The sequence below is a fragment of the Kribbella turkmenica genome (assembly GCF_004348725.1).
Classification (GTDB): Bacteria; Actinomycetota; Actinomycetes; order Propionibacteriales; family Kribbellaceae; genus Kribbella; species Kribbella turkmenica.
In genome coordinates, this window is the sequence record NZ_SMKR01000033.1 from 1 (window position 1) to 49330 (window position 49330).

Below are 49330 nucleotides of genomic sequence, written 5' to 3' on the forward strand. Positions count from 1 at the left end.
CACCCGGTGTGGGTCACCTTGCAGCACCTCGGTCCCGGGCCGGGCGATCACCGGCCGGGACGCGACCACCAGTTTCCGCGCCCGATCCAGCGGAACGGCGGCCGAGTGGTAGCGGGCCACGGAGGCGGAGTACTGCTCGAACGTGTTCCGCCCGAGCAGCACCGTCTCCGCCCCGGTCACCAATTGGTCGAGCACACCGCCCGGTCCGGACGCGGGCAGCCAGTTCTCCGGCCGGTCCACGATCCCGTCCTCCGACATGCACAACCTGGCGATGATGGTCCGCATCACTGCTCCTCCGAGTCTCCTTACCAACCCAGATGCGGTCCTTGCCCGGAATGTTTCAGGCTGGGCCGTAGACGGCGTGCAGTACGCCCGTCGAGAACGTCGTACTCGAGAGCAGTGCCAGCGGCACGTGCTCGCCGCCGTCGAACAGGCGCGCGCCGGAGCCCAGGGCGATCGGGTGGATGAGCAGGTGCAGCTCGTCGACCAGCTTGGCCTGCAACAGTGAGCGGGTCAGCGTGAGGCTGCCGCTCATGCTGATGGCCTTGCCCTCGCCGGCCTTCGCCTTCCTGACCGCCTCGATCGGGTCGCCCTCGAGCAGGGTCGAGTTCAGCCAGGCATCGACGTTGTCCAGCGTGCTGGAGACGACGAGCTTGCGGGTGCCGTTCATCACGTCGGCCCCCTCGGCGTCCGGGTTCTGCGGCCAGAAACCGGCGAACTCCTGCCAGGACTTCCGGCCCAGCAGCATGGTGTCCGACCGCGACCAGATCGCGTCCACGGCGGCGCCCATCTCGTCGTTGAAGTACGGGAAGTGCCAGTCGGCCGGTGCCTCGGCGACGCCGTCCAACGAGATGAACAGGCCGGAGATGAGCTTCTTCATGGTGGTGACTCCTCGGGTGTCAGCGGATGCTTTCACCGACGCGTCGAGGGGCCGGCCGCCGGATCGACACTCAGGTCGCGGGATTTTTCCGGCCGCGGTGGATCTCGGTCTCGAGCGCGTCCAGCCGGTTGATCCAGAACTTGCGGTAGCGGTCCAGCCAGCCGTCGATCTCCCGCAGTGGTCCGGGGTCGACGGCGTACAGCCGCCGGGTGCCGTCGACGGTCACGGTGGCGAAACCGTTGTCGCGGAGCACCTTGAGGTGCTGGGAGACGGCCGGCTGGCTGATGCCGAACTCGCTGCCGATGGCCGTGGCGATGCTGCCGGCCGGCAGCTCGCCGTCGGCCAGCAACTCCAGGATCCGGCGCCGGACCGGGTCGCCGAGGATGTCGAACGCATGCACGCGGGCAGTATTTCAGTGATGACTTATATGAACAAGGCCCCTGTGCGACGGACGGTTTCCGGCCCGCGGCGGTGCCGGCCGTGGAACCTGCAGGCAGCCCGCGCCTCGGCCGGACGGACCGACCAGAGGCTGGTCAGCGGCTAGGCAACGAAACCGTCACGGCTAGAATGAGTGCCCGAGACTACGCCTGGTGCAACGCCGCAGGGCGTACCGCAACCAGTGGTTTGAGGAGACACACCTGTGGGACGCGTCGTGCACAAGTACGGCGGTTCTTCGGTCGCTGACGCCGAAAGCATCAAGCGCGTGGCCCAACGGATCGTCGCGACGAAGAAGGCCGGGAACGACGTGGTGGTGGTCATTTCGGCTATGGGCGACACCACCGACGAACTGATGGACCTGGCCCAGCAGGTCTCGCCGCTGCCGCCACCGCGCGAGCTGGACATGCTGCTCACCTCGGGTGAGCGGATCTCGGCCGCGCTGCTGGCGATGGCGATCGCCAACCTGGGCGACGAGGCGCGCTCGTTCACCGGCTCGCAGGCAGGCGTGATCACCACCTCCGCGCACGGCAACGCCCGCATCATCGACATCACGCCGGGCCGGATCGAGGAGGCGCTGGCCGAAGGCCACGTCGCGATCGTGGCCGGGTTCCAGGGCGTCGCCCAGGACACCAAGGACATCACCACGATGGGCCGCGGCGCGTCCGACACCACCGCGGTCGCGCTGGCCGCCGCACTGGAGGCGGACTACTGCGAGATCTACACCGACGTGGACGGCATCTTCACCGCCGACCCGCGGATCGTGCCGGCGGCGCGGCAGATCCCGAAGATCTCCTACGAGGAGATGCTCGAGATGGCCGCCTGCGGCGCCAAGGTGCTGCACCTGCGCTGCGTCGAGTACGCGCGGCGCTACAACGTCCCCGTCCACGTGCGCTCCTCCTTCTCGCAGAAGGAAGGCACCTGGGTCGTCGATGCGAAGGAACTGGAACAGATGGAACAGGCGATCATCTCCGGCGTGGCCCACGACCGCAGCGAGGCCAAGATCACCGTGGTCGGCGTGCCCGACAAGCCCGGTGAGGCGGCCCGCATCTTCGAGACGGTCGCCGGCGCCGAGACCAACATCGACATGATCGTGCAGAACGTCTCCGCGGTCGCCACCAACCGCACGGACATCTCCTTCACGCTGCCCCGCGCCGACGGCGCCCGGGCGATGTCCGCCCTCGCCCGGATGAAGGACGAGGTCGGCTACGAGCAGTTGCTGTACGACGACCAGATCGGCAAGGTCTCGGTGGTCGGTGTCGGAATGCGCTCGCACCCGGGCGTGTCCGCGAAATTCTTCTCCGCGCTCGCCGACGCCGGCGTGAACATCGAGATGATCTCCACCTCGGAGATCCGGATCTCGGTGGTCGTGGACGAGAACCTGGTGGACGCCGCCGTGACCGCGGCGCACACCGCATTCGACCTGGACGACGAGCACACCCAGGCTGTCGTGTACGGAGGAACTGGACGGTGACCCCTGTGAGCGCATTGGACAACGAGACCGAGGACCGGACGGGCCTGCCCTCGCTGGCGGTGGTCGGTGCGACCGGCGCCGTCGGGACGGTGATGCTGGCCCTGCTCTCCACCCGGGAGAACGTCTGGGGAGAGATCCGGCTGATCGCGTCCGAGCGCTCCGCGGGCAAGAAGCTCAAGGTCCGCGGCGAGGAGGTCGAGGTCGTCGCGATCAGCGAGGAGGCCTTCGACGGCATCGACGTGGCGATGTTCGACGTCCCGGACGAGGTGTCGGCGCAGTGGGCGCCGGTCGCGGCCGCCCGCGGCGCCGTCGTGGTGGACAACTCCGGCGCCTTCCGGATGGACCCGGACGTCCCGCTGGTGGTGCCCGAGGTGAACGCCGAGGCGGCCCGGAACCGGCCGAAGGGCATCATCTCCAACCCGAACTGCACGACCCTGTCGATGATCGTGGCGATGGGTGCGCTGCACCACCGCTACGAGCTCGAGCAGTTGGTGGTGGCGTCGTACCAGGCCGCCTCCGGGGCCGGTCAGGACGGCATCGACGCGCTCTACGACCAGCTGATGAAGGTGGCCGGCAATCGCGACCTGGGGACCACGCCGGGCGACGTCCGGCGGGTGATCGGCAACGCGCTCGGCCCGTTCCCGGCGCCGCTGGCGCTGAACGTCGTCCCGTGGGCCGGCTCGCTCAAGGACGAGGGCTGGTCGTCGGAGGAGCTGAAGGTCCGCAACGAGTCGCGGAAGATCCTCGGCCTGCCCGACCTGAAGGTGTCCGCGACCTGCGTCCGGGTGCCGGTGATCACCACCCACTCGCTGTCGGTGCACGCCCGGTTCACCCAGGAGGTCGACGCCGACGAGGCCCGGGAGGTACTGCGCGACGCGCCGGGCGTGCTGGTGTTCGACAACCCGGCCGAGGGCGAGTTCCCGACGCCGGCCGACGTGGTCGGCACCGACCCGACCTGGGTCGGCCGGATCCGCAAGTCCCTGGACGACCCGAACGCGCTCGAACTGTTCGTCTGCGGCGACAACCTGCGCAAGGGCGCCGCCCTGAACACCGCTCAGATCGCCGAGGTCGTGGCCCGGGAGCTCACCGCCGCGTCCTGAAACTCGAACGCACAAAGGGCTCCCGAGCGGGAGCCCTTTGTTGTTGACGGCAACTGGTCTACAGCCAGTTCTCCCGGGCCGCGTGCAGGGCCAGCTGGAAGCGCGTGCTGGCGCCGGTGCGGTTCATCAGCCGCTCGAGGTAGCGGAAGAACGTCCGGCGGCTGATGCCGAGGGTGCGCGCGATGGTGTCGTCCGCGGCGCCGGTGGCCAGCAGCGCGAGCAGGCGGCGCTCGATCGGCTCCAGCCGGTCGTCCTCGGTGCCGACCGAGGCGTGCAGCGGCAGCGCGTTGCGCCAGCACAGCTCGAACATGCCGATCAACGCGGTCAGCAGGCTGCTCGGTCGGATGATCAGCAGCGACCGGTTCACGTCGGTGTCGCGCACCGACATCGACACGAACGCGATCGAGCCGTCGATGATGGTCAGCTTCGCCGGTACGTCGGGCAGTACCCGGGCCTGCTCGCCGGCCTCTACGCACGGGAGGATGTTCTCGGTCAGGTAGCCGGGCACCTCGACCGACTCCGGCGAGTACACCACCCGGTAGGAGACCCCACGCTTGAGGTGGTCGATCTCCTCCTGGTTCGGGCCGCCGATGTAGTACGGCGGGGAGTCGATGGCCAGGATCTCCCGCTGCGCCCCGCCCTTGATCTGTCGGATCCGCTCGACGATCGCGTTGCCGGTGACGACCTCGATCAGGTGCGTGGTCGACTCGTTGTGCACGGTCCGGCGGAACTCGTCGTACGCGTTCAGTACCTCGATTCGAGCCTGCTTCAGCTCGGACTCACGGCGTAGCGTCATCGCCTCCAGACCGGCGTCCGGAGGCACCGGCAGGTACCGGGAGTGGTCCGAGCCGGACCGCCGGGCCAGACCGGCCTGCACCAGTCCGCCGAGGGTGGCGTCGATACTCGCGGCGCGGTCGGGGACCGCCTCGTCCAGTTCGGTGACCGACGACGGACCGGTCCGCAACAGGTGCTGGTAGACCTTGATCTCGTCGTCGCTGAGCCCGAGCACACGCAGATGATCGGCACGCTCCGTGTCGGTGGTGCTCACTACCCTCCCCTCCCTTCCGAGCGCGGTCACTGTCCGCTACCGCCCCTCCAGCCTAGGAGGGCCGTTCCAACGCGGCGTGCACTGTCTGTGTCGACGTGGTTGCATCCAGCAATATTTGTTGTCTTGTCAGCATTCTTGTGCCGTGTCACCATCTGGCCACCATTTCCGCGCAGTTGTGAGCGAGAATTGAGGTCCAGCAGCCCGGCGACGGACCACCTGAGCGCCGCCGGGCTGCTGTTCCAATTCTGGCCTGAGTTCGCTGTCACGTCAGCGGAGCCCGTTTCGGTTGGGTCTCGATCCCGGCGCATCGGTGCCCTCGCACCTTAGTGCCATCACCGGCTGTGCTGGAGGGTGTACAAACTGTGCATCTCCATCGTGAGGCCGATGAGGAGGAGAGCCCGATGCACAACGACGCGTTGGCGCCGTCCCGCCCTCCCGTCGACCTCGGCGCGATGACCGCCGCCCTGGTCATCGTGCCGGCCGATCCGGCGTGCGCAGCGTCCGCTTCCGCCCATGGCGGACGGGCCCCCGGATCGTCGGTGAGGGCCGTGTCCGCCCGGACGCGGCCCGGGCCCCGGGAGGTGCGCAGCGGAGCTCCGTGGATGGTGAGGCTGTCCATGGGGAGCGGGGACCTGACGTCCCCGTCCCGGCTCGCCCCGGCCAGCACGCACCCCCTGGGGCCCTCACCGCCGGACGCCGGCGGGCGGGATCAGTTCTCGGTGAGGAACGACGAGAGCGTGGTGGCCGAGTAGCTGCCGTCGTGCAGCCGCCGGACGAAGCCCGGGCCCTGCGCCGCGATCTTCTGGGCCCGGCCGCGGTCCTCGAGCAGCTCGAGCACGACCTCCCGGATGTTCTCGACCGTCGTCTCGACGACCGGGAGCTCGTCACCGGCCGCCTCGTGCACCCGCCGCCGGTTGTGCTCCGCGACGTGGCCCAGCACGACCCGGCCGGCCGCCATGGCCTCACAGGCGGTGGCGCCGTAGCTGCCCAGGCGGAACTGGTCGAGCACGAGGTCGGCCGAGCCGATGATCCGGCGCACCTCCTCGGGCGAGACGCCCTGGATGCGCTGGTACTCGATCAACCCGCGCTCGTGCAGGTCCGTCATCGCCTCGTCGACCTGGTCGGAACCCTTGAACTTCGAGCTGGTGGGCGCGTGCACCGCCACCGGCCGCGGCCGTTCCAGTGGCGGCTCCGGGGTCTCCCACAGGGCGGGGTCGATGACCACCGGGCACCACGTGGCGTCGGGGAGGTCGTCGAGAAGGTCCGGCGTGGACACGAAGGTCGGCAGATCCAGTGAGGCCAGACCGGCGAGATTGCGGCGGACCTGGCGCTCGAGCACGTCGACCTCGGCCCACTCCTCCGGCAGGTACGGCGACCAGGGGTAGTTCTCGCGGTGCAGGCTCGGCAGGCGGACGTCGCGGCCGTGCGCGATGGTGGCGACCCGCAGCCCGTACCCGGTCAGCACCCGCGCCTCGGTGAAGGCGTTGGAGCTGAACAGCGACCCGAACATCGGCCGCTGCGCCTCGATCAGCGCGTGCGTGAAGCCCTGCCTGACGTACTCGAACTGCTCGCTCTGCCACTCGGCCGAGCGCAGGTAGACCTGGTCGGGCACGTGGTGGTCGGAGGAGAACCGGAAGCCACTGGGGATGCCGACCATGGTGACGGCGCCGACGCCGGTCAGCTGCCGCTCCACCGCGCGCGCCCAGAGCCAGCCCTGCCCGGCGAAGTTGGCCGGTGCCACGTACAGCCTTGTCGGGGTGTCCGGTACGGGTGGGCGGCTCGCCCGCGCCTGCTCGACGAGCTCGGGCGGGACCGGCGGAGCGACCGGCCGGGCCACCGGCGGCGGATTCAGCAGACGGGTGAGGTAGACGTTCACCCGGCGCGGCAGCCGGCGCCGCACTGCCCTGATCTGCGGACGAAACGGGCGGAGGAGCGCTCGGACTGGGCCGCGGAGCGCGCGGAGCACGAGGCGACGTGGCGCGCGAACCATGGTCTTGAGCTGCGACATCGAATGGCTTTCGTCGGAGGGACTGGCAAGGCAGGCGAGTGTCGTCGGTCCGCCCGGTCGGTGCTTAGACTACCCCGCTCGGCGCATAGACTACGTCGGGACAATGCGCTCCAGTGGGGGCGTCGCAGCCACCTTCTGAGGAGAGAACGATATGAATGCGCAGTCGCGCATCGTGGTGCTCGGGCTCGGTTACATCGGCCTGCCTACCGCCGTTGTACTGGCCCGCGCGGGCTGCCGGGTCACCGGCGTCGACCTCGACCGGCGGAAGGTCGAGGCGGTCAACAACGGCGCTCTGCCGTTCGTCGAGCCCGATCTCGACCACGTGTTGCGCGATGTCGTCGCCGCGGGCTCGCTCGACGCCACCACCGAGCCGCCGGCCGCCGACGCGTACATCGTCGCCGTTCCCACGCCCTTCCAGGAGGACAAGACCGCCGACCTGAGCCACGTGCTGTCCGCGGCCCGGTCGATCGCGCCGAAGCTGACCGGCGGTGAGCTCGTCATTCTCGAGTCCACCTCGCCGCCCGGCACGACGCAGCGGATGGCCGAGGAGATCCTGGCGACCAACCCCGCCCTGAGCCTCGACGGCGCGGACGGCCGGCCGGTCATCCACGTGTCCTACTGCCCGGAGCGGGTCCTGCCCGGCCGCATCATGACCGAGCTGGTCGAGAACGACCGCATCATCGGCGGCCTCACCGAGGAGGCCGCGCGCCGGGCCAAGGAGCTCTACGAGCGCTTCTGCCGCGGCGAGCTGCTGCTCACCGACGCCGTGACCGCCGAGATGGCCAAGCTCACCGAGAACTCCTTCCGCGACGTCAACATCGCCTTCGCCAACGAGCTGTCGCTGATCTGCGACCGCCTGGGCGTCGACGTGTGGCGGCTCATCGAGCTGGCCAACCACCACCCGCGGGTGAACGTCCTGCAGCCCGGGCCGGGCGTCGGCGGGCACTGCATCGCCGTCGACCCCTGGTTCATCGTGTCGGCGGCGCCCGAGGAGGCGACGCTGATCCGCACGGCGCGGCAGGTCAACGACGGCAAGTCCGGGTACGTCGTCGGCCGGGTGGCCGAGGCGGTCGCCGGCACCGGGGCCTCGACGGTGGCCGCGCTGGGGCTGGCGTTCAAGGCCAACATCGACGACCTCCGCGAGTCGCCGGCCCGCCAGATCGTCCGCGACCTGGCCGCCGAGCTGCCGGACTGCAAGGTGCTCGCGGTCGAGCCGCACATCGAGAAGCTGCCGGCCGACCTCGCCGGGCTGCCCAACGTCGACCTGGCCGACGCGACCGGCGCGATCGCGGCCGCCGACGTGGTCGTGCTGCTGGTCGACCACGACGAGTTCCGCGGTGTCGACCGGTCGATGCTGGAAGGCAAGCGCGTCATCGACACGAAGGGCCTCTGGCGCTGATGCCCGCTTCGCTGCCCACGCGCGCCGTCCGCAAGGCCCGACGTATCGTCCGCGGCCGACGTCGTGTGCACGAGGTCCCCGACTCGCCGTCGCGCGCGGCCGAGCGGATTCTGTCCCTGCGTTACCCCGAGCACCTGGTCGCCGAACCGCAGGACGAGCCCGAGGCCGAGGAAGCACCGGACGCCGAAGCAGATCAGTCCGACGCCCGCCGCGAGCCGGCGTCGGTCACCCGGGTCGTCGGCGTGCTGACCGGCGCGACGGCGCGGCGGCTGGGCGACGACCTGGCTGTCGCCGCGGTGACGCCGGGGGCGCGGGCGTTCGGCACGATGATCGAGCCGGGCGACGTGCTGGTGGTCGAGCGGGCCGCCCTGCAGTCCGGCCCCTGGAGCACCGCCGAGACGTCGTCCGGTACGGCGCTGCTGCTCGAGATCCTGGAGTGGACCGACGAGGCGCGCGAACACGGCGCGGCCGTCGTCCTGCTCGACTCCGCCGACGCGCCGAACGTCGGCACCAATCTGCTGCGCGGCGCCGCCGACGTGGTCCTCCCGCTCGCCCAGCAGGCCGACCCCGTCCTCGGCCCCGTGCCCCTGTCCCCGGTCGTGAGCCTGCTCGACCGAGTCGCCCGCGCCGCCGTCGAGGGAGATCGATGACCCCCCAGCCGACCCCCGTGGAGCGCCGCGTCCTGCTCTACGGAGACGGGAACATCAACCTCATCGACGGGTCGACCATCTGGCTGGTCTCCATGGCCCAGGTGCTCGCGCGGACGAACTCCCACGTCACCTTGTTGCTCAAGGCACGGATCATCTCGCGGAAGATGCTCGAGCCGCTCGCCGGCCTCGACAACGTCACCGTGGTCGACCCGTTCGAGGGCCTCGGCGACGCCGTCCCGCCGTCGAGACTGCTGTCGGTGAAGGAGGTCGCGGAGCGCGTCGTCGAACTCGACCGCGCCCACCGCTTCGACAAGATCATCTCGCGCGGCTTCGCCATCTCGAACGAGCTGGCCCGGACGCGCGCGTTCGACGGCCGGTTCTGGCCGTACGTCATCGACCTTCCCGAGCCGGGCGCGGAACCCACCCCGGAGCGGCTGCGCGACCTCGAGGAGATCTCGCTGGCCTCCGAGCGCATGCTGGTGCAGACCGAGGACTCCCGTTCCTACATGGAGTACCGGGTGCCCGCGTCGGTCGGGAAGTGCGTCGTCATCAACCCGATGATCCCCGACGACCTCGGCCCACTGCGCGGCCGCTCGGCGCCGGCCGGCCGGCTGAAGGGCGTCTACGCCGGCAAATTCGCCGAGGGCTGGAAGACGCTCGAGCTGTGCGACGTGCCCCGGCTGCTGGCAGAGCGCGGCGTCGAACTGTCGCTGTCGATGATCGGCGACAAGATCATGCACTCCACCCGCACGCCCACCTGGCGTGCCCGCATGCGGGCCGCCGTCACGTCCAGCCCGGGCGTTGAGTGGGCCGGCGGGCTCTCCCGCGACGACGCCATGGCGTACTCCAAGACGGCCGACATCGGGTTCAGCTGGCGTGCGCAGGAGCTCGACTCCACCCATGAGCTGTCCACCAAGGTGCTCGAGTACTGCGCCATGGGCGTGGCCCCGGTGGTCAACCGCATCGCCGCGCACGTCGAGCTGCTGGGCGAGGACTACCCGCTGTTCGTCGACGCCTCCCTCGAGTCGGTGCTCGACGCCGTCGAACGGGTCGCCCGCGACCGCGACCTGCTCGAGGACGCGCGCAAGAAGGCGATGGACGCCATCGACCAGTACCGCATGGCCAACACCGTCGAGCGCATCCACGCGGCACTCCGGGCGACCGAGGTCCGGCCGAGCGTCACGCTCACCGGTGGGCGCCCGCTGTTGCTCGTCGGCAGCGACCTGGGGACGACGCGTGGCACGCACACCGTGCTGCGGCAGTGCGCCGGCAACGTCCGCGTCGCCCAGTGGGACCCGACGCTGACGGGCCAGGAGGAACCCCGGCTCGGCGAGCTGTCCGCCGCCGGCACCGTCGTCGTCGAGGACGCGACGCCGTACCTGCCGTGGGCCACTCGCCGCAAGGCTACCGGCCAGCGGCTGATCGCGCACGTCCGCGACCTGCGCACCGACGAGCCCGCGCTGCGCGAGGCGAGGCTCGACGAGGTCGACGCCTTCGTGTTCCAGACCGAGCCCGACCTGGCGGCGTTCTCGGCCGCCTTCGACGTTCCGGCCGAGCGCCTGCACCATGCTCCGCTTCCGGTCGACACCGCGTACGTCGACCGGCCGGGGCTAACCGGCCGCCGGTACCGGGTCGGCGTTCTCGACCTGAGCCCGTCCGCCCGGCCCGACGCCGCCGTGACGGCGCTGCGCGGCCTGCTCGCCGCCGACGAACAGTTCAGCCTGCACGTCCGCGATCGACTGCCGTGGGAGGCCGACGACCTCCCGGCCGACCAGCTCGAACGCAGCTACTACCAGGCCCTCGTCGCCGAGCTCGGGGCGACGCCCGAGGTCGCCGCACGGGTGGCGTTCGAGTACCCGGACAGCGACCTCCCCAGCTGGTACCGCAAGATCGGCTGGCTGCTGGTCCCGCGCCGCCGCGGCCGCCTCGATCAGCGGGTCGTGGAGGCCCAGGCCGCGGGCGTGGTGGTGCTGACCCCGGCCGAGCACGGCTCGGCCGACCTGTACGGACCGGACGCGTCGTACGACTCGATCGACGCACTGGTCCGGACGATCGCCGCCGCGGCCGCCGACCCGGCGGAGTTCGCCAAGCGCAGCGCCGCCTCCCGCCTCCACGGCGGCCGGCACGACCTCGCCGTCGTCCGCGCGGCCTGGGCGGCCGCGCTGACGGGCTGATCCCGCAGCCGGGTCCCGTCAGCCGGTGAAGTCGGGGAGCCGGCTGCCGAGGCCGAACAGCGCCCGGACGGCGGCGATGGTACGGGCGGTTGCCTGCCCGTCGCCGTACGGGTTGACCGCCTGCGCCATGGCCGAGTAGGCCGCCGGGTCGAGGTGCAGCCGCTCGACCTCCTTGACGACGCGGTCCTCGTCGGTGCCGATGAGACGGACGGTGCCGGCGTCGACCGCCTCCGGGCGCTCGGTGTTCTCGCGCATGACCAGGACCGGCTTGCCCAGGCTGGGCGCCTCCTCCTGGATGCCGCCGGAGTCGGTGAGAACGATGCGGGCGGCGGCGAGGACGGTGGCGAACTCCGCGTAGGACAGCGGCTCGGTGACCACGACGTTCGGATGTCCGTCCAGCACGGGCAGCAGGGCCGCGCGGACCACCGGGTTGCGGTGCACCGGAAGGACGACGGTGAGCTCCGGGTGCGCGGCCGCGATCCGCGCCAGCGCCCGGCCGACGCCTTCCATCGCGGCGCCCCAGCTCTCCCGGCGGTGGCTGGTGACCAGCAGGATCGGGGCGTCCGCCGCGACCAGCGCGGCCAGCTGCGGATCGGTCAGCGGTACGGGGCTGGCGGCGGTGGCGAGCAGCGCGTCGATCACGGTGTTGCCGGTGACCACGACGGTCGCGGGGCCGACGCCCTCGCGGAGGAGGTTGTCCCGGCTGCGTGACGTGGGCGCCAGGTGCAGGGTGGTGATCTGCGAGGTCAGCCGGCGGTTCGCCTCCTCGGGGAACGGCGAGTTGATGTCGCCGCTCCGCAGTCCGGCCTCGACGTGGACGACCGGGATGCCGCGGTAGAACGCCGCCAGCGCGGCCGCGGTCGAGGTCGTGGTGTCGCCCTGGACGATCACCACACCGGGCTTCTCCTCGGCGAGGACCGGGTCGAAACGCTCCATGATGCGCGCGGTGATGCCGGCCAGGGTCTGCCCCGGCTGCAGGATGTCGAGATCGTGCCGCGGGACGATGCCGAACAGTTCGTTGACCTGGTCGAGCATCTCGCGGTGCTGGCCGGTGACCACCGGCACCGACTCGATGTCGGGCTCGGCCTCGAGCGCCGTCAGGACGGGTGCGACCTTGATCGCCTCGGGACGGGTCCCGTAGACCGTCATGATCTTCAACACGGGGCTGCCTCTCTTCTGCGTGGGTTGTAGCCGCCCTACGGTAACCGCCGCCGCAGCCGAGTGCCGCACGGCGCCAACGGGCAGAGGCCCCGGAGCGCATCCTCCGGAACCGGACCGCCGCTCGATCGGGCGCGTGCGGCAGATCACGCCCGGCGCGCGAACTTCCGGGGTACCCGGGGCGTCGTACCGCTGAATTGGTCGTTCAAGGCCGTCAAATGTATATTCCAGATAACGATCGGCGAAGAAACGACTCATCGGTCGGTTGCACAGTCGGGCGCGACGTTTGGTAGCCGTCTGTACGTCGTTGCTCACTATGGAGGACCACTGTGTCGTCGGCCCTGATGCCGATCCGCTACTCTGCTTCTCGGTCTGCGTGGCCGCCGCCGTACCGGGCGGCGACACGACTTCTGGCAGAGAGAGGCGTCGCCTGAATGAACGCGACTAGCGTCGACGAGGAGTTCAACCCGTCGGTGCACGTGTACGAACCGCACAAGGTCGGCCTGCCGCCGCTGCGTCCCTATTTCAAGGCGCTCTGGCAACGGCGGGAGTTCGCGGCCGAGATGTCCCGGACCAACATCCGGGCGGCGAACACGAACACCTTCTTCGGCCAGGTGTGGCTGGTGCTGAACCCGCTGCTGCTGGCCGGCGTCTACTACGTGCTCGTCGACATCCTCAGCGGCGCGGGTTCGCGGGACGACGCGACCGCACGGTTCGTCCACCTCTGTGCGGGTCTGTTCGCGTTCTACTACTTCTCGGGCGCGATGACGACCGGGGCGTCGAGCGTGGTCGGCGGCGGCAAGCTGCTGATGAACATGTCGTTCCCGCGGATGCTGCTCCCGCTGTCGGCGCTGCGGACGGCGTTCTTCCGCTTCCTGCCGACGATGATCGTGTACGGCGTCATCCACCTGGTCACGCGGCAGCCGCTGAAGTGGGAGATGCTGCTGGCCCCGGTGTTCCTGCTCATGCTGACGGTCTTCGCCGCCGGGATGGGGATGATCTTCGCCGCGTTGCAGGTGTACTTCCGCGACACCACCAGCTTCCTGCCGTACTTCGTCCGGATCTGGCTGTACCTGTCGCCGGTGCTGTGGTTCGCCGAGGACGCGCCGGAGCGGTTCCAGAAGTTCATGATGTTCAACCCGCTCTACTCCCTGCTCGGCGGCTGGACCGACCTGCTCGTCCGCGGCACCATCCCGGAGGCGGGGTACTGGATCGGCGGGGTGGCCTGGGCGGCCGCCGCGGCCGTGATCGGTGGCTTGTTCTTCATGTCGAGGGAGCGTGAGTTCGTTGTCCGTCTCTGAGGCAGAGAAGAAGCCGATGCAGAAGACCCCAGCAGGCGTCCCCGCCGTCAAGGTCCAGGACGTGTCCATCACCTACCGGACCACGTTCGAGCGGGTGCCCACGTTCAAGAGCGCGATCGTCCGGTTCGGCCGCGGCGAGCGCGCCGTCCGCGAGGTCAAGGCCGTCCAGAATGTGTCCTTCGACGTCGACCACGGCACCACCATCGGCATCATCGGCGCGAACGGCGCCGGCAAGTCGACGCTGATGCGCTCGATCGCCGGCATCCTGCCGCCGACCTCGGGCCGGATCGAGGTGCACGGCCGGGTCTCCACCCTGCTGTCCCTCGGTGTCGGCTTCAACGCCGCGCTGTCCGGCCGGGAGAACGTCGTCCTCGGCGGTCTGGCCGCGGGCATGACCCGCAAGGAGATCCAGGCGCGGTACGAGGAGATCGCCGAGTTCGCCGAGCTCGGTGACTTCATGGAGATGCCGATGCGGACGTACTCGTCCGGCATGTTCAGCCGGCTGGCGTTCTCGGTCGCCGTGCACATGGACCCGGACATCCTGATGATCGACGAGGCGCTGTCCGCCGGTGACGCCAAGTTCAAGACCAAGGCCGCGGCCAAGATGTCGGAGCTGGTCACCAACAGCCGGACGATGTTCCTGGTCAGCCACGCGATGAGCAGCGTCCGCGACCTCTGCAACGACTGCATCTGGCTGCACAAGGGCAAGCTGATGATGCGCGGTCAGCCGGACGAGGTGATCGCGGCGTACACGAAGTTCCTGCAGGTCGGGGAAAAGGAATCCGTCTCACTCGAGGACCTCTGACCGATGTCACGCAGTACGGCGCCGGACGTGGGGATCATCACGACCGGTCACGACGTGGCCGATGCCCGCCTGCACAAGATCACCGCGGCGCTGCAGCACCGGGACCTCAGTGTCGAGCTGTGGGGCCTGGGCGAGGCCGAGGGCGGGCCGGCCGGGGCGTCCGTACACGCCGGACCGCGCGGCAGCCTGGTCCAGCGGCTGGCCCGGACGGCGGTGCTGCCCTGGCGCACCAAGGCCAAGGTGGTGATGACGGTGGACCCGGACATGATCCCGGTCACCCGTCTGGTCACCACGCTGCGCCGCCGCAAGATGGTCGCCGACGTCCACGAGGACTACGACCGGCTGCTCGCCGACCGCGCCTGGGCGCAGGGGCTGGCCGGGCTGCCGGCCCGGCTGATCGTCCGGGCCGGCTCGAAGCTGGCCGCCGGTGCCGACCTGACCGTCGTCGCCGACTCCCACCTCGCCCCGCACCAGGCGAAGCGCCGGCTGGTCGTGCAGAACTTCCCCTACGTCGCATTCCTCACCCCGGCGCCGCCGTCGGGGACGCCGCGGGCGGTGTACGTCGGGGACCTTCGCGCCAGCCGGGGCCTGTTCGACATGGTCGAGACCGTGGCCGGGGCGCCGGACTGGTCGCTCGACCTGATCGGCCCGGTCGCACCGTCGGACCGGGACCAGCTCGAAGCCCGGATCGCGAAGCCCGACCTGGCCGGCCGGGTCCGGCTGCACGGGCGGCAGCCACCGGCAGACGCGTGGCGGCTGACCGAAGGCGCCTGGGCGGGCCTGGCCATGCTCCAGCCGACGCCGGCCTTCGTCGAGGCGATGCCGTCCAAGATCTACGAGTACCTCGCCAGCGGTCTTCCCGTCCTGTCCACCCGGCTTCCCCGGCAGACCAAGGTGATCGAGGAGTCCGGCGGCGGCGTCCTGGTGGATTCGGTGGCGGAGGCGGCCGAGACGCTGCGGCGCTGGTCCGCGGAGCCCGGTGAGCTGGAGAAGCTGCGCGACCACGCGCTGCAGTGGGCAGCGGACCATCTGTCCGCGACCACGCCGTACGACGAACTGGCCGACGCGATTCTCAGCCTGCTGAGAGGCAGGGCATGACCGACCGCCGTCCCCACCTGCTGTACGTCGCCTGGGGTTTCCCGCCCTGCCGGGGCGGCGGCGTCTACCGGGCGCTGGCCACGACCAACCGGTTCGCCGCGCTCGGCTGGAAGGTGACCGTGCTGACGGCAGAACGCGAGACCTTCCAGCGGTTCACCGGGGTCGACCCGACCCTCGAGGCGCGGATCGACCCGTCGGTCGAGGTCGTCCGGGTGCCGTTCGAGTGGCCGGTCCTCGAGGCCGACCTGCGCAAGTGGTCCAGGACCCGTGCGTCGAACCCGAAGCTCTGGAGCAAGTGGCGGACCAGGCAGGACCAGATCCCGTTCCCGGAGACCGGGTACGGGCCGTGGCGCTCGGTCGTCGAGCAGGCCGCCGAGCGGATCCACGCGGCCGACCCGGTCGACCTGACTCTGGCCACCGCGAACCCGCACGTCACGTTCACCGCGGCGTACCGGCTGCACAAGAAGCACGGCGTGCCGTACGTGATGGACTACCGCGACGCCTGGCTGCTGGACGTCTTCACCGGCGACCGCCTGCACGAGCCGAACAGCCGTGCGGCCCGGTGGGAGAGGAAGCTGGTCGAGTCGGCGCACGAGGTCTGGTTCGTGAACGACCCGATCAAGGGCTGGCACGAGCGGCTCTACCCGGCCCAGGCCGGAAGGATGCACACCGTCGCCAACGGTTTCGACGCCGATCTGGTGCCGGACACCCACGACCGCGGCGCGGTGACCGACCGCCCGCTGGTGTTCGGGTACGTCGGCACGGTCTCGACGAAGGTGCCGCTGGCCGAGTTCGTCGAGGGCTGGGCACTGGCCACCTCGCGGTCCGAGGAGCTCGCGGGCGCGCGGGCGAAGATCCACGGCTACCTGGGGTTCTACGCCCAGCCGCGGGCGGACATGCTCGACACCATCAACACCGCGGCCGAGGCCGGTGTCAGCTACGAGGGCCCGGTCGGCAAGGGCGAGATCGCCACGGCGTACGACGACTTCGACGTCCAGCTGCTGATGCTCGGCAAGGGCCGGTGCGTGACCAGCGGCAAGGTGTTCGAGTACTTGGCGACCGGGTTGCCGATCGTCTCGGTGCACGACCCGGAGAACGCGGCGTCCGACGTACTGCGCGGCCATCCGCTGTGGTTCCCGGTGTCCGAGGTGACGCCGGAGGCGATCGCGGCCGCGTTGATCGAGGCCGCGCACGCGGCCCGGACGGCCGACGAGGACATCCGGGCGAAGGCGCGGGAGTTCGGCGCGTCCTACCGGCGGGACCTGCAACTGGATCCGCGGATCGAGAGGCTGGCCGCCGCGGTGAAGGGGGCCCGGGCGTGAGCACGACCGTCGTGCTGCTGAGCACCCGCCGGCTTCCGCCGGCGTTCTTCGACACCGTCCGCGAGGACCTCGGTGACCCGGAGGTCACGCTGGCCGTGATCAGCTGGGTCGCCGCCCCTGCCGATCTGGACGCCGGCAAGGTCAGCACCTTCACCATCATCGGGCCGCGGGGAGCCGGTGAGCCGGAAGCCGTCGCGCCGAGGCCCGAACCGACCGGAACGACGCCGCCGGCCGCGACTGTCGCCGGGCGGAACCGGGGCGCCCGGAAGGTTGCCGAAGGCATGTTGCCTAAGGCAATCAAAACCGGCCTGAAGTTCCTCCGGTCGCACCGCGCCGACAAGGAACTCGGAAAGGCCTTCTGGGACAGGGTTCTGAGCCACCGCGACGCGCTGAGCACGATCGGCACCGCCGATGTCGTGATCGCGCTCGACGCCGGTGCGATCTGGGCCGGCTGGAACCTCGGCCGCCGAAAGGCGAGCACTCCGGTGGTTCTCGGCATCCCGGCCGCCCGCCGCGAGTTGGACATGCTGAAGGTGCCGGCGGGCCATGGGTGATTCGATGACGGTGTCGCGTTCGCTCCGCGAGCATCTGCCGGCGCCATTCGCCCGGACCGCGGGAGCGGTCCGGCGGCGCCTGCGTGGTCTGCGGTACTCCTACGCGCAGCTGCCGGCGTTCCCGCCGGTGGCGCCGGCGCGGACGCGGCTGCTGGTCGGTCCGACCAACTCCGCCGGTCAGGGCCACGCCTGGGCCCAGGCCGCCACGACGCTGCCCGACGTCGACGCCGTCTCGTTCGTCCTGCACCGCAAGGGACAGTTCCGGTTCGCCACCGACTATGGCGTTCCGCTCGCCTGGTTCGCCCAGCCCCGGTGGCAGCGCGCCCAGGAGCAGTACGTCGCCTCGTACACCCACGTCCTGGTGGAGTCGTTGCGCCCGCTGCTCGGCGCCCGCGGCTACCCGGACGCGGCCGCGGACATCGCCGCGCTGCGAGCCGCCGGCGTCGACGTCGGCCTGCTGTTCCACGGCTCCGACATCCGCCTGCCGAGCCGGCACGCGGCGCGCGAGCGCTGGTCGCCGTTCACACCGGGTGACGATCTGACCGAGCGGCTGGAGAAGCAGGCCCGTCGGCACGCCGAGCTGGTCGAGAGTCTCGGCCTGCCGGTCTTCGTGTCCACGGTCGACCTGCTGGACGACGTACCGGACGCGCAGTGGTTGCCGGTCGCGATCGATCCGGCGCCATGGCTGCGGGCAGCACGTCCGTTGTTCAGCACCGAGCGTCCGGTGGTCGTCCATGTGCCGTCGAACGCGCAGCTCAAGGGCACCGGCCGGATCGACGCCGTCCTGACGGACCTGCACGACCGCGGCGTCCTGGAGTACCGCCGGGTCACCGGCGTGCAGCACAGCGGCATGCCGGCCGTCGTCGGCGACGCTGACATCGTTGTAGACCAGCTGAGAATCGGTCTGTACGGCGTGGCGGCCGCCGAAGCGCTCGCCGCCGGGCGGATCGTCGTCTCGTACGTCGGTGACAGTGTGCGCCAGAAGGTGCGTACTCTGACTGGGCGAGAGGTGCCGATCGTGGAGGCGGATCCCGAGACGCTGGGTGATGTCGTCACCGGCCTGATCGCAGATCGTGACACCGCCGCCGACCGGGCGGCCGCCGGCCACGGGTACGTGGCGGAGCTGCACGACGGAAATCGCTCGGCCCGAGCACTCACCAGCTGGCTCAGTTCGAAGGAGACCCTGTGACGTCCCGCATCGCGCCATCCGCCGACGTCGACGACCGCGCCACGATCGGCGACGGGTCGTCGGTCTGGCACCTGGCCCAGATCCGCGAGCACGCGGTCCTGGGCGAGAACTGCGTCGTCGGCCGCGGCGCCTACGTCGGGACCGGGGTCACGATGGGCGACAACTGCAAGATCCAGAACTACGCCCTGGTCTACGAGCCGGCGTCGCTCGAGGACGGTGTGTTCATCGGCCCGGCGGTGGTGCTGACCAACGACTACTTCCCGCGGGCGGTCACCCCGGACGGTACGCCGAAGAGCGGCCACGACTGGGAGCCGGTCGGGGTCACCCTGAAGGAGGGCTGCTCGCTCGGCGCGCGCAGCGTCTGCGTGGCCCCGGTCACGGTCGGCCGCTGGGCGACCGTCGCCGCGGGTGCGGTGGTGACCAAGGACGTGCCAGACTTCGCGCTGGTCGCGGGGGTCCCGGCGCGGCGGATCAAGTGGGTCGGCCGGGCCGGAGTGCCGTTGCTGGAGGTCGGCAACGGCGAGTGGAAGTGCCCGAGCACGGGTGAGATGTACATCGAGATCGACGGGCGGCTGCGGCCGGCCGCTGAAGACATGGAGGAGAACTGATGGTGCAGCCGATTCCGGCCGCGAAGCCGATCATCGGGAAGGAGGAGCGCGAGGCCGTCGACCGGGTCATGCAGTCCGGGATGCTGGCCCAGGGCCCCGAGGTGGCGGCGTTCGAGCAGGAGTTCGGCGCAGCGCTGGTCGCCGGACGGAGTTGTGTGGCGACGAACTCGGGCACGTCGGGTCTCCACCTGGGGCTGCTGGCCGCGGGTGTCGGACCGGGTGACGAGGTCATCGTCCCGTCCTTCACCTTCGCCGCGACCGCGAACAGCGTCGCGCTGACCGGCGCCACCCCGGTGTTCGCCGACATCGAGCCGACGTACTTCTGCCTGGACCCGGCCGCGGTCGAGGCCGCCATCACCGAGAAGACCAAGGCCGTCATGCCGGTGCACCTGTTCGGTCACCCGGCGAACCTGACCGCGCTGCAGGCCATCGCCGACAAGCACGGCATCGAGATCTACGAGGACGCCGCGCAGGCGCACGGCGCCACCTGGAACGGTGCGCCGGTCGGCACCTTCGGCGAGTTCGCCATGTTCAGCCTGTACCCGACCAAGAACATGACGTCCGGTGAGGGCGGCATGAACTCGGTCGGGAACGCCGACCTCGAGCGCCGGATGCGGCTGTTCCGCAACCAGGGCATGCTCAAGCAGTACGAGAACGAGGTCGTCGGCCTGAACAACCGGATGACCGACCTGCACGCGGCCATCGGCCGGGTGCAGCTGACCAAGCTGGCCGGCTGGACCAAGCAGCGGCAGGAGAACGCGGCCTTCCTGGACGCGAACCTGCAGGGTGTCGCGGTGCCGACCGTGGCCGCCGAGGCGACCCACGTCTACCACCAGTACACGATCCGCGTGACCGAGGACCGGGACGGCTTCGCCGACGCGCTGCGCACCGAGCACGGCGTCGGCTGCGGCGTGTACTACCCGATCCCGAACCACCGGCTGCCGTCGTTCCGGCGCGAGCTGGACCTGGCGGAGACCGAGAAGGCCGCGGCCGAGGTGCTCTCGCTGCCGGTCCACCCCTCGCTGTCCGAGGAGGACCTGAACCGGATCGTGTCCGCGGTGAACACCGTCGCGAAGGCTGGTGCGTGAGATGGCGAACCTGAGAGCCGGCCTGATCGGCCTGGGCATGATGGGCCGCCACCACGCCCGTGTGCTGTCCTCCCTGGAGGGCGTCGACCTGGTCGCCGTCGCGGACCCGGGCGGTGACAAGTTCGGCGTGGCCGGCGGTCGCCCGGTGCACGAGAACATCGACCAGTTGATTGCCGAGGGCATCGACTACTGCATGGTCGCGGTGCCGACGCAGTACCACGCCGAGACCGCGAAGGCACTGGCCGAGGCCGGCGTGCACGCGATGATCGAAAAGCCGCTGGCCGGGTCCACCGCCGAGGCGGCCGAGATCGCCAAGGCGTTCGAGGCGGCCGGCGTGATCGGCGCGGTCGGCCACATCGAGCGGTACAACCCGGCGCTGCAGGCGCTGCGGGCGCGGCTGGAGAACGGCGAGCTGGGTGACATCTACCAGATGACCACCCGGCGCCAGGGCCCGTTCCCGGCCCGGATCGCCGACGTCGGCGTGACCCTCGACCTGGCCACCCACGACATCGACCTGACCGCCTGGGTGACCCAGTCGCCGTTCGTCTCCGTGGCCGCGCAGACCGCGCACAAGTCCGGCCGCCAGTTCGAGGACCTGATCGCCGTGACCGGCAAGCTGGCCGACGGCACCGTCACCAGCCACCTGGTCAACTGGCTGTCGCCGATGAAGGAGCGGCTCACCGTCGTCACCGGCGAGAGGGGCGCGTTCATCGCGGACACGCTGCTGGCCGACCTGTCCTTCCACGCCAACGGCACGGTCGCCACCGCCTGGGACGACGTCGCGCACTTCCGCGGGGTCAGCGAGGGCGACATGATCCGCTACGCGATCAGCAAGCCCGAGCCGCTGCGCACCGAGCACGAGGCGTTCCGGGACGCGGTCCTGGGCAAGGAAGCCGACATCGTCACGCTGCAGCAGGGCCTGGCCACCGTGCAGGTCGCCGAGGCCGCGCTGCAGTCGGCGGCCGAGGCCCGAACCGTGGCGATCACCATGGAGTCGCAGTAGTCATGAAGGTCCTGAGCGTCGTCGGGGCCCGACCGCAGTTCGTCAAGCTGGCGCCGGTGGCGGAGGCGTTCGCCGCCACCGACCACGAGCACGTGATCGTGCACACCGGCCAGCACTACGACAAGAACATGTCCGACGTGTTCTTCGCCGACCTGCGGATCCCGGACCCGGACGTCCACCTCGGTGTCGGGTCGGGCAGCCACGGCGTCCAGACCGGCGCGATGCTGTCCGCGCTGGACGCCGTACTGGACGAGCACCGGCCGGACTGGGTGCTCGTGTACGGCGACACCAACTCGACGCTCGCCGGGACGCTGTCGGCGGTGAAGATGCACCTGCCGGTGGCGCACCTGGAGGCCGGGCTGCGCTCGTTCAACCGGCGGATGCCGGAGGAGCACAACCGGGTCCTGACCGACCACGCGGCCGACATCCTGCTGGCCCCGACCCAGGTGGCCATGGACCACCTGGCCACCGAGGGCCTGTCGGCGCGGGCGCGGCTGATCGGCGACGTGATGACCGACGTCTGCTTCCGGGTCCGCGACGCGGTCCGTGACAAGTCCCTGGGCAAGCCGCTGGACGTTCCCTTCAAGTCTGGCGAGTATGTCGTGTCGACCATCCACCGGGCCGAGAACACCGACGACCCGGAGCGGCTGGCCGCGCTCGTCGAGGGTCTCGCCGCGGCCGGTACGCCGGTGCTGCTGCTGGCGCACCCCCGGCTCGTCGCCAAGTGCGCGGAGCACGGCATCAAGCTGGAGCGCCCCGACGGCTCGCTGCATGTGCACGAGCCGCTGGCGTATCCGGAGATGGTCGCGGCCGTGCTCGGCTCGGCCGGTGTGGTCACCGACTCCGGTGGCCTGCAGAAGGAGGCCTTTCTTCTCGGCCGGGTCTGCACCACGCTGCGCACCGAGACCGAGTGGGTCGAGACGCTCGAGGACGGCTGGAACGTCCTCACGTCCGACGTGAGCAAACTGCCCGAGCTGGCCGCCCGCCCGGCGCCGGCATCCGACCGCCCCATGCCCTACGGTGACGGTCACGCCGCCGGGCGTGTCGTCACCGCTCTCACGGAGTAGCCACGTGCCCAAAGCCGCCGAAGAACAGAACCAGTCGCCCGCCCCGGGCTCTCCGGGGCCGGCGGCTTCGGTCCTGACGTCCACCGACACGGCCACACCGCCTCCGGGCGCGCCGGTCAGTGGCTTCCCGGGTGAGTCCGGGCCGCCGCCGGCCGAGCCCCGCAAGCGACTGCCGCGGGTGGAGTCGCTCACCGGCCTGCGCTGGTGGGCGGCGTTCTTCGTTTTCGCGCACCACATGACCAACCTGGCGCCGCTGCCGATCCACGACTTCCTGAAGTACGGCACGTCCGGGGTGACGTTCTTCTTCGTACTGTCCGGATTCGTGCTGACCTGGTCGGCCCAGCCGGGCACGAGGTTCCGGACCTTCTACCGCCGCCGGTTCGCCCGGATCTGGCCGGCCCACATGATCGCGCTGATCGCGGCGGTCTTCGTGTTCTACCGCTTCGATCCGCCCGAGAACATGTGGTGGATCAAGCCGGTCTCGGTCACCGTCATCGTCTTGTCGGTGTTCCTGCTGCACGGCTGGTCGAACGACCCGACCGTCCTGTACGGCGGCAACCCGGCGTCCTGGACGCTGTCCGTGGAGGCGTTCTTCTACGCGTACTTCCCGTTCGTCTGGCGGGCCACGAAACGGCTCAAGCTGGCCGGCGGCCTGATCCTGTGTGCCGCGGTGATCGTGGTCGGTGGGGCCTACCGGCTGGCGTTGTTCCACTACAAGGACGTCGTCCCGGTGCTGCCGCAGCCGATCCTGCACTCGGTGGCGTTCCTGTTCGGCATCGGTCTGGCGATCGCGCTGCGGACCGGCTGGAAGCCGCGGATCCCGGTCTGGTTCGCCTTCCTGGTCACCGCCGGCGGCCTGTTCACGCTGTGGTACTCCGGCGAGCACCCGGCCCAGGTCCCGTTCGCGATCACCATGAGCCTGACCCAGAAGGAAGTCCTCACGCTGCTGTACGGCTTCCTCATCCTGGCCGTCGCCTCCCGGGACACCCAGGGCGGGCGGTCGCTGCTGCGCAGCCGTCCGCTGGTCGCCCTCGGCCAGTGGTCGTACGCCTTCTACCTGGTGCACGCCACCATCCTGTACGCGATCAAGGAGTACCACGGTGTGGCCGGGCCGACCGGCTGGGCCAACCTGATTTGGTACGCCGGGATCTGCGCCCTCTCGATTCTCGTCTCCTGGCTGCTGTACAAGTTCGTCGAGCACCCGCTGGAACGGAAGCTGCGAGGGCCCCGATGAAGAATCACTACCTAGGGGAGTTCCCGTGCGTGTCAGTGTTGTTGCCTTAGGCAAGATCGGGCTGCCGTTGGCGGTCCAGTTCGCGGCCAAGGGTCATCAGGTCGTCGGCGTCGACATCAACCCGGCGACGGTCGAGCAGGTGAACGCCGGGCAGGAGCCGTTCCCGGGCGAGGCACACCTGGCCGAGCTGCTCGCCGAGACCGTGGCCGCCGGCCGGCTGCGGGCGACCACGGACTACGCGGACGCCATCCCCGGCAGTGACGCGGTGGTGCTGGTCGTGCCGCTGTTCGTCGACGAGCGGACCGGTGAGCCGGAGTTCGGCTGGATGGAGAGCGCGACCCGCTCGCTGGCCGAGCACCTCACCCCGGGCACCCTGGTCAGCTACGAGACCACCCTGCCGGTCGGCACCACCCGCACCCGGTGGAAGCCGCTGCTGGAGGAGGTCTCGGGCCTGAAGGAGGGGGCGGACTTCCACCTGGTGTTCTCGCCGGAGCGGGTGCTCACCGGACGCGTGTTCGCGGACCTGCGCAAGTACCCGAAGCTCGTCGGCGGCCTGTCCGAGGAGGGCGCCAAGCGCGCCACCGCGTTCTACGAGGCCGTGCTGGACTTCGACGAGCGCCCGGACCTGGAGCGCGGCAACGGCGTCTGGGACCTGGGGTCGGCCGAGGCGGCCGAGCTGGCGAAGCTGGCCGAGACGACCTACCGCGACGTGAACATCGGCCTGGCGAACCAGTTCGCCCGGTTCGCCGGTGAGCACGGGATCGACGTGCACCAGGTGATCGAGGCGTCGAACTCGCAGCCCTACAGTCACATCCACCGGCCCGGGATCGCGGTCGGCGGCCACTGCATCCCGGTCTACCCGCGGCTCTACCTGTGGACCGACCCGGACGCCACCGTCGTCCGGGCCGCCCGCGAGGCGAACCTCGGCATGCCCGACTACACCATCGGCCTGCTCGAGGGCGCGTACGGCGACCTGACCGGGGCCGAGGTGGTCGTGCTCGGCGCGGCGTACCGCGGTGGCGTCAAGGAGACCGCGCTCTCCGGCGTCTTCCCGGCCGTGGAAGCGTTGAAGTCCCGTGGTGCGGAGGTGTCCGTGCACGACCCGCTGTACACCGACGAGGAGCTCCGTCGGCTCGGCTTCACGCCGTACGCGCTGGGCGCGCCGGTGGACGCCGCCGTGCTGCAGGCGGACCACCCGGAATACGCGCAGTTGACCCCGGCCGACCTGCCAGGGGTGCAGGTGCTCGTCGACGGCCGTGACCGCACCGACCCGGCTCGCTGGGTGGGCGTACGCCGGATCGTGATCGGAAGGCCGGTTCGAGGGTGACAGCTGCCGACCTGCGGGTCGTGATGATGGTCGCGAACGACGTCACCAACGACAGCCGGGTCCGCAAGGAGGCGGCCGCACTGGCCGAGACCGGGGCAGAGGTGACTGTGCTCGGGGTCTCGGCCGGCGATCTGCCGTCGAGGGAGGTTCTCGACGGCGCGCTGATCGTCCGGGTGGCGGTTCCGTTCAGCCTCCGGGAGGAACGGAAGCGGAGCCGGGCGGCCCGCCGGGCCTGGCGCCCGCCCCTGGTGGGGTACAGGAACACGTCGACCTACACCGCCCGCAGCCGGCGGATCGAGGCCGAGCTGAGGGCACTGAAGGCCGACTCCGGGCACGCCGTCGCGGCGGCGAAGGAGGGGAAGCGCAACCCGCTCGGGTTCAAGCTCGGAGTGGCCACCCGGCTGCTGCGCCGGGGGCGCTGGCAGGCGGCCCAGAAGGCCGCCTGGGTCCGCCAGGGGGTCGGCCGGAAGGCCGACGGAACGTTCAAGTTCGGCTGGCGTGCCTACGACGGCGTGATCCACCGGATGCCGTGGCCGGCGCCGTGGCGCCGACTGCACCCGGAAGCACTCGACCTCGAGATGGCCTTCGGTGACCTGATCGACCGGCTCGAGCCCGACGTGGTGCACGCGCACGACATGCACGTCATCGGTGTCGCCACCCGTGCCGCCGGCCGGGCGAAGCTGCGCGGCAAGCACCTGAAGGTCGTCTACGACGCGCACGAGTACGTCGCCGGCCTGTCCCGGTACGGCGGCCGGACCCGCCGGTCGATCGCGGCCTGGGCGAACCACGAGCGCGAGTACATCGGCCAGGCCGACCTGGTGATCACCGTCAGCCCGGCGATCGCGCACCGCCTGCGGCAGGAGCACAAGCTCGGCCACGAGCCCGCGGTGATCATGAACACGCCGAACCCGGCGGACGTGTCGGTCGAGGTGACCGACGTCCGCAGCCGGATCGGGCTGCCTCCGGAGGTCCCCCTGCTGGTCTACAGCGGCGGCGTCACCCGGGCCCGTGGGGTGGAGTCCGCCGTCCAGGCGCTGGTGGAACTGCCGGACGCGCACCTGGCCGTCGTCTGCGTGCCGGGGATCGCGACGGACGCCGTCCGGGCGCTGCAGGCGCTGGCCGCGACACTCGGCGTGGAGAACCGGCTGCACTGCCTCGATCCGGTGAAGCCGGACGAGGTGGTCGCGTTCCTGCGGACGGCGGACGTCGGGCTGATCCCGATCCTGCGCTACCCGAGCCACGAGATGGCGCTGCCGAACAAGCTCTTCGAGTACGCCTTCGCCGGGCTGCCGGTGGTGGTCAGCGACATGCCGAGCATGAAGGAGTTCGTCGACCGGACCCGGATCGGCGAGGTGTTCGTCGCGGCCGACCCGCACGACCTGGCGTCGAAGGTGCGCACGGTCCTCGGCGACCTGGACAGCTACCGCGAGCGCGTGGCGCACCCTGGGTACCAGCAGGAGGTCTCCTGGGCCGGGCAGGCCGACAAGCTGCGCAGCCTGTACGGCGAGCTGGTCGGCCGGCGGCTGACGGTCTCCGAGCCCGCTGACCGGGTGGCGAAGAAGCAGCCTCACCTGCTGATCGGCCCGGTCAACAGCGCCGGCCAGGCGTGGTTGTGGTCCACCGCGCTGGAGCGTGCGGAGCCGGGGCTGGTCGCGGAGTCGCTTACGACGGGCAGCGGCGCGTTCGGCTTCCAAGCGCACCGGACGGGCACGTACCGGCAGTACCGCTCGGACCTGCGCTGGCAGTTGGAGCTCACCGCGTACACATTGCGCACAGTGACCCACGTGCTGTTCGAGGCGGGCCGCCCGATGTTCGGGCAGGAGCGCGGCGCCCTGTGGACGACCGACGTACCCGTGCTCGACTCGGCCGGGATCAAGCACGGCGTGATCTTCCACGGCTCGGACATCCGCGATCCCGCGCGGCACCGGGCGAAGTACCGGTACTCGCCGTTCAGGGACCGCGACGAGGAGCTGACGCAGCGCCTGCAGTCCGCCAACGACGTCATGCGCCGCCACCTCGCGGACTACGAGGGCCCGGTGTTCGTCACCACGCCGGACCTGCTGGAGTTCGTCGAGAACGCCGTCTGGCTCCCGCTGACTGTCGACGGTGAGGAGTTCAGCTCGGCCGAGCCGGTGCTCGAGCGGAAGGTTCCGGTGGTGCTGCACGCACCGTCGGCCAGTGCGCTGAAGGGGTCGGCGTACGTCGACCCGGTGCTCACCGACCTGGACGCGCGCGGCCTGATCACGTACCAGCGGGTCGAGGACGTGCCGCACACCGAGCTGGCGGAGATGGTCCGGAACGCCGACGTCGTGGTCGACCAGCTGCTGCTCGGCTCGTACGGCGTGCTCGCGTGCGAGGCGATGGCGGCTGGACGGCTCACCGTCGGGCACGTCGCGGACTCGGTCCGCGAGCTGCTGCCGACCGACCTGCCGATCGCGGAGGCGACCCCGGACGACCTGGCCGAGGTGATCGAGCGGCTGGTCGCCGAACGCGACCCGGCCCGCAAGCTCGCCGACGCGGGGCCGACGTACGTCCGGGAGCTGCACGACGGCCGGAAGTCCGTCGAGGTCCTGCTGCCGTTCGTGAACGGCGAACCCGAGAACGGCGAGGTTTGAGTGCGGATTCTGATGATCGCGCAGTCCCCGATCGCCGGAGACTCGCGGATCCTCCGGGAGGCGACGGCGCTGGCCGCGGCCGGTCACGAGGTGCACGTGATCGGCCGGGATGTGCCCGATGCCTGGCTGGAGAACCAGCACAGCGAGGTCGGACCGGGAGTGACGGTCGAGTCGGTCTCCCGGTCGGCCGGACTCCGGGGCAGCAACGGCGGACCCGCGGTCGGGCACGGCCGGAACGGGCCGAAGGTGCTGGTCCAGCGGTTCGGCCGGTGGCTGCTGCTGCCGGAGCACCGGAACCGGACCGAGAAGCAGTGGCGGATCGCGGCGGCGCCGCGGGTGGCGGCTGCCGGCCCGTTCGACGTCGTGCACGCGCACGACTTCAACACGCTCGAGCTGGCTGCCTCCTTCGCCGGGCAGTGGTCGGCGGAGCTGGTCTACGACACCCATGAGCTGTGGTTCGACCGGGCGCTTCCCGGCCGCCCGACGCCGTTGTGGCGGGCGCGCGGCCGGCGGTTCGAGGCTGCCTTGGCCGGCAAGGCGCGGCTCGTCATCACGGTGTCCGACGGGATCGCGCAACGGTTGCGGGAACGCGGGCTGGCTGACGTGCGCGTCGTCCGGAACACGTTCCCCCGGGCCGACGAGGTGCCTGCGGCGCTCGACCGGCCGGAGGGACTGCTGTACGCCGGTCGCGTCGGCGCGGGGCGTGATCTGCCGACCGTGGTGGCCGCGGCCCGGCGGTTGGCGCCGTTCCGGACGGTGCTGATGGGGTCGGTGGATCCCAACTACCGCTTGGATCTGGGCCCGGTGGAGAAGGTGGCGGAGCGCTCGATCGACGAGGTCGACGACACGCTGCGGTCCTACGGCATCTCGCTGGTCACGCTCACCAACACCTGCGAGAACCACCGGCTGGCCCTGCCGAACAAGCTCTTCCACGCTGTCCGGGCCGGCGTACCGGTGGTCGCCGCCGATCTTCCGGAGATGCGTGCGGTCGTCACGCAGTACAAGCTCGGAACCCTTTACACACCAGGAGATCCGGCGTCGTTGACCGCGGCCGTGCGTGACGTGATCGACAACTACGGCACCTACGCCGACGGTGCCCGCTCCGCCGCGGCCGAACTCAACTGGGAGAAGGACTCCGCCACCCTCGTCACCGCCTACGCCGAACTCACCCGCTGACCTCCCAGCCCGCCACACCCACAGTCTGGTGGGTCAGCCCACCAGACTGTGGGTCAGCTACCTGGAATCCGGTGGGCCAACCCTGACTCTGGTGGGCTGACCCACCAGAGTGGGATGGGTGTCAGCGGGATGCCTCCACCATCTGGCGCATGAGTTCGGCCGGGTCCTTCTCCGGCTCGGGTTGGGCGAGGCGGGTGGCGGGTATCCGGGACTGCGGGGGTGCCGCGGTCTGCAGGGCCGCGGTGTAGCCGGTGAGCGGCAGGGTGAGGGACGAACGGGCCGGGTCGAGGGTGATGGTGGCGCCGGTGAACGGGATCGACGGGTTGTCGGGTTCGACCGTCAGGACGAGACCCAGCCGATGGCCGGGCCCGAAGACGACGTCGTCGGCGTTCAGCTCGAACGTCAGGTCGTACCACTGGCCCGCCCGCAGCGATTCCTTGGTGTACACGGACCTGTAGTGCCCGACGTCCGCCAGTGTGCGGACGACGACCGACGTGTCCGAGACCGCCGTGTTGACCTGCGTGTCGGCGTAGCACCCGGTGTCGAGCTCGTTCCCGTCACCCCAGCACACCCGGGTGTTCGGCACGTTGGTGACGTTGGTGTACCGGTTCGCCGTACCGTAGTCGACCAGCCGCGCCTTGATGCCGGCGGCAACCTTGTCGACCTTGACCCGGACCGACACCTTCCCGGTCCCGGTGACCCGGACCGCCTTGTCCAGCTCGTCGCTCAGGAACACCGCCCGATCCGGCCGGGCCGTGGCCGGATCGAGAACGACGGTGTCCGCGGACGGCTCGTCCGTCCCGGTGAAGCTCACCGGGTCGCTCGACGCCGCGGCGATCGACAGTCCGCCGGTTCTCGCGCCGGACGCCTTGCTGAGCCTCAAGGTGGTCTGCCTCGCACCGACCGCCGGCCAGCGCGGCTCGTCGTGGAAGGTGCCGTCCTCGCGCTGGACGGTCGCTTGCGGAGTCTGCATGACGCCGTTCTGCAGGCCCTGCAGCCAGTAGTCGAACCACGGGTGCAGCTTGTCCACCCACTGGTCGCGGAAGCTGAAGCCGTCCAGGTGCACGCCCTGGTGCAGGAAGATCTTCCGCGGCACGTCGTAGCGGGCCAGCTGGTCCCACCACTCCCCGAAGTGCCGGGTCTTCACGTTTTCGTCGCCGAGACCGTGGACGACGTACACACTGGCGTGCACGTTGCGCGCGTCCAGGTTGTAGTTGCGCGGGTCCCACCACGTGCTGTAGCTGCCGGTGCGGGTGTCGGAGTCCTGCTCGATCTCGTTCGTCAGCTCGACGCAGCGCGGTGACGCGTCGTTGCTGACGTAGTCGTGCAGGAAGCCCATGTACTCGTCGTAGAAGGGCACACCGAAGCTGCGGGTGTAGTCGTACCAGCTGGAGATCGCGGCGATCGGGACGATGGTCTCGAGGCCGCGGACGCCGGTACTGGCGACCGAGTTGGCGATGGTGCCGTTCCAGGAGACGCCGATCATGCCGGCCTTCCCGGTGGACCAGTCGGCCTCGGCGCGGCCGCCGTCGGCGTTGTAGCCGGGCACTCGGTGGTTCAGCCAGTCGATCACGGCCTTGGTGCCGAGCACCTCCAGGTCCGCGCCGACGTCGCTGCAGCCGGTCGACCGGAACGTGCCGGGCATGTCGACGAATGCGACGGCGTACCCGCGCGGCACGAAGTAGTTGTCCAGCCAGCTGCCGAACACCTGGCGGACACCGTTGCCGTCGAAGTAGGCCTTGTCGTCCCGGGCGTAGTACGGCGAGGCCTGGACGATGACCGGGACGTCGACCTCGGCCTCGGCGGCCTCACCCGGCCGGATCACGTCGACGGTGATCCGGTCGGCGACGCCGTTGGCGTCCCCGTCCAGCTTCGGCACGTCCACCTCGATCCGCTCGTGGATCGCGTTGTCGTAGTCGTACGCCGGCACCGTGGTGGTGCCCTGGACGAACGGTTTGGCGGGTACGGCGGCAGGTCCGGCGGTCGCGGTCAACGCGGCCGGCGGGACCAGCGCGGCGGCGACCAGAAGAGTGATCCCGGTCCGGAACCGAATTCTGCGCATGCGTGCTCCCCCTATGGGCGGTAGGTGAAGACCCATTCTGTCCACAGAACTCATCCAGTTGATCACTTCCTGTGCACAACACGGGAAAACACTCACGCCGTCCGGCGCATCTGGGGAGGTAGGGGACCACCGGGCTGGAGGGAAGCAGGGACATGAGGCGAAGGTTGATCGGCGCGGGGCTCGGTGTCGTACTCGCGGTGGGGCTGATGCCTCCGACTTCGCACCGGCGTCGGAGGCGAGTGGTACGGCGGCCGGCGCGACGTGTGCCGTCGGCCACGCGAACGGCACCGCCACGGTGATCAACAGCCTCGGCAAGGTCGGCAACGCCACCTTCGCCGACCCGATCGACTTCCGCTGGGCATGGGTGGACTTCGCCGAGGACCTGAACGGCGAGTGATCCAGGTGGGGCGACGACTGGTGGGCGCGGGACGTGGTGCGGTCCTTGCACTGGCGGTGGCCGCCGGCCGCGGAGGCAGTTGTGACCGCACCGCTGTCTCTGCATCCCCCGACGACCCGCGGTTGACCTCCAGCCGGCGTGAGGTGCTCTCCTCCCGCAGGACGGCCCGCGCGAGACCGGAGCGGACCTCCCCGCAGTCGGTCGTCGATTTGCGTGCTGTTCGCGGTCGGTCAGCCGCGGGTCTGCTTCATCCGAGCGCTCTACTTCGAACCGCCAGCTCCTCGGCGGTGATCAGGTCGGTGTGCGTGCCGGGAGAGCCGCAGGCCCAGGCGCCGGCGATCGATCCGGCGAGGGCGGCGTCGTACCAGCCGACGCCGTCGAGCCGCCGGGCCAGGAAGGCCGCGACGTAGGCGTCACCGGCGCCGTTCGTGTCGACGACGGGTCGGTCGGGCAGGTCGACGGCCGGGATGTGCAGCGGGGCTCGGTCGCGGACGTGCAGGTAGCTGCCGTCGGCGCCGGACATCGCGACCACCACCTCGGCGCGGCCGTTGGCGAAGATCCAGTCGACCGCGTCGGCCCGCAGCGCGCTGGTGGAGACGAAGACGATGTCGGCGGCGGTCGCGAAGTCCTTGTGATAGTCGTTCCGGCCGTCCCAGTCGTGCAGGTCGGTGGAGATCGTGCAGTCCGCGGCCAGTGCGTCGGACAGCGCGTCCCGGGCGAAGTCCATGATCGAGACGTGCACGTGGGTCGCGTGGGCGACGTTCGTGCGCCAGAGGTCGGGGTCGACGCGCAGTCCGGCCGGGTGGCGGGCGTCGTACAGGGCGAGGCGCCCGCCGTCGGGGGTGACCAGGTTCACCGATCGACGGGTACCGCTCGGATGGAGCGCGACGTGCAGCGGCATGCGGAGGTCGTCGTACAGGCGGCGGATGCGGTAGCCCTCGGCGTCGTCGCCGATCACGTCCGCGAGACCGGCGCGCAGCCCGAGCAGGTGGCAGCCGAGCGCGACGCCGTGGCCGGTGTGGCCGACGTACGACTCGACCGGGTCGACGTGGATCGTCTCGACGGCGGGCAGCGGCAGCGCCGGAACCCGCACGACGGTGTCGACCCCGACACCGCCGATCACGAACACGTCCAGTTCCATACCCCCGTCATACCCGACTTCCGCCAGGGGTGACAGGTGCCGTTCGTGCATGTGGACAGCGGCAAGCTCGCCTCATGGTGGGCGCACACACCATCCGGTGGACGCGTACAGGAAATAGCCTGGGGCAAGCCACCAGACCCTGTGCGAGCCCTCGCTATGCGGTCGCCGCTCCCACCCGAACCAACCACACCCGCCCCGGAGCGTGCGGCGACACTGTGCGTCACCGCACGCCCGGCGTACCGGTTACTGCTTGATCGGGGCGCCGGTCTTGGACTGGAGGTCGTCGAAGGTGACGCCGTCGGCGAGCTCGACCAGTTCCAGCCCTTCCTCGGTGACGTCCAGGACGGCGAGGTCGGTGATGATCCGGTCGACCACCCCGCGGCCGGTGTACGGCAGGTCGCATTCGGTGAGGATCTTGTGCGAGCCGTCCTTCGCGACGTGCTCCATCAGCACGATCACCTTCTTGGCGCCGTGCACCAGGTCCATCGCGCCGCCCATGCCCTTGACCATCTTCCCGGGGATCATCCAGTTCGACAGGTCGCCGGTGGCCGACACCTGCATGGCGCCCAGGATGGCCGCGTCGATCGCGCCGCCGCGGATCATCCCGAACGACAGCGACGAGTCGAAGAACGATGCCCCCGGCAACGTCGTGACGGTCTCCTTGCCGGCGTTGATCAGGTCCGGGTCCTCGTCCCCCTCGACCGGGTACGGGCCGACGCCGAGGATGCCGTTCTCGCTCTGGAGGACGACGGTGACGCCGTCCGGGATGTAGTTCGGCACCAGCGTCGGCAGGCCGATGCCGAGGTTCACGTACGAGCCGTCCTCGAGCTCGGCGGCGGCCCGGGCGGCCATCTGCTCACGGGTGAGCGGCATCTCAGGCCTCCATCTTCTCGCGCTGGGCCTCGTAGGCCTCGCGGGGCTGTACCGTGCGCTTCTCGATCCGCTTCTCGATGTCCTTGCCGACGGCAACGACCCGCTGGACGTAGACGCCCGGCAGGTGGATCTCGTCCGGGTCCAGCTCACCAGGCTGGACCAGCTCCTCGACCTGGGCGATGGTGACCCGGCCGGCCATCGCGGCCAGCGGGTTGAAGTTCCGCGCGCTCCGGTCGAACACCAGGTTGCCGTGGGTGTCGCCCTTCAGCGCGTGCACCAGGCCGAAGTCGGTGGTGATCGACTCCTCCAGCACGTAGGTGGTGCCGTTGATCTCCCGGGTCTCCTTCGGCTCCGAGGCCTTCGCGACCGAGCCGTCGGTGTTGTACTTCTGCGGCAACCCGCCCTCGGCGACCTGCGTGCCGACACCGGCGGGCGTGAAGAAGGCGGCGATCCCGCAGCCGCCGGCCCGCAGCTTCTCGGCCAGCGTGCCCTGCGGCGTCAGCTCGACCTCGAGCTCACCGGACAGGAACTGCCGGGCGAACTCCTTGTTCTCCCCGACGTACGACGACGTCATCTTGGCGATCCGCTTGTCCGCGAGCAGGATTCCCAGGCCCCAGTCGTCGACACCGCAGTTGTTCGACACCACGCTCAGCCCGGTCACCCCCTTGGCGTGCAGGGCGCTGATCAGCTCCATCGGGTTGCCGCACAGCCCGAAGCCGCCGACCGCGAGGCTCGCGCCGTCGCCGATGTCGTCGACCGCGGCCTGCGGCGAGTCGTACGTCTTGTCCATCCGGCTGCTCCGTTGCAGTGTCGAGGGCTGGGTCGCTCTCGACTCTAACCAGCCGTCCGGGACTCCGGCGAGAGCCACCTGTGTGGCCGCTGCCACAGGTGTGCCGGCGTCCTACAGCGAAGTGTGCCGAGGTCCTATGCGGAGGCTTCGGAGTTGATCAGCAGGTTCAGCTCGTGCATGGCTTCGTAGCGCGCGTCTTCCAGTTCGTCGGAGTCGCGGGACAGTACGACGGCAAGATGCTCCCTCGCGGTCAGCAGGTCGCCGCTGCACCGCGCGGTTCGGGCGAGGCCGATGTGAGCCGCGGCCGCCGTCTCCGGCAGGTCGGCGTGCTCGGCCAGGGCCAGTGCCCAGCTGAAGTCCTCGCCGGCCGCGTCCAGGTCGCCCTGGTGCCGGTGGAGCTCACCGCGTTGGCACAGCAGCAGCCCGGACTCCTCGTCGGCCCGGAGCTTCTCGGCCAGCTCCAGTGCCTCGCTGATGACCTCGACCGGGTCGTCGACGACGTCCCTGAGGGCTGTCAGCGCCAGGAACATCCCCCAGCGGTCGTCGAGCATCCGGAAGCGACCCAGCGCCGTACGGAGGGCTTGGGCGGCCTCGCCCGGGATCGCGCCGGTCAGACCGGGGTAGCCGCGGCACAGCTCGACCGCGGCCCGGGTCCAGGCGTCACCGTCCTCGTTGCGCTCGAGGACCTCCTCCACCACCGCTTGGGACTCGAACGGCCCGAACACGAGCGCCCACAGCAGCACGGTCACGGAGTACTTGAAGGGGCCTGTCGTGGCGGCAACGATCTGCTGGGCGAGCTCCAGCTGCTCCTGCTCGGCCGACGCTGCGCCGTGCAGCACGGTCAGCAGGTACTCCTCGTCGAGCCCGACAGGCACCGTCCGGCCCAGGATGCTCAGTACGCGCTCGGCAGCCGCGGCGGCCTCGTCCTGCAGGCCGCTCGACCACCAGTAGCCGGAGTACTCCGCGACCAGTCGCAGGGCGGTGCGGGGATCGGTGTCGCAGGCGTGCTCGATAGAGCTCACGACCTGCTCGTCGTACCCGCCGCCACCCCCGAAGTCCACGTGACTCATTGTCACCCCGAGGGGTGGACGGCGAGTCACCGGGGCTCAGAAGCGCAGGACGCCCCAGCGGTCCGGTCGGTGCATATCGGCCACGTACTGCGGCGACCACACCCAGAAGTCGAGCTCGCTGCCCTTCACGTAGGCACCGTCGACGACCTCGTGCGGCCACTCGCAGCGCATCAGGTTCATCCGCCACTCGTCACCCGGGTTCGGCGGGGTGGCCCGGCCCTCGTTGTACGACGCCAGGTCGGCCCACGGTACGGCGAGCTCCACCGACCAGCCGGTGTCCGTGTCGGACGGGTCGTTGAGGGTGCCGTCGATGTGCAACGCGGTCCGCAGGCCCGGCAGGTTGGTCGGGTCCACCGGGACGCCGCCGTCGACGTACGGCTTCGGCAGGGTGAGCTCCCAGATCGTGCCGAGCGGGTTGATCTCGAACTCGTAGTAGTTCAGCCCGTCGCCGTCCGGGTCGAGGAACAGCTCGAAGTTGTTCTCCTCGAACAGCTTGGTGTTCTTCTCCCTCATCGTCGACCAGACGTGCGGCTCCTCGAGCAGACCGCCGACGTAGAGGTACTCGTCGTCGTACATCAGCTTCGCCCGGGTCCGTAACCGCGGCCGCGGACCCTCGCCGGTGATGTCGACGAAGTCGGTCGTCCAGGGCGCGACCTCCCAGGCCGGGTCGGTCAGGGTCCCGTCGAGGGCCGGGGCGGCCGGCGTACGCGGGCAGTCGTAGACGGGCAGGTCAGGCATCGGCACGCTCCAGCAGTCGGGCGACGAGGTTGGCGACGAGGAAGGTGATCGTGGTCAGCGCCGGCACGACGGCCAGGGCCCACGGCGAGGACAGGTGCTCGGTGAGGAAGGCGAGGACGACGACCAGCATGAAGGCGACGCCGAGGAACGCCACCAGCCTGGGATGCGGCATCGCCAGCCGGCTCAGGGCGAGCCCGCCGAGGACGATCGTGACGACCACGATCAGCACGAGCAGGGGGAGGCCGAGCGCGCCGCAGTTCGAGGTGTCGCGGACGCGCTCGCAGCCGCGCTCACTCAGCCACACCAGCGCGACGGTCGCGAAACCGCACAGCAGCCCGACGACGGCGAGGATGAGCGCCGGCGGCAGCGGCGGGCCGTCGTACCGGCCCTCGTCCGCCTCGTCGGCCCGGTCCTCGTCGGCCGCTTCCAGCACGGCCTCCAGGTCGGCTGGCATCCGGCCGTCGTCGTCCTCTGAGCTCATTGCCGCAGGCTACCGACTCAGGCTGCGCCAAGCGATCGTGCGATCGCGTCCCGTACGGCGGTGTCGGTCGGGGCCGGCACACCGCGCTCGGCCGCGAGCTCTGCCAGCGAGACCATCGTCACGTCGTGCAGGCCACAGCTCGTGAACGTGTGAAACACGGTCAGGTCGGGGTCGACGTTCACGGAGAAGCCGTGGCTGGTGACCCCGCGCCGGATCCGCATCCCGATCGAGCACAGTTTCCGCCCGTCCTCGGTCCACACCCCGACGAGACTGCGCGCGCCTTTCGGCGTGTCCCGTCGTACCAGCGGGAACCCGAGCGAACCGAGCGCCTCGATCAGCCCGTTCTCCACCCACCGCACGACGTCCACCGGCCCTCGCTGCTTCAGGTCGATCACCAGGTAGCCGACCAGCTGACCCGGCCCGTGGTACGTGGCGAACCCGCCACGATCCACCGCGACCGCCGGAATCCCGGCCGCCTCCGCCGGCAGGTCGTCCAGCACGGTCCGCGGTCCGTACGTGATCACCGGCGGATGACTCAGCAGGAACAACCGGTCCCCGGCCGTCCCCGCCAGCCGCTCCTCGACCCAGCCCTGCATCTCCTTGGCCGCGACGTCGTACTCGACCTGACCCAGCTCCACACGCTGCACGGATCCAGCAAAGCACGAGGGCGGTGACCGGAGTCACCGCCCTCGATTGGTCGGGCTGACAGGATTTGAACCTGCGACCTCTTCGTCCCGAACGAAGCGCGCTACCAAGCTGCGCCACAGCCCGAAGCCGGAGTTAGCTTACATGCGCCTGCGGCTGGGACGAAATCGGGTTGTTTCGCGGGACCAGGGTGAGCAGGGTCGCCTCGGGTCGGCAGGCGAATCGGACCGGCGCGTACGGCGACGTACCCAGGCCGGCGGAGACGTGCAGAGCCGCCTGACGGCCGTCGTGGCCCCAAGTGGACAGGCCCTTGACCCGGGACGTGTCCAGGTCGCAGTTGGTCACCAGCGCCCCGTAGAACGGCACTGCCAACTGACCGCCGTGCGTGTGCCCGGCCAGGACCAGCGGATACCCGTCGCCGACGAATCCGTTCAGCACCCGCTGGTACGGCGCGTGCGTGACGCCGATGGACACGTCGGCCGACGGGTCCACCTCGCCCGCGACCTCGTCGTACCGGTCGCGCTTGATATGCGGGTCGTCGGTGCCGGCGAAGTCCAGCCGGAGCCCGTTCACCTTCAACGTCGCCTTCGCGTTGTTCAGGTCGGTCCAGCCGGCGCCGGTGAAGGCGCGGCGCATCTTCTCGAACGGCAGGTCCGGGCCGTGCGGCTTGTGCCGCTGCTTGTGCGCGGGCAGCAGGTACTTCCCCGGGTTCTTGAAGTGCGGCTTCCAGTAGTCGTTGGAGCCGAACACGAACACGCCCGGGAGGTCGAGCAGGTCGCCGTACGCCCGGAGCAGCGGCGGCACCGACCGCTCGTGCGCCAGGTTGTCGCCGGTGTTCACGATCAGATCGGGCTCGAGCGCGGCCAGCTCGTTGACCCAGGCGATCTTGCGCTCCTGCGCCGGCATCAGGTGCAGGTCGGACAGGTGCAGGACCTTCAGCGGGTCCGCGCCCTGCGGCAGCACCGGGACGGTCACTCTGCGCAGCGCGAACCACCGCACCTCGACGCCGGCCGCGTACGCGACGCAGGCGGCGCCCACGGCGCCCACGACCGCCGTGGCCTTGAGGGTGGTGGTGGCAAGCCCGCTCAAACTCATTTCACCAGCCTGCCACAATCTCAGGTATGTCCAACTCCGATATGAAGCAGCGGCTGCACGACGACATGACCGCCGCCCTGAAGGCACGTGACGAGATCCGCAAGTCGACCCTGCGGATGGCGCTGACCGCGGTCACCAAGGCGGAGGTGGCCGGCAAGGAGGCCCGCGACCTCAGCGACGCCGAGATCGTCGACGTGCTCAGCGCGGAGGCGAAGAAGCGCCGCGAGTCCGTCACCGCGTACCGCGAGGCCGGCCGCGACGAGCTCGCCGACAAGGAACAGGCCGAGGCGGACATCCTGGCCGAGTACCTGCCCGAGCAGCTCACCCAGGAGGAGATCGTCGCCCTGGTTACCGAGACCATCGCCGCGACCGGCGCCGCCGAGCTCGGCCCGCGCGGCATCGGCAAGGTCATGGGTGCCCTCCAGCCCAGGACCAAGGGCAAGGCCGACGGCGCCGTCGTCTCCGCCGAGGTGAAACGCCAGCTCGGCGCCTGACCGCCCTAACGCCGGCCGCAGTTCGGGTACTTCGGGTTCCAGGGCGGACAGTTCGGGTTGATCGTGGTGGGCGGCGCCGGGGGATTGGTGGTGTTCTGCGGCGGCCGCGGGGTGTTCTGCGGCTGGCTCTTCCGGGAGCCGTTGGAGATGTGGATGGTGACCGTCGAGCCCGCGGGTGCGCCGTCTCGCTGCCGCGGGGTGGTGTAGGCGACCGTGCCCGCGGTCTCCTCGGAATTCACCGTGCCCGGCGCGATCGCGGCCTCGAACCCCGCCTGGCGGAGCTTGTTCGCCGCGTCCTCCGGGCTCATCCCGTTGACGAACGGCAGGTCCTTCACGTCCCCGCGCACGGTCTTGTCCGAGGCCGCGGTGAACTTCGTCGCCGGGTAGTACCGCAGCGCGTTCTCCATCGCGGTCATCCACAGTGGACCGGCGGTCCCCGAACCGGACGCGTCGCGGATCTTCCTGCCGTCCAGCGTCAGCTTGGCCAGATCGACGTACGGCGGCGACGCGTCCGCGACGACGGAGGCGGCGGCGAGCTTGCTGGAGTAGCCCGCGTACCAGACGGCGCGGTTGCCCTGGATGGTTCCGGTCTTGCCGGCCAGGTCGCTCTTGCCGAACTTCAGCTTCGAACCGGTACCGCCAGGTTCCATCACCTGGTGCAGGACGGCGTTGACGCCGTCGGCGACCTCGGGGGCCAAGGCCTGCTTGCAGTCCGCGCCCGGGGCGTTGATCGACTTGCCGGTCGGGCCCTTGATGGCGGTCACCAGCCACGGCGTGCAGTACATGCCGCGCGCGGCGAAGGCGGCGTACGCGCTGGCCATCTGCACCGGGGTCACGTAGCCGACGCCGAGCGTCATCGAGACCACCTGGTCCAGCGGCTGACCGGTCTGGGCGTTGTAGAGCCCCAGGGACTGGGCGATCTTCGCGATCGGGCACAGCCCGACCTGCTGCGACAGCAGTAGGAAGTAGGTGTTGGTCGACTTCTGCGCCGCCTGGATCATCGTCGGCACAGGCACGTTCGTGGTGGAGTTGCTCGGCGTGTACGAGTCGAAGGACTCGGTCGTGCCGTTGCAGGTGCTGAACTTCTTCCGGGTCAGGTCGATCTCGTTCGGCGAGTTGATCTTGTAGTTCAGCGGGAAGCCCTTCTGGATCGCGGCGGCGATGGTGAAGGCCTTCATCGTCGAGCCGTTCTGGAACCCGCCGTAGCCACCGGCGTAGGACTTCTCGACGTTGTAGTTGTACGACGTCTGACCCTTCTTGTTGCCGTACGGCCGGCTCTGCACCATCCCCTTCACCAGGCCGGTGCCCGGTTCGACGATCGTGATCGCGGCGGCCGCGCTGTCGCCGGCCTTCGAATGCTCGTCGATCGACTTCTGGGCGGCGGCCTGGATCTTCGGGTCGAGCGACGTCCGGATGGTCAGGCCAGCGGTCTTGAGGTAGTTGCGCCGGTCGGTCTCGGACTTGCCGAAGGCCGGGTTCTTCGTCAGCTCGGCGACGACGTACTCGCAGTAGAACGGGTACTTCGAGTTCGCGCAGCCGAGTTTGTTCGGGCGGATCTTGGCCGGGTCGACGACCGGGGTCTTGAGCGCGGCGTTGGCCTGCGTGGCCGAGATGACCTTGAGCTCGAGCATCCGCCGGATGACCACGTCGCGGCGGTCCTTGGCGCGCTTCATGTTGTTGGTCGGGTCGTAGCCGGTCGGGTTCTTCACCAGGCCGGCCAGCAGCGCGGCCTGCGGCAGGGTGAGCTGGGAGGCGTGCACCTGGAAGTAGTGCAGGGCCGCGGCCTCGATCCCCCAGGCGCCGTCACCGAAGTTGGCGAGGTTGAGGTACTTCTCCAGGATCTCGTTCTTGGAGTACTGCTTCTCGACCGCGATCGCGTACCGGAGCTCGGTGACCTTGCGCTGGTAGGTCTCGGCGGTGGCGGCCGCGACCTCCTCCGGCGTGTTCGCCTTCTCGACCAGGCTCATTTTCACGTACTGCTGGGTGATGCTCGAACCACCCTGCTGCACGGAGCCTTCGGACTGGTTCCGCAGCAGCGCGCGCAGGGTGCCCTTGAGGTCCAGCGCACCGTGCTCGTAGAACCGGTCGTCCTCGATCGCGACCATCGCCTTCTGCATGATCGGCGCGACCTTGCTGAGCTTGACCGGTACCCGGTTCTGCTCGGCCAGGGTGGCAATCAGGGTGCCGTCGGCGGCCAGGATGGTGCTCTTCTGCTTGAGCGGCACCTCGTCGAACTGCTGCGGCAGGTCCTGCAGGGTCTCGGAGGTCTTCTCGGTGGTGAAGCCGGCCAGACCGGCGAACGGGATGGCGAGGCCGGCGGCCAACGCCCCCGACAGCACGCTCACCCCGAGGAACAGAACAACCGACTGGACGACTCCCCGGTCGCCCTTCTCCCTGACGCGCATGTGGATAAAGACTACGGGATCGCTCGGTTGGGTTACCTCATCTCCTGTGAGTTCGGTCACCACCTGCCGGAGTGTTCCGGAGAAGTTCATCCCAAAGGAGGAGGGCCCGGGCGTGAGCCCGGGCCCTCCTGTCGTCCGTCGGTCAGGCGGCGTACTGGTGTGCGTCCACCTGCGCCGGTACCAGCGCCAGGTCGAGAACCTCGCGGACGTCGCTGACCGGGTGCACCGTCAGCTCGGCCAGCACGGACTCCGGCACGTCCTCCAGGTCCGGCTCGTTCCGCTTCGGAATGAGGATCGTGGTCAGTCCGGCCCGGTGGGCGGCGAGCAGCTTCTGCTTAACCCCGCCGATCGGGAGGACCCGGCCGGTCAGCGAGACCTCACCGGTCATCGCGACCTCCGAGCGGACCGGCCGTCCGGACAGCAGCGACGCCAGCGCGGTCGTCATCGTGACGCCCGCCGACGGCCCGTCCTTCGGGACCGCTCCGGCCGGAACGTGGATGTGGGCGTTCCGCTCGGCCAGGTCGCCGACCGGCAGTCCCAGCTCCGCGCCGTGCGACCGCAGGTACGACAGGGCGATCTGCGCCGACTCCTTCATCACGTCACCGAGCTGTCCGGTCAGCGTGACCCCGGTCGGGCCGGTCTCCTTGTCGGCCAGCGACGCCTCGACGAAGAGCACGTCACCACCCGCGCCGGTCACCGCCAGCCCGGTCGCCACTCCGGGAAGCGCCGTACGCTCGGCCGACTCCGGAGTGAACTTCGGCGAACCCAGGTACCCCTTGAGGTCCCCGGAGCCGATCCGCACCGACGCCGTCTCCGAACCGTCCAGCGCGAGCTGCGCGGTCACCTTGCGCAGGACCCGGGCGATCGACCGCTCGAGCTGCCGTACGCCGGCCTCCCGCGTGTACTCGCCCGCCAGCAGTCGCAGCGCCAAGTCGTCGACGGCCACCTCGTCCGCCGTCAGGCCCGCCCGCTCCAGCTGCCGCGGGAGCAGGTGGTCGCGGGCGATCGTGACCTTCTCGTCCTCGGTGTACCCGTCCAGCTGCACCAGTTCCATCCGGTCCAGCAGCGGCGCGGGGATGGAGTCCAGCACGTTCGCCGTGGCCAGGAAGACCACGTCGGACAGGTCCAGCTCGACCTCCAGGTAGTGGTCCCGGAAGGTGTGGTTCTGCGCCGGGTCGAGGACCTCCAGCAGGGCAGCGGTCGGGTCGCCGCGGTAGTCCGCACCCACCTTGTCGATCTCGTCCAGCAGGACGACGGGGTTCATCGAGCCGGCCTCGGTGATCGCCCGGACGATCCGGCCGGGCAGCGCACCGACGTACGTCCGCCGGTGGCCGCGGATCTCCGCCTCGTCCCGGACGCCGCCCAGCGCGACCCGGACGAACTTCCGGCCCATCGCCCGAGCCACGGACTCACCCAGCGAGGTCTTACCCACGCCTGGAGGACCGACCAGGGCCAGTACGGCGCCACTGCGGCGTCCGCCGACCACTCCGAGACCACGGTCCGCGCGGCGGCGCCGTACGGCCAGGTACTCGGTGATGCGCTGCTTCACGTCGTCCAGGCCGGCGTGGTCCGCGTCCAGCACGGCCCTGGCCTCCCGGATGTCGTAGCTGTCCTCGGTCCGCTCGTTCCACGGCAGCTCCAGGACGGTGTCCAGCCAGGTCCGGATCCAGCCGACCTCGGGGGACTGCTCGGCGGTCCGCTCGAGCTTGTCGACCTCGGCGAGCGCGGCCTTGCGCACGTGCTCGGGCAGGTCGGCCGCCTCGACGCGGGCCCGGTAGTCCTCCTCCTCGGACTCGGCCTTGCCGTCCAGCTCGGCCAGTTCCTTGCGGATCGCGGCCATCTGCTGGCGCAGCAGGAACTCCCGCTGCTGCTTCTCCATGCCCTCCTGGACGTCCTTCTGGATCGTCTCGGACACCTCGAGCTCGGCAAGGTGGTCGCGGACCCAGCCGATCAGCTTCTCCAGCCGCTCGGACACGTTCGCGTTCTCGACCAGCCAGGACTTCTGCTCGTTGCTCAGGTACGACGCGTAGCCGGCCAGGTCGGACAGCTCGGACGGGTCGTTCACCTGCTTCACGGAGTCGATGACCTGCCAGGCGCCGCGACGCTGCAGCACCGAGGTCACCAGGGTCTTGTACTCGCGGGACAGTTCGGCGGACCGGGCGTCGGTGATCTCGTGCATCACCGTCGCGCCCACCCACAGCGCCGCACCCGGGCCGGTGGTCCCGGCGCCGATCCGGACCCGCTGGGCCCCGCGGATCACGGCCGCCTGGGCACCGCCCGGCAGCCGGCCGATCTGCTCGATCTCACCGAGCACCCCGGCCTTGGCATATTTCCCGTCCAGCCGCGGCACCAGGAGAACCTGGTCCTGACCCGAGGCCTGCGCCGCGTCGATGGCCGCCCGGGCCTCGCTGTCGGCGAGTCGGACCGGCACGACCATCCCCGGCAGGACCACGGCGTCGTCCAGTGGCAGAACAGGAAGATTCAACGTATCGGTCACGCTGTCACACCCTTTTCGAGATTGAGTCTGACAGGCTCAACCGTGGGTGCGACCAGGTCATTCCCGCCGTTCGCTGACGGTGAAACCGGGGAGTCCGGACCCTCAGGCCATCACAATGCGCCTCCCGGCTCCCGTGTGAGCGCGACCATCCGCGTCCGACCCGCGTTGTGATGGCCTGGCGGTCCGGTCTCAGGCCGTGAGCAGGTCGCCGATCTGGCGTAGACCGGTGAGGTCGTGCACGTCGTCGGCGAGCGCCGGCACCTCGACGGTCGGGATCGAGCGGTGACCGCGGCGGAAGCGGTCGGCCCGTTTGTGGTCGCCGACCACCTGCTGCATCTTGTCCGCGTGCAATCGCAGTACGGCGGCTGTCAGCGGTGACTTGTCACTCTCCTCGAGCCGCTCGGCCGCGGCGAGTGACCGCTCCGCCGACAGGTCCGGCGCATGGGTGCCCGTCACCCGGTTCAGCACGACGCCGGCCAGCGGCATGCTCTCCGCACGCAGACGCTCGGCGAAGTACGACGCTTCCCGCAGCGCGTCGTTCTGCGGTGCCGCCACCACCAGGAAGGCCGTGTGCGGCTCACGCAGCAGCGCCACCGTCTGCTCGGCCCGCTGCCGGAAGCCGCCGAACAACGTGTCGAAGGCGGCGACGAACGTCTGTACGTCGGTCAGCACCTGGGCGCCGAGCACCTTGTTCATCACCGACATGGCCATATTCACCCCGGCCGACATCAGTTTGAACGGGCCGCGGGCCGGTGCGAGCAGCAACCGGAGGAACCGGCCCTCCAACAGCGACGCCAGCCGTTCGGGCGCGTCCAGGAAGTCCAGCGCCGACCGCGACGGCGGGGTGTCCACGACGATCAGGTCCCAGTCGCCCGAGCGCTCGGCCTGCTTGTGCAACTGGCCGAGCTTCTCCATCGCCATGTACTCCTGCGTCCCCGCGAACGACGACGACAGCGCCAGGTAGAACGGGTTGGCCAGGATCTGTTCGGCCTTCTCCGGGGTCGCGTGCGCGAGCACGACCTCGTCGAAGGTCCGCTTCATGTCCAGCATCATCGCGTCCAGCCGCCCGCCGTTGACGGCGCTCACCTCGGCCACGGCCCGCGGTGTGTTGTCCAGCTCGGTCAGCCCGAGCGACTGCGCCAGCCGCCGCGCCGGGTCGATCGTGAGTACGACGACCTTTCGTCCGCGCTCGGCGGCCCGCAGCCCGAGCGCCGCCGCCGTGGTCGTCTTCCCGACCCCACCCGCGCCACAGGTCACGATGATACGCGTGCCCGGATCGTCGATCAGGGCGTCCAGATCCAGCTCGCTCACGCGCGCAACTCCTCGGCCAGGTCGAACAGGGCCCCTTGGTCGATGCCGTCGGGCAGCAGCGGCAGCGTCGTCACCTTCTTGCCCAGGGCATCTATCCGGTCGCGGTTCTCGCGTTCCAGGCCGACCCGGACGGCGTGGTCGCGGGCCTCGGCGACCAGCGTCGCGACGAGCCCCTTGCTGACCGCGATCCCGGCCGAGCGCAGGCCCTTGCCGATCTCCGTCGCCGGCAGTTTCTCCTTCACCGCAAGGGCGAGCGCGTCGTCGTCGAGCGGGCTGTTGCGGACCATGTTGACCACGATCGAGCCGATCCGCAGGTCGAGCGCCTCCAGCTGGCCGACCGCGTCGAGGGTCTCCTGGACCGGCATCTCCTCGAGCAGCGTGACCAGGTGGATCCGGGTGACGTCCGACCGCAGCATGCCCATGATCGCGTCCGCCTGGTTGCGGATCGGCCCGACCTTGGCCAGGTCCGCGACCTCGTGGTTCACGTTCAGGAACGGCGCGATCCGCCCGGTCGGCGGCGCGTCCAGGACGACGGCGTCGTACGCGAGCCGGCCGTGCGACTTCCGCCGGGTGGCCTCGTAGACCTTGCCGGTGAGCAGTACGTCGCGCAGCCCCGGAGCGATCGTGGTGACGAAGTCGATCGCGCCGACCTTGTCGAGCGCCTTCCCGGCCCGGCCGAGGTGGTAGTACATGTCGAGGTACTCCAGCAGGGCCGCCTCGGCGTCCACAGCCAGCGCGAACACGTCGCCGCCACCGGGACCTTGGGCGATCCGGCGTTCGACGTACGGCAGCGGCGGGACGTCGAACAGCTGGGCGAGCCCTTGCCGGCCCTCGACCTCGACGAGCAGGACGCGCTTGCCCTGCTCGGCCAGTGAGAGCGCCATGGCAGCCGCAACGGTCGTCTTCCCGGTGCCCCCCTTCCCGGTGACCACATGCAGCCTCGCCATACGGTCCAGCGTAGGACGTGGCCCGCAGCACACCGACCGGGGCGGTGGGGCGGGGAAGGGTATTTGGCTCAGCAGGCGCCCGTTAGAGTCCCCATCATGAAGAAGTTCGAGTACTTCACCGCGCCGCTGCTGGTCCACTCGACCAAGGAGATCCTGGACAACTTCGGCCAGGACGGCTGGGAGCTGGTCCAGGTCGTCCCGGGCCTCAACCCGGAGAACCTGGTCGCCTACTTCAAGCGGGAGATCGAGGACAAATGAGCCACCCCGAGGAGAAGCTGGCCGAGCTCGGCCTGAAGCTGCCCGAGGTGGCCAAGCCGGTCGCCGCGTACGTACCCGCGCTGCGGACCGGGAACCTGGTCTACACCTCCGGCCAGCTGCCGCTGCGTGACGGCACCCTGATCGCCACCGGCAAGGTCGGCGACGCCGTCAGCGCCGAGGTCGCGAGCGAATGCGCCCAGCAGTGCGCGCTGAACGGGCTGGCCGCGATCAAGGCCGAGATCGGCGACCTGGCGAACATCACGCGGATCGTCAAGGCGGTCGCGTTCATCGCCTCGACGCCGGACTTCACCGGTCAGCCGCAGGTCGCGAACGGCGCCTCGGAGCTGTTCGGCCAGGTCTTCGGCGCCGCCGGCCAGCACGCCCGCAGTGCGGTCGGCGTCCCGGTCCTGCCGCTGGACGCGCCGGTCGAGATCGAGCTGATCGTCGAGGTCGGCTGACGATCTCGTGCGGGATCTGACGTCCGAGCTCCTGTCCGGCCGGATGGCCGAGGCGGCACTCGACCATGTCCGGTCCGGCCGGACGCCGGCCGAGCCGCGGCCCGCGTCGACTGTGATCCTGCTGCGTGGCACTGCCGCCGGTCCGGAGGTCTACCTTCTCCGGCGGCAACGCACGATGGCGTTCGCGGCGGGGATGACGGTCTTCCCGGGCGGCCGGGTCGACGCCACCGACTCGACCGTTGCCGACTCCTGGTCCGGCCCGGCGCCGGCGTGGTTCGCGGACCGGCTGGGGTGCGACGAGCAGACGGCCTCGGCGTACGTCGCCGCCGCGGTGCGGGAGACGTTCGAGGAATCGGGGGTGCTGTTGGCCGGCCCGTCCACCGAGACGGTCGTCGGCGACACCACCGGTGACGACTGGGAGGCCGACCGGGTCGCTCTGGAGGAGCGGTCCCTCGGGTTCGCCGACTTCCTGCACCGGCGGGGTCTGGTCCTCCGTGCCGATCTGCTGGGCCCGTGGGCGCACTGGATCACGCCGGAGTTCGAGCCCAGGCGGTACGACACCCGCTTCTTCGTCGCCGCCCTGCCGGCCGGCCAGGTGACCCGCGACGTGACGAGTGAGTCCGACCAGGTGGCCTGGACGCGGCCGGCCGACGCGGTCGCGGCCGTCGACTTGGGCGAGATGCTGATGCTGCCCCCGACGTACGTCTGCTGCCGCGACCTCACGCCGTACGACGACGTCGCCGCGATCCTGACCGCCGCCGGCGAACGCGAGATCCGGCCGGTCCTGCCCACCGTCCGGGTGGCCGGCGACCAGGCATATCTGGAGACGACATGAACACCCAGTACGCGACGTTGGTGCGGGCCGGCAACCCCGGGCCGATGACGCTGGACGGGACGAACACCTGGATCCTGCGGGCGCCGGGCTCGGACCAGTCGGTGGTCGTCGACCCCGGGCCGATGCTCGAGGACCACCTGCGGGCCGTGCTCGACGCCGCCGGTGACGTGGCCGTCGTACTGCTGACCCACAAGCACCCCGATCACTCCGAGGGTGCCTCCTGGTTCGCCAACCAGGCCGGCTGCGGCGTACGGGCGGTGGATCCGGCCTTCCGCATTCCGACCGACCACGCCCACGGCCTCGCCGAGGGGGACGTGATCACTGCCGGCGGCCTCAGGATCGAGGTCCTGCCGACGCCCGGCCACACCATGGACTCGGTCTGCTTCTGGCTTCCGCAGGACGGCTCGCTGCTGACCGGCGACACCGTCCTCGGCCGCGGCACGTCCGTGGTGGCCCATCCGGACGGCGCCCTCGGGCCCTACCTCGAGTCCCTCGACCGCCTCCTGGCCTTCGCGAACTCAGCGGCCGGAGTCGACCGCCTGCTCCCGGGCCACGGGCCGGTCATCGAGGTTCCCACCGACGTCCTCACCTACTACATCGACCACCGGCGCGAGCGTCTGGACCAGGTCCGGGCAGCCGTCGCGGCCGGCCACACCACACCGGCAGCGGTCGTCGAACACGTCTACGCCGACGTCGACCGCTCCCTCTGGCCCGCCGCCGAACGCTCGGTCCGGGCCCAGCTGGACTACTTGAACGGATAACCCCTCGGGCCGCCCCTTCTCCCTTCGTGACAGGAACGGAGAAGGCACACCACGGACGGATATCCGTTCATGGGTGTTGTCCACAGATCTGCGGTCGGGCGTCCGCGGAACGGGCCGGGCCGACATGCTGGTGAGGTGAATCCGAAACTCAGGATCATCGCCGGACGGCAAGGTGGCGTCTTCAGCCGACGACAGGCCATGGCGAGCGGATACACCCCGCGCCAGATCGTCGATCGCCTGGACGACGGCCGGTGGGAACGGATCAGGCGCGGGCAGTACGCCGAGCGGCTCGACACCAGCGCGTTGCCGCACTGGGAGAAGCAACGGACTGCGCACATCCGTGCCATCCATGCTGTGCTGAACTCACTCCGCGATGGCTCGGTGGTGGTAAGCCACCAGTCCGCTCTTGCCCTGCACGGGCTGCCGCTGTGGGGTCTCGACCTCGCACGGGTCCACGTCACGCGGGTGAGCGATCGCTCCGGTGGCCTGGTCGCGGGAGTCGTGCACCATCTGGGCCGCCTCTCCCCGGCCGATCTGGTGCACGTCGACGTACCGGCGACGACCGCTCTCCGGGCAATGGTCGAAACGGCCTGTACGGCGCCCTTCAAGGCCGCAGTCGTCAGCGCGGACGCCGTACTGCGTGCGCACGGGTCCGACGAGGAGAACTTGCGCCGGCTGATGCAGGAGTTCGAGTTCTGGCCGGGCAGTCCGACCGCGCGGGCTGCAGTCGGATTCGCCGATCCGCTGTCCGAGTCGGTCGGCGAATCGCGCTTGCGAGTGCTGATGCATCAGTTCGACCTGCCCAGGCCGATCCTTCAAGCCGAGTTCGCGGATGCCGACGGCTTCGTCGGCCGGGTCGACTTCTACTTCCCGTCGTACAACACGGTGGTCGAGTTCGACGGACTCCTCAAGTACGGCGGTGTGGGGTCGGAGGCGCTCGTCAGGGAGAAACACCGCGAGGACCGGTTGCGCGCGTTGGGTCTCGAGGTGGTCCGGTCCACCTGGTCGGACTTCGACCGGCCGGCGCACCTGGCCGACAGGATCCGGCAAGCGTTCACCCGACCCAACCGCGCCGCATGACCCGCTGCGCCGAGTGACCCAGCCGCGCCGCATGCCCCGCTGCGCCGAGTGACCCAGCCGCGCCGCATGCCCCGCTGCGCCGAGTGACCCAGCCGCGCCGAGTGCCTGCCTGACCTCCGCCGGGCTGAGCGCTGCCCGCCCCTCGCGCTCACACACGCGATGGGTTATCCGGCCGGGTTGCCCCTTCTCCGCCCCTGACACGAGGTGACAACCGGCAACTTGAGGGGAGAACCCATGCAAGTTGCTGGCGCCGGTGCCGGCGGGTGCGGGGCGCCGGGG

44 protein-coding genes and 1 tRNA gene are annotated in these 49330 nt (G+C 70.2%); 25 read left to right on the forward strand and 20 right to left on the reverse strand.

Annotation, left to right across the window (positions count from 1 at the left end; translation table 11 throughout):
* The 3 genes from E1218_RS10110 to E1218_RS10120 all read right to left on the reverse strand — a co-directional run.
* A partial coding sequence (locus tag E1218_RS10110; protein WP_202865894.1) for a hypothetical protein occupies positions 1–285 on the reverse strand: 285 nt, incomplete at its 3' end.
* A 55-nt stretch (positions 286–340) separates the two neighbouring features.
* Positions 341–880 (reverse strand): dihydrofolate reductase family protein, encoded by a 540-nt coding sequence (locus E1218_RS10115; RefSeq protein WP_132318620.1) that lies wholly within the window; start codon positions 878–880, stop codon positions 341–343.
* 70 nt (positions 881–950) lie between these two features.
* A complete protein-coding gene (locus tag E1218_RS10120; protein ID WP_132318622.1) occupies positions 951–1280 on the reverse strand; it encodes an ArsR/SmtB family transcription factor in 330 nt (109 codons plus the stop codon).
* 240 nt (positions 1281–1520) lie between these two features.
* Here E1218_RS10120 and E1218_RS10125 point away from each other — a divergent pair, with 240 nt between their 5' ends.
* Both E1218_RS10125 and E1218_RS10130 read left to right on the forward strand, forming a co-directional pair.
* Entirely contained in the window at positions 1521–2789 is a 1269-nt protein-coding gene (locus E1218_RS10125; protein WP_132318624.1) for an aspartate kinase, read from the forward strand.
* On the forward strand, positions 2786–3889 hold the full coding sequence (locus E1218_RS10130) for an aspartate-semialdehyde dehydrogenase (RefSeq protein WP_132318626.1): 1104 nt from the start codon (positions 2786–2788) through the stop codon (positions 3887–3889). Before E1218_RS10125 ends, E1218_RS10130 begins: the two co-directional genes overlap by 4 nt.
* Positions 3890–3947: 58 nt before the next feature.
* Here the strand turns inward: E1218_RS10130 and E1218_RS10135 are convergent, their stop codons facing one another.
* The gene (locus tag E1218_RS10135) at positions 3948–4937 is read right to left on the reverse strand and encodes a helix-turn-helix domain-containing protein (RefSeq protein WP_132318628.1); all 990 of its coding nucleotides are present in this window, start codon (positions 4935–4937) and stop codon (positions 3948–3950) included.
* 709 nt (positions 4938–5646) lie between these two features.
* Complete coding sequence (locus E1218_RS10140) at positions 5647–6837, reverse strand: glycosyltransferase family 1 protein (RefSeq protein ID WP_132318630.1); 1191 nt, start codon at positions 6835–6837, stop codon at positions 5647–5649.
* A 259-nt stretch (positions 6838–7096) separates the two neighbouring features.
* On the opposite strand from E1218_RS10140, the gene wecC reads away from it, so the two are divergent.
* Genes wecC through E1218_RS10150 form a run of 3 tightly spaced genes read left to right on the forward strand, consistent with a single transcriptional unit; the run spans position 7097 to position 11168 of the window.
* Positions 7097–8344 (forward strand): UDP-N-acetyl-D-mannosamine dehydrogenase, encoded by a 1248-nt coding sequence (gene wecC, locus E1218_RS10145; RefSeq protein WP_132318632.1) that lies wholly within the window; start codon positions 7097–7099, stop codon positions 8342–8344.
* Positions 8344–8994, forward strand: coding sequence for a hypothetical protein (locus E1218_RS35980; protein ID WP_165949218.1), 651 nt, complete (start codon positions 8344–8346; stop codon positions 8992–8994). The genes wecC and E1218_RS35980 overlap by 1 nt, the downstream gene beginning before the upstream one ends.
* On the forward strand, positions 8991–11168 hold the full coding sequence (locus E1218_RS10150; RefSeq protein ID WP_165949219.1) for a glycosyltransferase family 4 protein: 2178 nt from the start codon (positions 8991–8993) through the stop codon (positions 11166–11168). Before E1218_RS35980 ends, E1218_RS10150 begins: the two co-directional genes overlap by 4 nt.
* 18 nt (positions 11169–11186) lie before the next feature.
* On the opposite strand, the gene wecB (E1218_RS10155) is transcribed toward E1218_RS10150, so the two are convergent.
* The gene (gene wecB / locus E1218_RS10155) at positions 11187–12329 is read right to left on the reverse strand and encodes a non-hydrolyzing UDP-N-acetylglucosamine 2-epimerase (RefSeq protein WP_132318636.1); all 1143 of its coding nucleotides are present in this window, start codon (positions 12327–12329) and stop codon (positions 11187–11189) included.
* A gap of 431 nt (positions 12330–12760) precedes the next feature.
* Here wecB (E1218_RS10155) and E1218_RS10160 point away from each other — a divergent pair, with 431 nt between their 5' ends.
* From E1218_RS10160 to E1218_RS10225, 14 genes are read left to right on the forward strand one after another with little or no spacing between them, the layout of a single operon-like run.
* A complete protein-coding gene (locus E1218_RS10160) occupies positions 12761–13627 on the forward strand; it encodes an ABC transporter permease (RefSeq protein WP_132318638.1) in 867 nt (288 codons plus the stop codon).
* Positions 13614–14432, forward strand: a complete 819-nt coding sequence (locus E1218_RS10165) for an ABC transporter ATP-binding protein (RefSeq protein WP_233712133.1) — start codon at positions 13614–13616, stop codon at positions 14430–14432. The genes E1218_RS10160 and E1218_RS10165 overlap by 14 nt, the downstream gene beginning before the upstream one ends.
* A gap of 3 nt (positions 14433–14435) precedes the next feature.
* Positions 14436–15530 carry a glycosyltransferase family 4 protein gene (locus E1218_RS10170; RefSeq protein WP_132318642.1) on the forward strand — a complete coding sequence of 365 codons (1095 nt, stop codon included), beginning with the start codon at positions 14436–14438 and terminating at the stop codon, positions 15528–15530.
* Positions 15527–16852 carry a glycosyltransferase family protein gene (locus E1218_RS10175; protein ID WP_233712134.1) on the forward strand — a complete coding sequence of 442 codons (1326 nt, stop codon included), beginning with the start codon at positions 15527–15529 and terminating at the stop codon, positions 16850–16852. Before E1218_RS10170 ends, E1218_RS10175 begins: the two co-directional genes overlap by 4 nt.
* On the forward strand, positions 16849–17406 hold the full coding sequence (locus E1218_RS10180) for a hypothetical protein (protein ID WP_132318644.1): 558 nt from the start codon (positions 16849–16851) through the stop codon (positions 17404–17406). The genes E1218_RS10175 and E1218_RS10180 overlap by 4 nt, the downstream gene beginning before the upstream one ends.
* Positions 17399–18595 carry a hypothetical protein gene (locus E1218_RS10185; RefSeq protein ID WP_132318646.1) on the forward strand — a complete coding sequence of 399 codons (1197 nt, stop codon included), beginning with the start codon at positions 17399–17401 and terminating at the stop codon, positions 18593–18595. Before E1218_RS10180 ends, E1218_RS10185 begins: the two co-directional genes overlap by 8 nt.
* Positions 18592–19203 carry an acyltransferase gene (locus E1218_RS10190; RefSeq protein ID WP_132318648.1) on the forward strand — a complete coding sequence of 204 codons (612 nt, stop codon included), beginning with the start codon at positions 18592–18594 and terminating at the stop codon, positions 19201–19203. Before E1218_RS10185 ends, E1218_RS10190 begins: the two co-directional genes overlap by 4 nt.
* The gene (locus E1218_RS10195; RefSeq protein WP_132318650.1) at positions 19200–20291 is read left to right on the forward strand and encodes a DegT/DnrJ/EryC1/StrS family aminotransferase; all 1092 of its coding nucleotides are present in this window, start codon (positions 19200–19202) and stop codon (positions 20289–20291) included. Before E1218_RS10190 ends, E1218_RS10195 begins: the two co-directional genes overlap by 4 nt.
* 1 nt (position 20292) lies before the next feature.
* Positions 20293–21294: a Gfo/Idh/MocA family protein gene (locus E1218_RS10200; protein WP_132318652.1), complete on the forward strand. Its 1002-nt coding sequence runs from the start codon at positions 20293–20295 to the stop codon at positions 21292–21294.
* Positions 21295–21296: 2 nt separating this feature from the next.
* Positions 21297–22361 (forward strand): non-hydrolyzing UDP-N-acetylglucosamine 2-epimerase, encoded by a 1065-nt coding sequence (wecB, locus tag E1218_RS10205; protein ID WP_132318654.1) that lies wholly within the window; start codon positions 21297–21299, stop codon positions 22359–22361.
* 4 nt (positions 22362–22365) lie between these two features.
* Positions 22366–23595 (forward strand): acyltransferase family protein, encoded by a 1230-nt coding sequence (locus E1218_RS10210; protein WP_165949220.1) that lies wholly within the window; start codon positions 22366–22368, stop codon positions 23593–23595.
* Positions 23596–23620: 25 nt separating this feature from the next.
* Positions 23621–24922 (forward strand): nucleotide sugar dehydrogenase, encoded by a 1302-nt coding sequence (locus tag E1218_RS10215; RefSeq protein WP_132318658.1) that lies wholly within the window; start codon positions 23621–23623, stop codon positions 24920–24922.
* The gene (locus tag E1218_RS10220) at positions 24919–27537 is read left to right on the forward strand and encodes a glycosyltransferase family 4 protein (protein WP_132318660.1); all 2619 of its coding nucleotides are present in this window, start codon (positions 24919–24921) and stop codon (positions 27535–27537) included. The genes E1218_RS10215 and E1218_RS10220 overlap by 4 nt, the downstream gene beginning before the upstream one ends.
* The gene (locus tag E1218_RS10225) at positions 27538–28713 is read left to right on the forward strand and encodes a glycosyltransferase (RefSeq protein WP_132318662.1); all 1176 of its coding nucleotides are present in this window, start codon (positions 27538–27540) and stop codon (positions 28711–28713) included. It begins immediately after the preceding gene.
* 121 nt (positions 28714–28834) lie between these two features.
* On the opposite strand, the gene E1218_RS10230 is transcribed toward E1218_RS10225, so the two are convergent.
* The 10 genes from E1218_RS10230 to E1218_RS10280 all read right to left on the reverse strand — a co-directional run bounded on the left by E1218_RS10230 (position 28835) and on the right by E1218_RS10280 (position 38005).
* A complete protein-coding gene (locus E1218_RS10230) occupies positions 28835–30775 on the reverse strand; it encodes a CocE/NonD family hydrolase (RefSeq protein WP_132318664.1) in 1941 nt (646 codons plus the stop codon).
* Positions 30776–31419: 644 nt separating this feature from the next.
* On the reverse strand, positions 31420–32313 hold the full coding sequence (locus E1218_RS10240; RefSeq protein ID WP_132318668.1) for a carbohydrate kinase family protein: 894 nt from the start codon (positions 32311–32313) through the stop codon (positions 31420–31422).
* Positions 32314–32556: 243 nt separating this feature from the next.
* A complete protein-coding gene (locus tag E1218_RS10245; protein ID WP_132318670.1) occupies positions 32557–33186 on the reverse strand; it encodes a CoA transferase subunit B in 630 nt (209 codons plus the stop codon).
* A 1-nt stretch (position 33187) separates the two neighbouring features.
* Positions 33188–33976 carry a CoA transferase subunit A gene (locus E1218_RS10250; RefSeq protein ID WP_132318672.1) on the reverse strand — a complete coding sequence of 263 codons (789 nt, stop codon included), beginning with the start codon at positions 33974–33976 and terminating at the stop codon, positions 33188–33190.
* Between the two features lie 134 nt (positions 33977–34110).
* Positions 34111–35037: a hypothetical protein gene (locus E1218_RS10255; RefSeq protein ID WP_132318673.1), complete on the reverse strand. Its 927-nt coding sequence runs from the start codon at positions 35035–35037 to the stop codon at positions 34111–34113.
* A 45-nt stretch (positions 35038–35082) separates the two neighbouring features.
* Positions 35083–35784, reverse strand: coding sequence for a carbohydrate-binding family 9-like protein (locus E1218_RS10260; protein ID WP_132318675.1), 702 nt, complete (start codon positions 35782–35784; stop codon positions 35083–35085).
* Entirely contained in the window at positions 35777–36265 is a 489-nt protein-coding gene (locus E1218_RS10265; RefSeq protein WP_233712135.1) for a hypothetical protein, read from the reverse strand. The genes E1218_RS10260 and E1218_RS10265 overlap by 8 nt, the downstream gene beginning before the upstream one ends.
* A 17-nt stretch (positions 36266–36282) precedes the next feature.
* Complete coding sequence (gene lipB, locus E1218_RS10270) at positions 36283–36912, reverse strand: lipoyl(octanoyl) transferase LipB (RefSeq protein ID WP_233712136.1); 630 nt, start codon at positions 36910–36912, stop codon at positions 36283–36285.
* 47 nt (positions 36913–36959) lie between these two features.
* Positions 36960–37036 (reverse strand) — tRNA-Pro (locus tag E1218_RS10275).
* A gap of 9 nt (positions 37037–37045) precedes the next feature.
* Entirely contained in the window at positions 37046–38005 is a 960-nt protein-coding gene (locus E1218_RS10280; protein ID WP_132318677.1) for a metallophosphoesterase, read from the reverse strand.
* A 26-nt stretch (positions 38006–38031) separates the two neighbouring features.
* On the opposite strand from E1218_RS10280, the gene E1218_RS10285 reads away from it, so the two are divergent.
* A complete protein-coding gene (locus E1218_RS10285; protein WP_132318679.1) occupies positions 38032–38499 on the forward strand; it encodes a GatB/YqeY domain-containing protein in 468 nt (155 codons plus the stop codon).
* A gap of 5 nt (positions 38500–38504) precedes the next feature.
* Here E1218_RS10285 and E1218_RS10290 read toward each other — a convergent pair whose 3' ends face one another.
* From E1218_RS10290 to E1218_RS10305, 4 genes are all read right to left on the reverse strand, one after another.
* Entirely contained in the window at positions 38505–40904 is a 2400-nt protein-coding gene (locus tag E1218_RS10290) for a penicillin-binding protein (protein ID WP_132318681.1), read from the reverse strand.
* A gap of 142 nt (positions 40905–41046) precedes the next feature.
* Positions 41047–43401 carry an endopeptidase La gene (lon, locus tag E1218_RS10295; protein ID WP_132318683.1) on the reverse strand — a complete coding sequence of 785 codons (2355 nt, stop codon included), beginning with the start codon at positions 43399–43401 and terminating at the stop codon, positions 41047–41049.
* Positions 43402–43590: 189 nt separating this feature from the next.
* Positions 43591–44712, reverse strand: a complete 1122-nt coding sequence (locus E1218_RS10300; RefSeq protein WP_132318685.1) for an ArsA family ATPase — start codon at positions 44710–44712, stop codon at positions 43591–43593.
* On the reverse strand, positions 44709–45659 hold the full coding sequence (locus tag E1218_RS10305; protein ID WP_132318687.1) for an ArsA-related P-loop ATPase: 951 nt from the start codon (positions 45657–45659) through the stop codon (positions 44709–44711). The genes E1218_RS10300 and E1218_RS10305 overlap by 4 nt, the downstream gene beginning before the upstream one ends.
* Positions 45660–45755: 96 nt before the next feature.
* Between E1218_RS10305 and E1218_RS35985 the strand changes: the two genes are divergently transcribed.
* From E1218_RS35985 to E1218_RS10325, 5 genes are all read left to right on the forward strand, one after another.
* On the forward strand, positions 45756–45917 hold the full coding sequence (locus tag E1218_RS35985; protein ID WP_165553378.1) for a DUF4177 domain-containing protein: 162 nt from the start codon (positions 45756–45758) through the stop codon (positions 45915–45917).
* Positions 45914–46375 (forward strand): RidA family protein, encoded by a 462-nt coding sequence (locus tag E1218_RS10310; protein ID WP_132318689.1) that lies wholly within the window; start codon positions 45914–45916, stop codon positions 46373–46375. The genes E1218_RS35985 and E1218_RS10310 overlap by 4 nt, the downstream gene beginning before the upstream one ends.
* 7 nt (positions 46376–46382) lie before the next feature.
* A complete protein-coding gene (locus E1218_RS10315; protein ID WP_325052824.1) occupies positions 46383–47210 on the forward strand; it encodes an NUDIX hydrolase in 828 nt (275 codons plus the stop codon).
* Positions 47207–47971 (forward strand): MBL fold metallo-hydrolase, encoded by a 765-nt coding sequence (locus E1218_RS10320; protein ID WP_132318691.1) that lies wholly within the window; start codon positions 47207–47209, stop codon positions 47969–47971. Before E1218_RS10315 ends, E1218_RS10320 begins: the two co-directional genes overlap by 4 nt.
* Before the next feature lie 69 nt (positions 47972–48040).
* Positions 48041–49051: a type IV toxin-antitoxin system AbiEi family antitoxin domain-containing protein gene (locus E1218_RS10325; RefSeq protein ID WP_132318693.1), complete on the forward strand. Its 1011-nt coding sequence runs from the start codon at positions 48041–48043 to the stop codon at positions 49049–49051.
* Positions 49052–49330 lie beyond the last annotated feature (279 nt).

What these genes read in the sequence shown, in the direction of transcription:
- E1218_RS10115 (WP_132318620.1), bottom strand. Translation starts at nt 880, where the DNA reads ATGAAGAAGCTCATCTCCGGCCTGTTCATCTCGTTGGACGGCGTCGCC.
- wecC (WP_132318632.1), top strand. Translation starts at nt 7,097, where the DNA reads ATGAATGCGCAGTCGCGCATCGTGGTGCTCGGGCTCGGTTACATCGGC.
- E1218_RS35980 (WP_165949218.1), top strand. Translation starts at nt 8,344, where the DNA reads ATGCCCGCTTCGCTGCCCACGCGCGCCGTCCGCAAGGCCCGACGTATC.
- E1218_RS10150 (WP_165949219.1), top strand. Translation starts at nt 8,991, where the DNA reads ATGACCCCCCAGCCGACCCCCGTGGAGCGCCGCGTCCTGCTCTACGGA.
- E1218_RS10160 (WP_132318638.1), top strand. Translation starts at nt 12,761, where the DNA reads ATGAACGCGACTAGCGTCGACGAGGAGTTCAACCCGTCGGTGCACGTG.
- E1218_RS10170 (WP_132318642.1), top strand. Translation starts at nt 14,436, where the DNA reads ATGTCACGCAGTACGGCGCCGGACGTGGGGATCATCACGACCGGTCAC.
- E1218_RS10175 (WP_233712134.1), top strand. Translation starts at nt 15,527, where the DNA reads ATGACCGACCGCCGTCCCCACCTGCTGTACGTCGCCTGGGGTTTCCCG.
- E1218_RS10185 (WP_132318646.1), top strand. Translation starts at nt 17,399, where the DNA reads ATGGGTGATTCGATGACGGTGTCGCGTTCGCTCCGCGAGCATCTGCCG.
- E1218_RS10200 (WP_132318652.1), top strand. Translation starts at nt 20,293, where the DNA reads ATGGCGAACCTGAGAGCCGGCCTGATCGGCCTGGGCATGATGGGCCGC.
- wecB (WP_132318654.1), top strand. Translation starts at nt 21,297, where the DNA reads ATGAAGGTCCTGAGCGTCGTCGGGGCCCGACCGCAGTTCGTCAAGCTG.
- E1218_RS10230 (WP_132318664.1), bottom strand. Translation starts at nt 30,775, where the DNA reads ATGCGCAGAATTCGGTTCCGGACCGGGATCACTCTTCTGGTCGCCGCC.
- E1218_RS10240 (WP_132318668.1), bottom strand. Translation starts at nt 32,313, where the DNA reads ATGGAACTGGACGTGTTCGTGATCGGCGGTGTCGGGGTCGACACCGTC.
- E1218_RS10245 (WP_132318670.1), bottom strand. Translation starts at nt 33,186, where the DNA reads ATGCCGCTCACCCGTGAGCAGATGGCCGCCCGGGCCGCCGCCGAGCTC.
- E1218_RS10250 (WP_132318672.1), bottom strand. Translation starts at nt 33,976, where the DNA reads ATGGACAAGACGTACGACTCGCCGCAGGCCGCGGTCGACGACATCGGC.
- E1218_RS10260 (WP_132318675.1), bottom strand. Translation starts at nt 35,784, where the DNA reads ATGCCTGACCTGCCCGTCTACGACTGCCCGCGTACGCCGGCCGCCCCG.
- E1218_RS10265 (WP_233712135.1), bottom strand. Translation starts at nt 36,265, where the DNA reads ATGAGCTCAGAGGACGACGACGGCCGGATGCCAGCCGACCTGGAGGCC.
- E1218_RS10280 (WP_132318677.1), bottom strand. Translation starts at nt 38,005, where the DNA reads ATGAGTTTGAGCGGGCTTGCCACCACCACCCTCAAGGCCACGGCGGTC.
- E1218_RS10285 (WP_132318679.1), top strand. Translation starts at nt 38,032, where the DNA reads ATGTCCAACTCCGATATGAAGCAGCGGCTGCACGACGACATGACCGCC.
- E1218_RS10290 (WP_132318681.1), bottom strand. Translation starts at nt 40,904, where the DNA reads ATGCGCGTCAGGGAGAAGGGCGACCGGGGAGTCGTCCAGTCGGTTGTT.
- E1218_RS10305 (WP_132318687.1), bottom strand. Translation starts at nt 45,659, where the DNA reads ATGGCGAGGCTGCATGTGGTCACCGGGAAGGGGGGCACCGGGAAGACG.
- E1218_RS35985 (WP_165553378.1), top strand. Translation starts at nt 45,756, where the DNA reads ATGAAGAAGTTCGAGTACTTCACCGCGCCGCTGCTGGTCCACTCGACC.
- E1218_RS10310 (WP_132318689.1), top strand. Translation starts at nt 45,914, where the DNA reads ATGAGCCACCCCGAGGAGAAGCTGGCCGAGCTCGGCCTGAAGCTGCCC.
- E1218_RS10320 (WP_132318691.1), top strand. Translation starts at nt 47,207, where the DNA reads ATGAACACCCAGTACGCGACGTTGGTGCGGGCCGGCAACCCCGGGCCG.
- E1218_RS10325 (WP_132318693.1), top strand. Translation starts at nt 48,041, where the DNA reads ATGGGTGTTGTCCACAGATCTGCGGTCGGGCGTCCGCGGAACGGGCCG.